The organism is Pseudomonas sp. p50(2008) (assembly GCF_015351605.1).
Taxonomy (GTDB): Bacteria; Pseudomonadota; Gammaproteobacteria; order Pseudomonadales; family Pseudomonadaceae; genus Aquipseudomonas.
The window spans coordinates 1-57,671 of record NZ_JACMYF010000009.1; the positions used below are offsets into that span (position 1 = coordinate 1).

48 protein-coding genes (1 of these 48 running past the window's edge) are annotated in these 57,671 nt (G+C 60.1%); 32 read left to right on the top strand and 16 right to left on the bottom strand.

Annotated features, from left to right (window positions below; translation table 11 throughout):
• From H7698_RS31185 to H7698_RS23510, 3 genes are all read left to right on the top strand, one after another.
• Positions 1-232, top strand: a 232-nt coding sequence (locus tag H7698_RS31185) for a hypothetical protein (RefSeq protein ID WP_208525829.1), incomplete at its 5' end; no start/stop codon positions are given.
• A complete protein-coding gene (rhtA, locus tag H7698_RS23505) occupies positions 232-1,119 on the top strand; it encodes a threonine/homoserine exporter RhtA (RefSeq protein ID WP_162440675.1) in 888 nt (295 codons plus the stop codon). The genes H7698_RS31185 and rhtA, both read left to right, overlap by 1 nt.
• A 168-nt stretch (positions 1,120-1,287) precedes the next feature.
• Positions 1,288-1,569 (top strand): hypothetical protein, encoded by a 282-nt coding sequence (locus tag H7698_RS23510; protein WP_194692926.1) that lies wholly within the window; start codon positions 1,288-1,290, stop codon positions 1,567-1,569.
• Positions 1,570-1,589: 20 nt separating this feature from the next.
• Here the strand turns inward: H7698_RS23510 and H7698_RS23515 are convergent, their stop codons facing one another.
• Positions 1,590-2,138: a TetR/AcrR family transcriptional regulator gene (locus H7698_RS23515; protein WP_194693142.1), complete on the bottom strand. Its 549-nt coding sequence runs from the start codon at positions 2,136-2,138 to the stop codon at positions 1,590-1,592.
• Positions 2,139-2,229: 91 nt separating this feature from the next.
• On the opposite strand from H7698_RS23515, the gene H7698_RS23520 reads away from it, so the two are divergent.
• Positions 2,230-2,958, top strand: a complete 729-nt coding sequence (locus H7698_RS23520) for an SDR family oxidoreductase (RefSeq protein ID WP_162440677.1) — start codon at positions 2,230-2,232, stop codon at positions 2,956-2,958.
• 36 nt (positions 2,959-2,994) lie between these two features.
• On the top strand, positions 2,995-3,585 hold the full coding sequence (locus tag H7698_RS23525; RefSeq protein ID WP_194692927.1) for a 2-hydroxychromene-2-carboxylate isomerase: 591 nt from the start codon (positions 2,995-2,997) through the stop codon (positions 3,583-3,585).
• Positions 3,586-3,640: 55 nt separating this feature from the next.
• On the opposite strand, the gene H7698_RS23530 is transcribed toward H7698_RS23525, so the two are convergent.
• The 4 genes from H7698_RS23530 to H7698_RS23545 form a co-directional block, all read right to left on the bottom strand.
• On the bottom strand, positions 3,641-5,449 hold the full coding sequence (locus tag H7698_RS23530) for an aminopeptidase P family protein (RefSeq protein ID WP_194692928.1): 1,809 nt from the start codon (positions 5,447-5,449) through the stop codon (positions 3,641-3,643).
• Between the two features lie 66 nt (positions 5,450-5,515).
• Positions 5,516-6,673 carry a cysteine desulfurase family protein gene (locus H7698_RS23535; protein WP_194692929.1) on the bottom strand — a complete coding sequence of 386 codons (1,158 nt, stop codon included), beginning with the start codon at positions 6,671-6,673 and terminating at the stop codon, positions 5,516-5,518.
• A 204-nt stretch (positions 6,674-6,877) separates the two neighbouring features.
• Complete coding sequence (locus H7698_RS23540) at positions 6,878-7,492, bottom strand: LysE family translocator (RefSeq protein WP_194692930.1); 615 nt, start codon at positions 7,490-7,492, stop codon at positions 6,878-6,880.
• 98 nt (positions 7,493-7,590) lie between these two features.
• Entirely contained in the window at positions 7,591-7,860 is a 270-nt protein-coding gene (locus tag H7698_RS23545) for a hypothetical protein (protein ID WP_162440682.1), read from the bottom strand.
• Positions 7,861-8,273: 413 nt separating this feature from the next.
• Here H7698_RS23545 and msuE point away from each other — a divergent pair, with 413 nt between their 5' ends.
• The 4 genes from msuE (at position 8,274) to H7698_RS23565 (ending at position 12,447) form a co-directional block, all read left to right on the top strand.
• Positions 8,274-8,837: an FMN reductase gene (gene msuE, locus H7698_RS23550; protein ID WP_162440683.1), complete on the top strand. Its 564-nt coding sequence runs from the start codon at positions 8,274-8,276 to the stop codon at positions 8,835-8,837.
• Positions 8,838-8,847: 10 nt separating this feature from the next.
• Complete coding sequence (gene ssuD / locus H7698_RS23555) at positions 8,848-9,993, top strand: FMNH2-dependent alkanesulfonate monooxygenase (RefSeq protein WP_194692931.1); 1,146 nt, start codon at positions 8,848-8,850, stop codon at positions 9,991-9,993.
• Between the two features lie 138 nt (positions 9,994-10,131).
• Positions 10,132-11,319, top strand: coding sequence for an acyl-CoA dehydrogenase family protein (locus H7698_RS23560; RefSeq protein WP_194692932.1), 1,188 nt, complete (start codon positions 10,132-10,134; stop codon positions 11,317-11,319).
• A 24-nt stretch (positions 11,320-11,343) separates the two neighbouring features.
• A complete protein-coding gene (locus tag H7698_RS23565) occupies positions 11,344-12,447 on the top strand; it encodes a sigma-54 interaction domain-containing protein (protein ID WP_162440686.1) in 1,104 nt (367 codons plus the stop codon).
• A 13-nt stretch (positions 12,448-12,460) separates the two neighbouring features.
• On the opposite strand, the gene H7698_RS23570 is transcribed toward H7698_RS23565, so the two are convergent.
• A complete protein-coding gene (locus H7698_RS23570; RefSeq protein ID WP_194692933.1) occupies positions 12,461-12,826 on the bottom strand; it encodes an antibiotic biosynthesis monooxygenase in 366 nt (121 codons plus the stop codon).
• Between the two features lie 346 nt (positions 12,827-13,172).
• Between H7698_RS23570 and H7698_RS23575 the strand changes: the two genes are divergently transcribed.
• The 10 genes from H7698_RS23575 to H7698_RS23620 all read left to right on the top strand — a co-directional run bounded on the left by H7698_RS23575 (position 13,173) and on the right by H7698_RS23620 (position 21,050).
• Positions 13,173-13,631 (top strand): VOC family protein, encoded by a 459-nt coding sequence (locus H7698_RS23575; RefSeq protein WP_162440688.1) that lies wholly within the window; start codon positions 13,173-13,175, stop codon positions 13,629-13,631.
• Between the two features lie 222 nt (positions 13,632-13,853).
• Entirely contained in the window at positions 13,854-14,729 is an 876-nt protein-coding gene (locus H7698_RS23580; protein WP_194692934.1) for an alpha/beta fold hydrolase, read from the top strand.
• A gap of 180 nt (positions 14,730-14,909) precedes the next feature.
• Positions 14,910-16,115 (top strand): PepSY-associated TM helix domain-containing protein, encoded by a 1,206-nt coding sequence (locus H7698_RS23585; protein WP_194692935.1) that lies wholly within the window; start codon positions 14,910-14,912, stop codon positions 16,113-16,115.
• The gene (locus tag H7698_RS23590) at positions 16,112-16,654 is read left to right on the top strand and encodes a thiamine pyrophosphate-binding protein (RefSeq protein WP_194692936.1); all 543 of its coding nucleotides are present in this window, start codon (positions 16,112-16,114) and stop codon (positions 16,652-16,654) included. The genes H7698_RS23585 and H7698_RS23590 overlap by 4 nt, the downstream gene beginning before the upstream one ends.
• Positions 16,651-16,974, top strand: coding sequence for a hypothetical protein (locus H7698_RS23595; protein WP_194692937.1), 324 nt, complete (start codon positions 16,651-16,653; stop codon positions 16,972-16,974). Before H7698_RS23590 ends, H7698_RS23595 begins: the two co-directional genes overlap by 4 nt.
• Positions 16,971-17,543, top strand: coding sequence for a DUF6162 family protein (locus H7698_RS23600; RefSeq protein WP_194692938.1), 573 nt, complete (start codon positions 16,971-16,973; stop codon positions 17,541-17,543). The genes H7698_RS23595 and H7698_RS23600 overlap by 4 nt, the downstream gene beginning before the upstream one ends.
• 35 nt (positions 17,544-17,578) lie before the next feature.
• Positions 17,579-18,505: a metal ABC transporter substrate-binding protein gene (locus tag H7698_RS23605; protein ID WP_194692939.1), complete on the top strand. Its 927-nt coding sequence runs from the start codon at positions 17,579-17,581 to the stop codon at positions 18,503-18,505.
• The gene (locus H7698_RS23610; protein ID WP_194692940.1) at positions 18,502-19,248 is read left to right on the top strand and encodes a metal ABC transporter ATP-binding protein; all 747 of its coding nucleotides are present in this window, start codon (positions 18,502-18,504) and stop codon (positions 19,246-19,248) included. Before H7698_RS23605 ends, H7698_RS23610 begins: the two co-directional genes overlap by 4 nt.
• A complete protein-coding gene (locus tag H7698_RS23615; protein ID WP_162440696.1) occupies positions 19,245-20,144 on the top strand; it encodes a metal ABC transporter permease in 900 nt (299 codons plus the stop codon). Before H7698_RS23610 ends, H7698_RS23615 begins: the two co-directional genes overlap by 4 nt.
• Positions 20,145-21,050 (top strand): metal ABC transporter substrate-binding protein, encoded by a 906-nt coding sequence (locus tag H7698_RS23620; RefSeq protein ID WP_194692941.1) that lies wholly within the window; start codon positions 20,145-20,147, stop codon positions 21,048-21,050. It begins immediately after the preceding gene.
• Between the two features lie 119 nt (positions 21,051-21,169).
• Here the strand turns inward: H7698_RS23620 and H7698_RS23625 are convergent, their stop codons facing one another.
• The 5 genes from H7698_RS23625 to H7698_RS23645 all read right to left on the bottom strand — a co-directional run bounded on the left by H7698_RS23625 (position 21,170) and on the right by H7698_RS23645 (position 25,562).
• Positions 21,170-21,397, bottom strand: coding sequence for an MbtH family protein (locus H7698_RS23625; RefSeq protein ID WP_162436300.1), 228 nt, complete (start codon positions 21,395-21,397; stop codon positions 21,170-21,172).
• An 82-nt stretch (positions 21,398-21,479) separates the two neighbouring features.
• Complete coding sequence (locus tag H7698_RS23630; protein ID WP_162436301.1) at positions 21,480-22,892, bottom strand: aspartate aminotransferase family protein; 1,413 nt, start codon at positions 22,890-22,892, stop codon at positions 21,480-21,482.
• Positions 22,893-22,949: 57 nt separating this feature from the next.
• On the bottom strand, positions 22,950-23,456 hold the full coding sequence (locus H7698_RS23635) for a GNAT family N-acetyltransferase (RefSeq protein ID WP_194692942.1): 507 nt from the start codon (positions 23,454-23,456) through the stop codon (positions 22,950-22,952).
• A gap of 103 nt (positions 23,457-23,559) precedes the next feature.
• Positions 23,560-24,885 (bottom strand): ATP-binding protein, encoded by a 1,326-nt coding sequence (locus H7698_RS23640; RefSeq protein WP_162436303.1) that lies wholly within the window; start codon positions 24,883-24,885, stop codon positions 23,560-23,562.
• Positions 24,882-25,562 (bottom strand): response regulator, encoded by a 681-nt coding sequence (locus tag H7698_RS23645; protein ID WP_162436304.1) that lies wholly within the window; start codon positions 25,560-25,562, stop codon positions 24,882-24,884. The genes H7698_RS23640 and H7698_RS23645 overlap by 4 nt, the downstream gene beginning before the upstream one ends.
• A 339-nt stretch (positions 25,563-25,901) precedes the next feature.
• On the opposite strand from H7698_RS23645, the gene H7698_RS23650 reads away from it, so the two are divergent.
• The 4 genes from H7698_RS23650 (at position 25,902) to dsbG (ending at position 30,153) form a co-directional block, all read left to right on the top strand.
• A complete protein-coding gene (locus H7698_RS23650; RefSeq protein WP_194692943.1) occupies positions 25,902-26,594 on the top strand; it encodes a hypothetical protein in 693 nt (230 codons plus the stop codon).
• Positions 26,595-26,792: 198 nt separating this feature from the next.
• Positions 26,793-28,541, top strand: coding sequence for a protein-disulfide reductase DsbD (dsbD, locus tag H7698_RS23655; protein WP_194692944.1), 1,749 nt, complete (start codon positions 26,793-26,795; stop codon positions 28,539-28,541).
• Positions 28,541-29,407 (top strand): TlpA disulfide reductase family protein, encoded by an 867-nt coding sequence (locus tag H7698_RS23660; RefSeq protein ID WP_194692945.1) that lies wholly within the window; start codon positions 28,541-28,543, stop codon positions 29,405-29,407. Before dsbD ends, H7698_RS23660 begins: the two co-directional genes overlap by 1 nt.
• Entirely contained in the window at positions 29,383-30,153 is a 771-nt protein-coding gene (gene dsbG, locus H7698_RS23665; RefSeq protein ID WP_162436308.1) for a thiol:disulfide interchange protein DsbG, read from the top strand. Before H7698_RS23660 ends, dsbG begins: the two co-directional genes overlap by 25 nt.
• 79 nt (positions 30,154-30,232) lie before the next feature.
• Here the strand turns inward: dsbG and H7698_RS23670 are convergent, their stop codons facing one another.
• Positions 30,233-31,045, bottom strand: coding sequence for an alpha/beta fold hydrolase (locus H7698_RS23670; RefSeq protein WP_194692946.1), 813 nt, complete (start codon positions 31,043-31,045; stop codon positions 30,233-30,235).
• 617 nt (positions 31,046-31,662) lie between these two features.
• The gene (locus H7698_RS23675; protein ID WP_194692947.1) at positions 31,663-44,646 is read right to left on the bottom strand and encodes a non-ribosomal peptide synthetase; all 12,984 of its coding nucleotides are present in this window, start codon (positions 44,644-44,646) and stop codon (positions 31,663-31,665) included.
• Positions 44,647-45,018: 372 nt separating this feature from the next.
• On the opposite strand from H7698_RS23675, the gene H7698_RS23680 reads away from it, so the two are divergent.
• Complete coding sequence (locus H7698_RS23680; protein WP_162436311.1) at positions 45,019-45,567, top strand: RNA polymerase factor sigma-70; 549 nt, start codon at positions 45,019-45,021, stop codon at positions 45,565-45,567.
• A 156-nt stretch (positions 45,568-45,723) separates the two neighbouring features.
• On the opposite strand, the gene H7698_RS23685 is transcribed toward H7698_RS23680, so the two are convergent.
• From H7698_RS23685 to H7698_RS23695, 3 genes are all read right to left on the bottom strand, one after another.
• Positions 45,724-46,737 (bottom strand): GNAT family N-acetyltransferase, encoded by a 1,014-nt coding sequence (locus H7698_RS23685; RefSeq protein WP_194692948.1) that lies wholly within the window; start codon positions 46,735-46,737, stop codon positions 45,724-45,726.
• Positions 46,738-46,834: 97 nt separating this feature from the next.
• The gene (locus H7698_RS23690) at positions 46,835-47,644 is read right to left on the bottom strand and encodes a substrate-binding periplasmic protein (protein WP_194692949.1); all 810 of its coding nucleotides are present in this window, start codon (positions 47,642-47,644) and stop codon (positions 46,835-46,837) included.
• 89 nt (positions 47,645-47,733) lie between these two features.
• A complete protein-coding gene (locus tag H7698_RS23695) occupies positions 47,734-48,360 on the bottom strand; it encodes a TetR/AcrR family transcriptional regulator (RefSeq protein WP_194692950.1) in 627 nt (208 codons plus the stop codon).
• A gap of 190 nt (positions 48,361-48,550) precedes the next feature.
• Here H7698_RS23695 and H7698_RS23700 point away from each other — a divergent pair, with 190 nt between their 5' ends.
• The 8 genes from H7698_RS23700 to ppnP form a co-directional block, all read left to right on the top strand.
• Positions 48,551-50,341 carry an acyclic terpene utilization AtuA family protein gene (locus H7698_RS23700; RefSeq protein ID WP_194692951.1) on the top strand — a complete coding sequence of 597 codons (1,791 nt, stop codon included), beginning with the start codon at positions 48,551-48,553 and terminating at the stop codon, positions 50,339-50,341.
• A 12-nt stretch (positions 50,342-50,353) separates the two neighbouring features.
• The gene (locus H7698_RS23705; protein ID WP_194692952.1) at positions 50,354-51,238 is read left to right on the top strand and encodes an SDR family oxidoreductase; all 885 of its coding nucleotides are present in this window, start codon (positions 50,354-50,356) and stop codon (positions 51,236-51,238) included.
• A gap of 3 nt (positions 51,239-51,241) precedes the next feature.
• The gene (atuC, locus tag H7698_RS23710; RefSeq protein WP_194692953.1) at positions 51,242-52,858 is read left to right on the top strand and encodes a geranyl-CoA carboxylase subunit beta; all 1,617 of its coding nucleotides are present in this window, start codon (positions 51,242-51,244) and stop codon (positions 52,856-52,858) included.
• A 25-nt stretch (positions 52,859-52,883) separates the two neighbouring features.
• Complete coding sequence (gene atuD, locus H7698_RS23715) at positions 52,884-54,041, top strand: citronellyl-CoA dehydrogenase (protein ID WP_162436316.1); 1,158 nt, start codon at positions 52,884-52,886, stop codon at positions 54,039-54,041.
• A complete protein-coding gene (locus H7698_RS23720; RefSeq protein ID WP_162436317.1) occupies positions 54,038-54,835 on the top strand; it encodes an enoyl-CoA hydratase/isomerase family protein in 798 nt (265 codons plus the stop codon). The genes atuD and H7698_RS23720 overlap by 4 nt, the downstream gene beginning before the upstream one ends.
• Before the next feature lie 174 nt (positions 54,836-55,009).
• Complete coding sequence (locus tag H7698_RS23725; protein WP_194692954.1) at positions 55,010-56,971, top strand: acetyl/propionyl/methylcrotonyl-CoA carboxylase subunit alpha; 1,962 nt, start codon at positions 55,010-55,012, stop codon at positions 56,969-56,971.
• Between the two features lie 71 nt (positions 56,972-57,042).
• Complete coding sequence (locus tag H7698_RS23730; protein WP_162436319.1) at positions 57,043-57,585, top strand: exonuclease domain-containing protein; 543 nt, start codon at positions 57,043-57,045, stop codon at positions 57,583-57,585.
• 69 nt (positions 57,586-57,654) lie between these two features.
• On the top strand, positions 57,655-57,671 hold the beginning of the coding sequence (ppnP, locus tag H7698_RS23735; RefSeq protein ID WP_010461229.1) for a pyrimidine/purine nucleoside phosphorylase. 268 nt of this gene lie beyond the right edge of the window; 17 of the gene's 285 nt are visible here — the first part of the coding sequence; the start codon lies at positions 57,655-57,657; its stop codon lies off the right edge, out of view.

Consider the following 57,671-nt stretch of genomic DNA (forward strand, 5'->3'; position numbering starts at 1 on the left):
TCACTGCCGAAAACCGCGTAACTCTTTGTTTACCAAGGAGTTTTCCGTTTCGACTGCGCCGGAAGTGGGGCGAATTATAGACATCCTGAATCTGCCGTCAAGCACTGATTTTGATTTTCTATCAGAAGCTTTGAATTTCCTCTTATATATAGACGCAGCCGTGTCGAATGCGCAGTATATTGCCCAACGCCAGACCAACTTCCTCGTTTCAACCTTGGACGATGCCATTTAATGAATGACCAACCCCGTAACCTCGCCTCCACCCTGTTCTCGGTTGGCCTGCTACTTATAGCCATGGCGTCGATCCAGTCTGGTGCTTCCCTGGCCAAAAGCATGTTCCCGATTGTGGGCGCTCAAGGGACCACCACCCTGCGGCTGATTTTTGCCAGCGTGATCATGCTGCTGATATTGCGCCCGTGGCGCGCGAAGCTCACCTCGAAATCACTGCGCACTGTCATTGTCTATGGAATGGCGCTGGGAGGGATGAACTTCCTCTTCTATATGTCCTTGCGAACCGTGCCGCTGGGGATTGCCGTCGCTCTGGAGTTCACCGGTCCACTGGCTGTTGCGATCTACGCTTCGCGTCGGGCAATCGACTTCCTGTGGATCGCCCTTGCCGCTGCCGGATTGCTGCTATTGATACCTACCGGTGCAACAAGCGCCGGTATTGATCTGACAGGTGCCGGGTATGCATTGGGTGCTGGTGTCTGCTGGGCCATCTACATTCTTTACGGACAAAAAGCTGGTGCCGACAACGGTGTGCAAACCGCCGCCTTGGGCGTGATGATTGCCGCACTGTTCGTAGCCCCTATCGGAATCGTACATGCGGGCGCAGCATTGTTGACGCCGTCATTGATTCCCGTCGCCATCGGCGTCGCCATTCTGTCCACTGCCCTGCCCTATACCCTGGAGATGGTTGCCCTCACACGGATGCCCGCTCGGACCTTCGGAACACTTATGAGCATTGAACCCGCGTTCGGAGCGCTGTCAGGCCTTTTGTTCCTCCATGAGTTCCTCTCGCTGTCACAGTGGATGGCTATCATGTGCATCATTCTGGCTTCCGTAGGTGCAACGTTGACCATGGGTAGCAACGCCAAGCCCGCAGTAGCCGCTGATTGACACAGGTTTTGACAAGGGTCTGGTATTTGTCGCGCAATTAGGCCATGTTTAGCCCCGAAACCCAGTGCCAGGCATGGAAATTCAAGGATTGGGATATCAAAACGCTTCAAGCAAAAGCGAACGCAGTCAGACCCGGGCGATAGACTCGGGGACGCTATAAGGACAGCAATGAAACGAATTTTGGTAATGATCGCCGTACTCGCAATTGCGGGCTGCGCGGCGACATCGAAAACCCAGGTCAAGCACGGCAAAAAAGGGCTGCACATCAACTGTTCGGGACTGTCATCCTCTTGGGACAAGTGCTACACCAGCGCCGCTAACTCGTGCGCACCCAAAGGCTACAAGGTCATCGCCAAGTCCGGGGATACCGTTGAGGAGCCCGGTGACTATCCCTTCGGCCTGAACCCGGCCGGCTATACCAGTCGCAGCATGATCGTCATCTGCAAATAGGCAGACTCGACATAAGCGAGTCACGCGATCTGACGGCAAATTTCGTCGTAACTGGATTTCAGTACGGTGCGCTGCACCTCGGGAGTGGCCAACATCCGCGCCACAACCAGCGCGCCGATGCATTGCGAAAGAATGGCCCACGCAAGGCTGTCGCTTTCCAGGGTCAGCGCCCAGTTTTTCTGAAGCCGGCAAATCCAGCTCTCCGCCTGCTGACGAACCATCAAATCCGAGCGGGCAATCTCCGCCCCCAGCGCGGGCAGCGCGCAGCCAGACTCCGGAGTTTCGACATGGGCCATGCTCAGGTAATGTTTGAGGCATCGCTCGAGTCGCTCTCGCCCCTGATCCACTTCCAATCGCGCCAGACTCTGGGACAGTTCACGTTCCACGATCGAAGCAAACAGTTCATCTTTTGAAGAGAAGTGACTGTAGAACGCCCCGCCGCTCAAACCGATTGCCTTCATCAGGCCATCAACGCCCACCGTAGAAAAACCTGACTTCTTGGCCGATACAGCACTGCTTTGCAGCAACTTCTCTTTGGTTTCCAGCTTATGGTTGGCCGAGTAACGCATTGCCCTGTCCTCAAAATTGATCATCTTGACGCATGCCGGATCGTAGCATAACGTTCGTTTAGTTAACGATCGTTTACCAAAGAGAATCGCCATGAATAATAAGAAGGTCGTACTGGTTGTGGGTGCAGGTGACGCCACCGGCGGCGCCATTGCCAAGCGCTTTGCTCAAGAAGGGTTCATCGCCTGTGTGACGCGTCGAAGCGCGGACAAGCTTCAGCCTCTGGTCGATGCCATTCAGGCAACAGGTGCCGAGGCTCATGGTTTCGCCTGTGATGCCCGCAAGGAAGAAGATGTCGTGGCGCTGGTTGAGCAGATTGAAAGCCAGATCGGCCCAATCGAAGCGTTCGTATTCAACATCGGCGCGAACGTGCCGTGCAGCATTCTTGAGGAAACCGCTCGCAAGTATTTCAAGATCTGGGAGATGGCCTGTTTTTCAGGATTTCTCAATGGGCGCGAAGTCGCCAAGCGCATGGCCCAGCGTCAGCGCGGCACAATTCTGTTCACCGGTGCAACAGCAGGGCTGCGTGGGGCCGCAGGATTTGCGGCGTTCGCCGGTGCCAAGCACGGCATACGCGCACTGGCCCAGAGCATGGCCCGCGAACTGGGGCCGATGAATATTCATGTCGCTCACGTGGTCGTCGACGGCGCCATCGACACCGATTTCATCCGCACCAGCTTCCCTGAAAAATACGCCACCAAGGACCAGGACGGCATTCTCAACCCCGAACACATCGCCGAAAATTACTGGTACCTGCACAGCCAACCCCGAGACGCCTGGACCTTCGAACTGGACCTGCGCCCCTGGAACGAACGCTGGTAAGCCCTCCCCCACAATAAAAAGCAGAGAGCATCGACCATGAGCAAAACCGTGGAGTTTTTTTTCGACCTTGGAAGCCCCGCCACTTACCTGGCTTATACCCAGCTACCGAAGATCTGCAAGCAAACCGACAGCCAGCTGAAGTACATCCCCATGCTCTTGGGAGGTGTCTTCAAAGCAACGGGCAATGCCTCACCAGCGACCATTCCGGCCAAGGGCAGCTATATGTTTCAAGACATGGACCGGTACGCAAAACGCTACGGCGTACCGTTAAAGTTCAATCCGCACTTCCCCATCAACACACTGATGCTGATGCGCGCCGTCACCGGCATGCAGTTGCACTATCCCGAGCGTTTCCAGGCGTTCATCGACTGCCTGTTTCAGGCTCTCTGGGTTGAAGGCCGAAGCCTTGATGATCCGGCGACCGTCGCATCAGTGCTGACTGAACACGGTTTCGACCCAAATGAAGTATTGGCGCTGACAGCGGATGAAAACGTGAAAAACGCACTCAAAAACAACACCGAGACCGCCGTGCGTCGAGGGGTATTCGGCGCCCCGAGCATGTTTGTCGATGACCAGCTCTTCTTCGGACAGGATCGACTCGACTTCGTGCTTGAAGCATTGAGTTAAACAGCTCCACAGCACGAAGGCAGGTGCTACAAACAGCGCCTGCCCCCCTTATCCATCAGATAGCAGCAGTACGCGTGTTCAACCACTCGAGAGCGGCTCCATCGAGCAACGGGCTCAAACGCTCGCGCACTTCAGCATGATAAGCGTTGAACCACTGCTTTTCGTCTTCCGTCAGCAACGACGGCTCCAGGCAGCGAGTGTCGATCGGGCACAGGGTCAACGTTTCGAATTTCAGGAACTCACCAAACTCGCTCTTGCCCGCCTCACGATTCAACACCAGGTTCTCAATGCGCACACCCCAGCGACCAGGGCGGTAAGTGCCCGGCTCGATGGACGTGATCATGCCCGGCTGCATGGCGGTTTGCGGCGCAGCAGCGGCCTGATAGGCAATGACCTGCGGACCTTCATGCACGTTGAGGAAGTAGCCGACGCCATGGCCGGTACCGTGACCGTAATCGACGCTCTCGGCCCAGATTGGCGCGCGGGCAATCGAGTCGAGCAGCGGCGAAAGAATGCCACGCGGGAATTGCGCACGGGACAACGCAATCACCCCCTTCAGCACGCGTGTGCAATCACGCTTCTGCTCCACGGTCGGGTTACCGACCGGTACCATTCGCGTGATGTCCGTCGTGCCGCCCAGGTACTGGCCACCCGAGTCGATCAACAACAGACCATCGCCCTCGATCACCGCGTGCTCTTCTTCGGTGGCGTGATAGTGCGGCATCGCGCCATTCGCGTTAAACGCCGCAATGGTGTTGAAACTCAGCGAGACATAATCCGGACGTCGGGTACGCGCCGCCGTCAGGTGCTCGTCGATGGTCAGTTCGGTAATGCGCTCACGCCCCCACGCCGATTCCAGCCAGGTGAAGAACTCGCACAGCGCCGCACCATCCTGCTCCATTGCCCGACGGATGTGCTCGGCATCGGCCAGGCTTTTCTGCGATTTGGCCAACGTCGTCGGGTTCAGACCTTCGACCAGCTTCACGCCACTGTCCAGGTGACCCAGCAAGCCGGCGGTCACTCGCGCCGGATCGACTTGCAGGCTCGAACCACTCGGCACCGCTTTCAACGCTTCGGCCACTTCGCTGTAGTCACGCAGGGTGACGCCGTCCTGCTCGAGGACCGCACGCAACTGCGCGCTGACTTTACTCAGCGCCACAAACAGCGTGGCCTGCTGCTGGCTGATCAATGCGAAGGACACAAACACCGGGTTGAACGACACATCCCCCCCGCGCAAGTTGAACAGCCACGCAATGTCATCGAGGGTCGCAATGAAATGCCAGTCAGCGCCACGCTCCTTCAATACTTCACGCAGCTTGGCGAGTTTCTCTCCACGACTGACCGTTGCCTGAGGCGGCAAATGTTGATAGATCGGCTCATCAGGCAGGCTTGGGCGGTCACCCCACACCGCACTCAACAAATCGATATCAGTGCGCAGACGTGCGCCGCGCTCTTCGAGTTTCCCACCCAATGTGCGGGCCGAGGCCACCGCCATCACGGCGCCGTCCACGGCAACCACACCACCCTTCGGTGTTTGCTCCGCGAGCCATTCCAGTGGGCCGGGCTGACCCGGTTGCAGCTTGACCAGTTCAATGCCGCTGCCGTTCAGTTCCTTGGTCGCCTGCTCCCAGTAGCGGCTGTCAGCCCAGACACCGGCGAAGTCTGGCGTGACAATCAGGGTACCCACAGAGCCATGAAAGCCCGACAACCACTGCCGCCCTTGCCAATAACCCGGCAGGTATTCCGACAGATGCGGGTCAGCCGACGGCACCAGCAAGGCGTGAATGCCCTCCCGGCTCATCAGCTCACGGGTTTGCGCCAGGCGCTGGGGCACTGACCCATTGATCGAAGGCTGCGTACTCATCATGTCTCCTGCTAATCACGTATTCATTATTGTGTGAGTGCTGATCCGGGCCAGCACCTTATGGGACTACTGCCAGAATGCCGGTGCACTGGCGCAGGCCGCTTTTATCAGATCAACCGCCTGGTCGATGTCCTGCTCGGTGGTAAATCGGCCGAGGCTCAAGCGAATGGTGCGACTCGCCGAGCGCGCGTCGTGCCCCAGCGCCAGCAACACATGAGAAGGTGAATTACTCGCGGAATTACAGGCCGACGTCGCGGAGAACGCGATGGAATGGCTTAAAGCCGTGGAATTGAATTCACCGTCACTGAACGTCAGGCTCAACGTGTGAGGAATACGCTGAGTGGCGCTGCCGTTAAGGCGAACGCCTGGAATACTCAACAACTGCTCAAGCAAGCGTTCACGTAATCGAGCAATGGTGGCTTTCTCTGCGTCGAACAGCTGCGCTGCCAACTCGAATGCCACACCCATCGCAGCAATCTGATGCGTGGCCAATGTGCCAGAACGCAAACCACCTTCATGCCCGCCGCCGTGGATCTGGGCCTGCAAACGCTCCCGGGCACGAGGACCGACATACAACGCACCGATGCCCTTGGGCCCGTAAATCTTGTGGGCCGAAAACGACATCAAATCCACCGGCAACTGCGCCAGGTCGATCACTACCTTGCCCGCACCTTGCGCCGCATCCACATGGAACAACGCGTCACGGGCGCGAACGACCTCGCCGATGCTCGACATGTCGTTGACCGTGCCCAGTTCATTGTTGACCAGCATCAGCGACACCAGAAAGGTGTCGTCGCGCATGGCTTCGCTGACGGCTTGTGGAGTGATGATGCCTTCGGCGTTCGGCACCAGATAAGTCACCGCAACACCGGCGTCCTGCAACTGTTTGGCCGTATCAAGAATTGCCTTGTGTTCAATCTGGCTGGTGATGACATGGCCACCGGCAATTCCGCGAGCCTGGGCCACGCCCTTGAGCGCGAGATTGTTGGATTCGGTGGCACCGGACGTCCAGATGATCTGATCAGGCTGGGCGCCGACCAGTGTGGCGACTTGTCCCCGTGCGTGCTCGACCGATTGCCGGGCTTGTTGCCCGAATGCGTGGGAGCTGGACGCCGGATTGCCGAAGTTGCCGGTAAAACCCAGGCACTCGACCATGACCTTGATAACTCGCTCATCCACCGGCGTGGTGGCGGCGTAATCGAAATATAACGGACGTGTATTCATAAAAAGACTCGCAGAGCGTGTTCCGGGATCAGGAGGCTCGTCACAGAAACGTCAAAGCGCAGCCTCGTGAGCTGCGCCGATATTCCGGAGCGTCAGAAATACCTGATCGGAGGCCGTTAAAGAAGAACAACTTCATTAAAAGTGCGTAGGAACGCTCCTGAAGTCGAGCTTAACAGGCATCGGGTAACCGGTTGAAGCAATGCGTCAGCTAAAGCTTTCGAGCAGCAACGGATACAGCGACACCACCAGCAGCGCGGCCATGCCCCAGTTGAATACCCGCAACCAGCGGCGATCTTTCAGCACGTTGCGCAACAGCGTCCCGCAGGCTGCCCAAACCCCGACGCTCGGCAGGTTGATCAGCGCGAACACCGCCGCAATCACAATCACATTGGTGAAGTAACCCTGCATCGGCGTGTAGGTGCTGATGGCTCCGATGGCCATGATCCAGGCTTTGGGATTCACCCACTGGAACGCCGCCGCGCCAAGATAACTGATGGGTTTGCTTTCGCCTTTTTCGCTATCGGAGACCGGTCCGGAATGGGCGATTTTCCACGCCAGGTACAGCAAATACGCAGCACCGACGTACCGCAACACGGTGTAGAGGAGTGGATAGGTCTGGAACACCGCGCCCAGGCCGAAACCCACGGCCAGCACCAGTACAAAGAATCCGCAGGTAATGCCGAGCATATGGGGGATAGTGCGGTTAAAGCCGAAGTTCACACCCGATGCCAGCAACATGGTGTTGTTCGGACCGGGCGTAATTGAAGTCACCAGGGCAAACAGCGCAAAGCCCAGCAGCAGATCGAGGGAGAGGGTCATCGGTGGCAGTCCATCAAGGGCAATCAGGTATTGACCCTATCGCACCCCCTGAAGGAAACCCACGCACAGTTGCACAAAACTTCGAGCGGTACAGTCGCTCAGCTTGGACGGCCATGGAGTTGCACGGCGCGCTCAGCGTTCATTTCGCCCTGCTTGTCGAAACTGAAGGATTTCTGCGGCTGGCCCAGCAATGCGGCTTTCTTCGCGTGATATTCGTCGAAAGACAAACCGCGACGATTCAACTCTTCCATCGCCAATTGCCGACTTTCTTCGGCAGTGTACGGTCGCAATTCCGGTGAAACATGACTGGCACATCCCGCGAGAACGGAGATTGCGAGCAAGAGGAAAGTGGCAATTAGAGGTTTCATGATCTGGCGTCCTGGCAACTGGGTTCGGGGCAATGAACACAGGCTACTCGCGCCCCTCGATGGGCAGAAATCAACGCTCTCGATAGTGGGTATCGGGATAAACGTCCAGGCTCGCGGATTAACTTTTTAACGCCCCTCATTTATTCCATAACGATCTATAAATATCTTTTATCGATATTTTGAGGAATAACCAGGAGCCTTTATAACAGTCACATCGCTTCACTCACTGCTGCCCAGGCAACTGTTTGCCACGCAACAGTGATTCGACAAACAGCCCTTCAAATCGAACAGCATCCACCGAGTCGTGCGCTGAAAGCCCCGGATAACCGGGCTCCCATGGATTGGTACAGCTCTTGCTCAAGGTCAGTGACAACTCACTGCTCCCTGAGCAACTGTTTAAAAAGGAACCGATCATGTCGCGCCCATTGAAAGTCGTAGCCCTCTCCGGCGGTACCTGGCGTCCGTCGCGCACCCTGGTGCTCACGCAGGCCTTGCTGGCACAACTGTCAGAGCATCTGCCGATCGAAAGCAAACTGATCGAACTGGGCGACATCGCCCGGTCACTGGGTGCGGCGTTGTCTCGCCAGGAACTGACTGCCGACGTCGAAAGCCAACTGCAAGCCATCGAAAACGCTGATCTGCTGATCGTTGCCGCGCCGGTCTTTCGCGGTTCCTATCCAGGGTTGCTCAAGCATCTGTTCGACCTGATCGACCTCAATGCGTTGATCGACACCCCTGTCCTGCTGGCGGCCACTGGCGGCAGCGAACGTCATGCACTGGTGCTCGATCACCAGCTGCGACCGCTGTTCAGCTTCTTCCAGGCCCTGACGTTGCCGATCGGCGTTTACGCTACCGAGGCCGACTTTACCCACTACCAAATAACCAGTGAGCCCTTGAAGGCCCGCATTCGTCTTGCTGCAGAACGCGCTGCGCCTTTGTTCGGCGTGCACCCTAAAAATCTGCTGAAAATCGCTTAAGGATCTCTTCATGGATGTTTTCTGGTTCCTGCCGACCCACGGCGATGGCCACTACCTGGGTACCACTCAAGGCGCTCGCCCGGTAACGCTCAACTACCTCAAACAAGTGGCCCAGGCCGCTGACAGCCTCGGTTACCACGGAGTGCTGATTCCCACCGGACGTTCCTGCGAAGACTCGTGGGTCATCGCATCGGCGCTGGTTCCGCTGACCGAACGTCTGCGGTACCTCGTAGCGATCCGCCCCGGCATCATCTCGCCGACGGTGTCTGCACGGATGGCAGCCACCCTGGATCGACTGTCTGGAGGGCGGTTGCTGATCAACGTCGTGACCGGCGGCGATCCGGATGAGAACCGGGGCGACGGCAGCTTCCTCGATCACAGTGAACGTTATGAAGTGACCGACGAGTTTCTGAAAATCTGGCGCCGCGTATTGCAAGGCGAATCGGTGGATTTCGAAGGCAAACACCTGCGCGTGCAAAACGCCAAGGCGCTGTATCCTCCGGTGCAGAAACCCTACCCGCCGTTGTACTTCGGTGGCTCTTCCGATGCTGCCCACGATCTCGCGGCCGAGCAGGTAGACGTCTACCTGACGTGGGGCGAACCGCCGGCCGCCGTGGCGGAAAAAATCGCCGATGTGCGTGAGCGTGCAGCGCGTCACGGTCGCACGGTGAAATTCGGGATTCGCCTGCATGTCATTGTTCGCGAAACGGCGGAAGAGGCATGGAAAGCCGCCGACAAACTCATCGAGCACATCAGCGACGAAACCATCCAGACGGCACAGAAGTCGTTTTCACGCTTCGATTCCGAAGGTCAACGGCGCATGGCCGCGTTGCACGACGGACGCCGCGACAACCTGGAAATCGCGCCCAACCTGTGGGCCGGTGTCGGTCTGGTACGCGGTGGCGCCGGGACCGCGCTGGTGGGCGACCCACAGCAAGTCGCGGCACGGATCAAGGAATACGCGGACCTTGGCATCGATAGTTTCATTTTCTCTGGTTATCCACACCTCGAAGAGGCTTATCGCTTTGCCGAGTTGGTGTTCCCGCTTCTGCCTGAGCCCTATGCGAGCCTGGCCGGTCGCGGCGTCACCAACCTCACCGGGCCGTTTGGCGAAATGATCGCCAATGACGTACTGCCCGGCAAAGCCACGGCCTGAGCCAATTCGCCCCTTGTAGGAGCAAAGCTTGCTCGTGATGCAGTCACCACGATCTAACCAATAGACCGAGTATTCGTTCATCGCGGGCAAGTCGGGTAGCCGCATCGCTTGCTCCTACAGACATAAGGAATCTCCCGAGTGACTGCCAAGCCGCAAAGTGCCCTGATATCACCCTTGCAGACCGCCCGCCAACTCGCGGCGCAGTTCGCATTGACCGCCGTCGAACGGGACGAACGCGGTGGTACGCCTAAAGCCGAGCGTGACGCCCTGCGCGAAAGCGGTCTGCTCGCATTAAGCATTCCCACCCAGTACGGCGGCCTCGGCGCCAGCTGGAGTGAAACCCTGACGGTGGTGCGCGAGTTCGCCAAGGTCGACAGTTCGATCGCCCATGTTTTCGGCTTCCATCACCTGATGCTTGCCACCGTGCGCCTGTTCTCCAAGCCCGAACAATGGCAACCGTGGTTCGAACAGACCGCCCGCAAGAACTGGTTCTGGGGTAACGCGCTCAACCCGCTGGACACTCGCACCGTGGTGAAAAAACTCGATGGCTGGCGCGAGTTTTCCGGCAAAAAAAGCTTCTGCTCCGGCGCCAGTGATTCACAAATGCTGATCGCCTCCGCCGTCGACGAAAGTGCCGGCGGCAAATTGCTGATCGCCGCCATCCCCAGCGGTCGCAGTGGAATTACTCTGCATAACGACTGGAACAACATAGGCCAGCGCCAGACCGACAGCGGCAGCGCCACCTTCGAACGGGTGCGGGTCGAAGAGTCGGAGCTGCTGCTGGACCCGGGCCCTTTAAGCACGACGTTCGCTTGCCTGCGGCCGTTGATCGCCCAGCTGACCTTCACCCACATGTTCCTGGGCATTGCCGAAGGTGCTTTCGAGGAGGCGCGGGAATACACCCTGACCGAGACACGCCCCTGGCACAAATCCAGTACCCAGGATGTGCGTCAGGACCCCTATGTGCTCGGTCACTACGGCGAGTTCTGGGTGGCGCTCGAAGGCGTTCGGTTACTGGTCGAACGTGCCGCCGAACTGCTCGACAAGGCGTGGGCCAAAGGCCCGCAGCTCAGCGCCGAAGAACGTGGACATCTGGCCATTGCGATCGCCACTGCCAAGGTCGCGGCCACGCGCAATGGCCTGGAACTGTGTAGCCGAATGTTCGAGGTGACCGGTGCACGCTCGACCCACGCCTCCCTGCGGCTCGACCGCCACTGGCGCAACCTGCGTACGCAAACCCTGCACGACCCGGTGGATTACAAACTCCATGAACTGGGTGACTGGGCGCTGAACCAGTCCCTGCCCGTTCCGACTTTCTATTCATAAACCGCCATTCATGGAGCGAACCCCATGCAACTGCTGACCTTACCGCCCTCGCCCGCGCTGGCCACCTCGATCCGTGCCACCGCGCAGGTGTTCGAAGACCCTAAATCCCAAGCCTTGCTCGCGCACTTGCAGCAGGTCGCGCCAAGTGAAGCCAGCGTGCTGATCATTGGTGAAACCGGCACCGGCAAAGAGCTGGTGGCGCGGCACATTCACAACCTCAGCGCCCGGCGAAACCGGCCCTTCGTGGCGGTGAACTGCGGTGCATTCTCCGAATCCCTGGTCGAGGCTGAACTGTTCGGCCACGAAAAAGGCGCGTTTACCGGCGCGCTGAGCGCCAAGGCCGGATGGTTCGAAGAAGCCGATGGCGGCACTTTGTTCCTCGACGAAATCGGCGATCTGCCGATGGCGATCCAGGTCAAGTTGCTGCGGGTATTGCAGGAACGCGAAGTGGTACGCCTCGGTTCGCGCAAGAGCATTCCCATCAACGTACGCGTACTGGCGGCGACCAACGTCCAACTGGAAAAAGCCATCAATGCCGGGCACTTTCGCGAAGACCTGTATTACCGACTCGACGTGGTCAGCCTGGAACTGAGCCCGCTGCGCGATCGGCCGGGGGACATCCTGCCGCTGACCCGGCACTTCGTTGAAGCCTACAGTCAGCGCCTCGGCTACGGCACCATCACCGTCAGCAAAGAGGCCGAGTTGAAACTGCGCAGCTACAGTTGGCCGGGCAACATCCGCGAGCTGGAAAACGTCATTCACCATACCCTGCTGATCTGCCGCAACGGCGTGATCGAGCGCGATGATTTGCGTCTGTCGAACATGCGTATCGAACGTCAGGACGATTACAACAGCGGCATCGACGATTCACCGGAAGCCTTGCTCGAGCGGGCTTTTCAAAAGCTTTTCGAGGAACAGGCCGGGGCATTGCATGAAAAAGTCGAAGACGCCTTGTTGCGCGCAGCCTATCGCTTCAGCCACTACAACCAGGTGCACACGGCGGCGCTGCTTGGGCTGAGTCGCAACGTCACGCGCACACGACTGATCAAGATCGGCGAGCTGGCCGTTAACAAGCGCCGCCCCACGGAAAACCTTCAGGGTGAACGCTTGATGCAGTTGTCGATCTAGGCGCTCTTCCGCCTTAGTGCACCAGATTGCAGTGCAGCGCGTTGTCATGACTGCGTTCCAGACTGTGCACCACCTGGAACGAGCCGAAGGTCACGGTTCTCGCCTGATGAGCGAGGATCAACTGCCAGAAATCCTGTTCGCCGCTTTCAAAACTCTGGAAGGCGGCCTCACCCGCCTCGCGGGACTGCCATTGCAGGAAATTGAGCACGCGCCGGCCGTCATCACTGGCCTGGATACTGGCACTCAGAAACCCGTTGTAGCCCTGGGCCAGGCGCTCGGTTTGTGCCGACAGCGCGGACACCAGTGCGGGCTGTTGATGGGGCTCGATCTCAAATTCGATCAACTGGGTAAAACTGCGATTTTTCTCTGATACGTGCATGAAAAGCCCCCACTTTGCGTAAGCCCGATCTAACGATCCGAAGGCCTGCAGGGTAAAACCTCTAGTTAAGTCAAGGTCAAGAGGCATTTTTCAAAAATAGCGGCAAAGGAATAGAGAGTTCTTGTGGCGAGGGCGCTTGCTCCCTCGCCACAGGTTTCAATTCAGGCCGAAATTTCTTGGAACAGCATTACCCCTTCAAGGAGCTGCCGAAGGTTGCGATCTTTTGATCCTGATTTCTTGAAACCCAAAATTCAAAAACCAGCTCAAAAGATCGCAGCCCTCAGCAACGCCTACTATATTTAATCCCTCGTGAATCGTTGTCTCACAACCAACAGGGAGAACCGCCATGAGCGTCAAACCCATCCCGGAGGGCTATCACAGCATTACCCCCTACCTGGGCATTAAAAAAGCAGCCGAAGCCATCGAATTCTACAAAAAAGCCTTCGGCGCCACCGAAGTCATGCGCCTGTCCATGCCCGACGGCGGCATCGGCCACGCCGAACTGCGCATCGGCGATTGTCCGATCATGCTGGGCACACCCTGTGATCAGGGACCGTTGAGCAATCCGGACCAATCCCCATCCGTCGGCCTGCACCTGTATGTCACGGATGTCGACACGTCCTATAAACAGGCGATTGCCGCCGGCGGCACTGTGGTGTCCGAGGTCAAGGATCAGTTTTACGGTGATCGGTCCGGGACCTTGAAGGACCCGTATGGGCATCTGTGGTTTCTGGCCACACGCAAGGAGGATTTGACTCAGGAACAGATTGAACAGCGGGCGAAGGAGATGTTTCAGCAGGGTTGATATCGGCGGCGCGGCTAATGGCCTCATCGCGAGCAGGCTCACTCCTACAATGGATCGGCTTGATCCGGATTATGTCGGAGCGAGCCTGCTCGCGATGAGCGTCTGCCAGACACCGCAAAACCTGTTGAACACACTTCATGAACAACCCCACCACGCTTTGCACCTTGCCCTGACCGCCCGACGCTTTCAGGATGCTGGCAATCAAAACAAGGAGGCGCCCTCATGTTTGCCGGTTTCCTGAAAGACCAACGCCACGTCAACGGCGTGGACATCGCCTACCGGATCGGCGGGAGCGGGCCAGGCTTGTTGTTACTGCACGGCCACCCGCAAACCCATGTCATCTGGCACAAGGTCGCCGAGCAACTGGCCCGGCATTTCACCGTGGTCGCCGCCGATCTGCGCGGTTACGGAGACAGCAGCAAGCCGCCCGCCAACGAACACCACACCCACTACAGCAAACGCGAGATGGCCAGGGACGGTGTGGCGCTGATGCAATCCTTGGGCTTCGAACAATTTTCCGTGCTGGCCCACGACCGTGGCGCCCGCGTCGCCCATCGCCTGGCGCTGGATAACCCCGATGCGGTGCAACGCATGGTGCTGCTCGACATCGCGCCCACCCTGGCGATGTACGCACAAACCAACGAAGCGTTTGCCCGCGCCTATTGGCACTGGTTCTTCCTGATCCGCCCGGCCCCCTTGCCGGAAACCCTGATCGAAGCCGATCCCGAAGCCTATTTGCGTAGCGTGATGGGCAGCCGCAGCGCCGGCCTCGAACCCTTCACGCCAGACGCTTTTGCCGAGTACCTGCGCTGCCTGAAACTGCCGGGCACCGCGCGCGGTATCTGCGAGGATTACCGCGCCAGTGCCAGCATCGACCTGGAGCATGACCGCGCCGACATCGACGCCGGTCATCACCTGGATCTGCCACTACTGGTGTTGTGGGGCGCCGACGGCACAGTCGGGCGCTGCTTCGAGCCCCTCAAGGAATGGCAACACGTAGCCACCAACGTTCGAGGCAAAGCCTTGCCTGCCGGCCACTACATCGCTGAGGAAGCCCCCGAACTGCTGCTCGCCGAAGCCCTGAAATTCTTGCTCTGACACGCCTTTTCGGAATACGAAACATTTACTTTCATTTTCAGGTTCGGGATTTCTGATTCTCATTCGTCTTATATAGATGCAGTCGGCCCGCGTAGGCAAAAGCCACGGACGGACTTTTCAAGGACCCAACGCTGGGAAGCCCGCAGCAGAGGGCCCTCTCATCGATACAAGACTTAAATCATGTCGAAGAAATCCCGCTCCAAACTCTGGTTTCTGGTCCATAGCTGGCTGGCACTGCCGATCTGGTTTTTCGTATTGATCGTGTGCGTGACCGGCACACTGGCGGTGGTGAGCCAGGAAATCGTCTGGCTGGCCAACCCGCAAATGCGCGCCAGCCAACCGTCCGACGATGCGCCCCTGCTCAACTACGACCAGATCATCGCCGCGATCAAGAAGGCCGAGCCTGACACACTGGTCGAAGACATCAGTCGTCCCGATGAATCGCACTTCGCCCTCGACGTAAACGTCAGCTACCCCGACGGGCGGTCGGTGACGGTCTACGTCAACCCGTACACCGGGGTCATTCAGGGCACGGCACCACAATTCAATTTCAAGGCGTTTACCCGGGCACTGCATGGCTGGTGGCTGGTGCCGTTCACCAACGGTTATAGCTGGGGCTGGTACCTGGTGTCATTCCTGAGCCTGCCGTTGCTGGCCTCATTGGTGACCGGGCTGGTGGTGTACAAAAAATTCTGGAAAGGCTTCCTCAAACCCACCCTGCGCATCCGGCACGGCGCGCGAATTTTCTGGGGTGATTTCCACCGTCTCAGCGGCATCTGGTCGATCTGGTTCATCGCGGTGATTTCCGTCACCAGTACCTGGTTTCTGATCGAGGCCTTCATGTTCGACAACCAGGTGTCGATCTCCACCGCGCCAGTTGCGCTGGTGGTGCCCCGCGAGAGCGTACCGGTCAGCGCCGACGGATCGCCTGCGCCGATGATCAGCCTGCAGACCGCAATTGCTGAAGCCAAGGAGCGCATTCCCGGCCTCGACGACAGCTTCGTCAGCCTGCCCGCCAACGCCTACAGCTACCTGACCGTGGGCGGACGCAGTTGGTACCCGCTGATGTTCCAGACCGCCGACATCAACCCCTACAACGGTGAAGTCGCCTCCACCCGCTTGCTGTCGGATCGCTCCGGTCTGGAGCTGGTGACCGAGTCCATGCGCCCCCTGCACACCGGCGACTTCGGCGGCTTGTGGATCAAGCTGATCTGGTTCTTCTTCGGTTTGCTCCTGAGCATGATGGTCCTCAGCGGCCTGCTGATCTGGACCAAACGCACCGCCCTGGCCACGGCCAACGCCTTGAAACGTGAAAACAAGCGTTCACGGGTGCAACCAACTGAACAGCCAGTCACCCACCGCGAAACCACGGAGGTGAGCCAATGAGCCTGCACGTTGCGGATAAACCCTCCTCGAAGCTGAGCCGTTTCTGGCACAAATGGCGCTTCCACATCAACGTTCTGTTACTGCTGGTTCCACTCGGTTTCATGCCCAAGTACTTCGCCGACGCCGCGCTGTTTCGAGGCGATGTCGGGCTGGGTGAGCGCGAAGCCGGCGAAGTGCAGGTCGGGCCATGGAGCCTGCGCCTGGCGGAACTGCGCAATGAAGCACCGCGACTCGATGGTCCGGCCGGCTACATGAAAAGCTTCAATGCGGCGCTGTGCGACAGCTGCCGCGATCAGGTCAAGGCGACTTACCTGCGTATCGGCAAACCCCGCAGCCTGCGCGCCGCCGGGGTGATTTTCTTCGGCACCCCGTACCGCATGGGTGCGATGGTCCCGATCCCGGAAAAGACCAAACCCGATGCTGAGCTGTGGATCACCATGGAAGGCTGGGACGGCGCGATGCACCAGGCATCCATACCCTTGAGTCAGGCATCCCCCGCCACCGTCGAGTGGCTGAACAAACAAGGAGGCAAACCATGAATTTTCGTCATATCACCCCCCTGTTGCTGGTGCTGAGCGCCGGTTTCAGCGCCAGCGCGCTGGCCCACAACCCGATGTGCGAGTGCAAGGCGATCGACGCCGAACAGATCGAGTGCACCGGCGGCTTTTCCGATGGTAGCGGCGCACCGGGCGTCACCCTGGACGTGATCGGCTACGACGAAAGCATTCTGGTACCCGGCAAGCTCGGTGCCGATTCGAAGATGACCTTCAAAAAACCCGGCGCCGAGTTCTACGTGCTGTTCGATGCGGGCCCGGGCCATGTGGTCGAAATCGACCAAGCGGATATCCAGGCCCCATGAGTACGCCGACCACTCACGTTGTCCGCCCGGCAGGCGCCGGCCATGAAACCCTCTACGTGCTGCTCTTGTGCCTGATGATCCTGGCGGTGGCCGGTACGGTTGTCGCCTGGCGCCACGAGTCGCAGGAAGTGAGCGCTGTCAGCAGCCATCAACTGGATGCGCGCCGTGACCTGAGCGCCTCCGAGCAAGGCATCTATGCCGACCTGCGGGTGACCCTGGACGAGATCCATCTGCTGCGTCAGGAAGCGCAATCCCTGCCAACCCCCGCCGTCCTCGCGGATGAAGGTTTCGCGCCGTTCGCCCAGGACGCCAGCTCCGTCAGCCGTGGCGGCCATGCCTGGCAATTGCTCGAGGCCAAGGCTTATTTCGGTCAGAGCCAGTCACCGGAAGTCGCCGGTTCGTTCCTGATGCGCCTGACCGCCGACGACGATGCACCGGACATCTGGCTCAACCGCGACAAAGCCATCGCTGCGCCGACCGACCTCGCTGACAGCGCGCTGGAAAGCGCCGGCTGGCAGCAGATCGTCGCGCAATTCGATGCCGGCGTGACCCGCCAGCATCGGCACTGAACCCTCGCCTTCACCCGAGAGAAGACCGCTTCCCCATGCCAATTTCATCTCAACGTTCAATCTTTCGCGTGTTGCTGGTGGGCCTGCTGGCTTGCCTGCTGACACCCATGGCGAGTGCCGAAGAGGCCAAGCGCCTGCGCATCGGCATCACCTTGCACCCTTATTACAGCTACGTGGCGAACATCGTCGGCGACAAGGCCGAAGTGGTGCCGCTGATCCCGGCCGGCTTCAACCCGCATGCCTACGAGCCTCGCGCCGAAGACATCAAGCGCATCAGTGGGCTGGACGTGGTTGTGCTTAACGGCGTCGGTCATGACGACTTCGCCGATCGCATGATCGCCGCCAGCGAGACGCCGAACGTTCCGGTGATCGAAGCCAACGAAAACGTCCCGCTGCTGGCGGCCACCGGTGTGGCGGCCCGGGGTGCCGGCAAGGTGGTCAACCCGCACACGTTCCTGTCAATCAGCGCGTCGATCGCTCAGGTCAACAACATTGCCCGCGAGCTGGGCAAGCTCGATCCGGCCAACGCCAAGACCTACACCCAGAACGCCCGCGCCTACGGCAAACGCCTGCGGCAGATGCGCGCCGACGCCCTGGCGAAACTGACCGAGGCGCCGAACGCCGAACTGCGCGTTGCCACGGTGCACGCTGCCTACGATTACCTGCTGCGTGAATTCGGCCTGGAAGTCACTGCTGTGGTCGAACCCGCTCACGGGATCGAGCCAAGCCCGAGCCAATTGAAAAAGACCATCGATCAACTACGGGAACTGGACGTGAAGGTGATCTTCTCGGAGATGGATTTCCCGTCCAGCTACGTCGACACCATTCAGCGCGAATCCGGTGTGAAGCTGTACCCGCTGTCGCATATTTCCTACGGCGAATACACCGCTGACAAGTACGAAAAAGAAATGACCGGCAACCTCAATACGGTGGTCCGGGCCATTCAGGAGTCCGGCGCATGACGGCCCAGGAAACCCTCATTGCCCAAAGCGCCGGCCCGACCCTGGATTTCGCCGACGTCAGCCTGACGCTGGGTCGCACCACGATTCTCGATAACGTGACCTTCCAGGTCCAGCCCGGCAGCGTCCATGCGCTGGTAGGCCCCAACGGTGGTGGCAAGAGTTCGCTGATCAAGACGTTGCTAGGACAAATGCCCCATCAAGGCCGCTTGAGCCTGCTATGGCCAGATGCACCAGGGATCATCGGCTATGTCCCGCAAGCGCTGGAGTTCGACCGCGGTTTGCCCATGACCGTGGACGATTTCATGGCGGCCATGTGTCAGCGGCGCCCGGCGTTTCTCGGTGTCAGCAAGCGCTACGCGGCGGCCATCGGTGAAGCGCTGGAACGCGTCGGCATGCAGGACAAGCGCAAACGGCGCATGGGCGCGCTGTCCGGTGGCGAACGCCAGCGGGTGTTGCTGGCACAAGGGCTGATTCCAGCGCCGCAGTTGCTCGTGCTCGATGAACCCATGTCGGCACTCGACGAAGCAGGCATCCGGGTGTTCGAGCGATTGCTTGGGGACTGGCGACGAAGCGGGATCACCGTGCTATGGATCGAACATGACCTGGAAGCCGTCGGACGCTTGGCGGATCGCGTCACCGGGCTCAATCGTCGGGTGCTGTTCGATGCCACGCCGAAGGAAGCGCTGACCCCGGAACGATTGCTGACCCTGTTTTCGACCCATCCACGGAGCGCTGCCTCATGAGTTATGAAGCCTTTCGTTTGATGATTCAGGGCTGGGCGTCTTCGGGTTACCTGCCCGAGGCGCTGGCTTACGGATTCGTGGTCAATGCACTGCTGGCCGGTCTGTTGATCGGCCCGGTGCTGGGTGGCCTGGGCACGCTGGTGGTGGTCAAGCGCTTCGCGTTTTTCTCCGAAGCGGTGGGTCACGCGGCCCTGACCGGCGTGGCCGTTGGCATCCTCTTGGGCGAACCTTACACCGGGCCTTATGGCAGCCTCTTCGGTTACTGCCTGCTGTTCGGCATTCTGCTTAACTACCTGCGCAACCGCACCGGATTGTCCCCGGATACGCTGATTGGGGTGTTCCTTTCCGTGTCGCTGGCACTGGGCGCCAGCCTGTTGTTGATCCTGGCCGGCAAGATCAACGTGCACATCCTCGAAAACGTATTGTTCGGCTCGGTACTGACGGTCAACGGCAACGATCTGCTGGTGTTGGCCATCGTCGGCTCACTGGTCATGGCCCTGGCCTTGCCGCTGTACAACCGCATCATGCTCGCCAGTTTCAACCCGCAACTGGCCGCCGTTCGCGGTGTGGCGGTGAAGACCCTGGATTACCTGTTCGTGATCCTGGTGACCTTGATCACCGTGGCCGCCGTGAAAGTCATCGGCGCGATTCTCGTCGGTGCCCTGCTGGTGATTCCGGCGGCAGCCGCCCGTTTGCTCAGCCAGTCGCTCAAGGGGTTTTTCTGGTGCTCGGTGCTGATCGCCACGGTCAGCACGCTGTGCGGCATCCTGGCACCGATTGTCTTCGACCTGCCCATCCCGTCCGGCGCCGCAATTATTCTGGTGGCCGGTATCGCCTTCGCCCTGGCGGCTATCGCCCGTGGCGTCGTCCCAAGCCTGAAAGGGAACCTCGGATAAATGTCTTTTTCTCTGCGTCAATTGACCCTGGCCATTGCCTTGTGTGGGCTGGTCAACACCACCTTCGCCGCTGACAAACCGCTACGCGTTCTGGCGTCTTTGCCGATCACCTACGGCCTGGGCGAAGTTTTGCTCAAAGGCACCGATGTGCAACTTGAACGCGCCGCGCCAGCCAATCTGCCCGGCAGCCGTCAGACAGCCTACTTCACGGGCCGTGGCGCACCGGCGCTGGCCAAACTGGCGACCGACGCCGATGCCGTGATCGGTCTGCGCTCGCTGTGGGCGGACGACCCGCTGTACCCGGTTTCCCGCCGCAGCAATATTCGCATCGTCGAAGTCGACGCGGCCCGCCCGGTGGACGGCGCCTTGCCCGGCATCGCCGTGCAACCGGACAACAAGGTCGATGGCCTGAACAGCCAGCCGTGGTTCTCCAGCAACAACATGGGCCGCATGGCCGATGTGATGGCGGCCGATCTGGTGCGCCTGGCGCCCTCTGCCAAGCCGACGATCGAGGCGAACCTGGCGTCCCTGAAACAGCGCCTGCTGAAGTTCAGCGCCGACAGCGAAGCGCGGCTCGCGAGCGCACACAACTTGAGTGTGATGAGCCTGAGCGATCACTTCGGCTATCTGATCGGCAGCCTCAATCTGGAACTGATCGGCCTCGATACGCGGCAAGATAACGAATGGACGCCTGAAGCATTGAAGGCGCTTGGCGCGACGTTGAAGGACAATGACGTGGCGGTAGTGTTGCACCATCGCCAGCCGTCGGAAGCGTTGAAAGCAGTGATCACCGAGGCCGGGAGCCGGCTGGTGGTGTTAAGCACCGATGCCGCGGATCCCGTGGCGGAGCTGGAGGGGAATGTGGATTTGGTGATCAAGGGGTTGAGCGGCGAGCCGTCCGCCTAAGATCGAGAGATCGCAGCCTCGTTGCTCCTACCGAGTGACGAGGCTGCGATCTTTCAACGTTCAAACACCAAAAAGCCCGCTGACCTTACCGGTTCAGCGGGCTTTTTTTGCGCGACTACTCAGTGCGCCACAGCGGCCTGCCCGTCCATTTTCTGGCGCAAGCTCAATGGACGCATGTCAGTCCAGACTTCCTCGATGTAAGCCAGGCACTCCTTTTTCAGACCACTCTTGCCCACGGTCCGCCAGCCTTCCGGCACGGCCTTGTAATCGGGCCAGATCGAGTACTGCTCTTCGTGGTTGACCACGACTTGAAAAAGGATGTCCTCGCGGTCGAATACTGAAGTCATGGTGTTTCTCCATCGCTGTAAGGGTGGGCTGCACTGCGTGCGCAGCCGGTATGTAGAAGGAACGTCCGGGCCGTCGAAAAATTTAAAGATTGGCGGTGGCCGCCGCCATGGCCCGACCAAAAATCTCCGCCACTCGATCGATTTCTGCAGCGGTGATCACCAGCGGCGGCAGGAACCGCACGACACCTCCATGGCGCCCGCCCAGTTCAAGGATCAAGCCGCGTTTGAGGCATTCGCGCTGCACCAGCGGCGCCAGGCGACCGAAGATCGGCGGATGACCCAACGCGTCCGGTGCGCCGGTCGGGTCGACCAATTCGACGCCGAGCATCAAGCCGCGCCCCCGGATGTCACCCAGCTGCGGGAAATTGCGCTGCAGGATGCGCAGGTGTTCGCTCAAGCGTTCACCCATGGCGGTTGCGTGATCGCAGACGTTGTTCTCGGTCAGGTAACGCATGACCGCCGAGCCTGCAGCCATCGCCATTTGGTTGCCGCGGAAAGTGCCCGCATGGGCACCCGGCAACCAGGTGTCGAGCCAGTCGCGATAGACCACCACCGCCAGCGGCAGACTGCCGCCGATGGCTTTGGACATCACCACCACATCCGGAATGATCCCGGCGTGTTCGAACGCGAACATTTTGCCGGTACGGGCAAAACCGCTCTGGATTTCGTCGACGATCAACGCCACACCTGCTTTCTCGGTGATCCGTCGCAAGCCGCGCAGCCAGTCGAGATCAGCCGGGATCACGCCGCCCTCGCCCTGCACCGCTTCCACAATCACCGCCGCCGGCAATTGCACGCCGGCTTCGGGATCATTCAGCAGGTTTTCCAGGTAACTCAGATTGACCTTCACCCCTTGTTCACCGCCAAGACCGAATGGGCAACGGTAATCGTAGGGATAGGGCATGAACTGCACGCCGTTGCTGAGTAAGGCACCCAACGGCTTTTTCGGCCCCAGGCTGCCCATCAGGCTCAACGCGCCCTGGCTCATGCCGTGGTATCCGCCCTGAAATGACAGCACAGTGCTGCGTCCAGTGGCGGTGCGGACCAGTTTCAATGCCGCTTCCACGGCGTCGGTGCCCGTGGGTCCACAGAACTGGATCTTTGCTTCAGCGGCCAGCGCCGGGGGCAGCAGGCTGAACAGGTCCTGGACGAACTGGTCTTTGACCGGAGTGGTCAGGTCCAGGGTGTGCAATGGCAGTTCATCTGTCAGCACTTGCTGGATCGCGTCGATCACCACCGCATGGTTGTGCCCCAACGCCAGCGTCCCGGCACCGGCCAGGCAGTCGATAAAGCTGCGACCTTCAACGTCTTCGACATAAATGCCTTTGGCGCGCTTGAGCGCCAGGGGAATGCGTCGCGGGTAACTGCGGGCGTTCGACTCCTGCCGGTTTTGTCGCGCCAGCAACGGCGATTCGTTGAATTGATAAAGCGTTTCGGCCGGCGCCGAAGTGATCCGGGCCGACTGATCTTCTACAAGGTTGGTAGCGACTGACATCTCTCGACCCCTCAATAAGGTTTTCCTGTTCTGGAAACGCATCAGGTGCCCGAGGATTTAGACCCTTGGTCCGCTTTCGATCAGCCGTGAGGACAGGCCTTTGTGCATGGGGATGGCGCGCAGGCCGGCGACCATGAACGCCGGCGCGCAGGGCTGATAGCCCAAATGACGGTAAAACGCTTCGCTGGTGCGGGTGCTATTGAGTTGCGCCTGATGCAGGCCCTGGCCAATCAACCAGCCCTCCAGATCACGCACCAGCGCCTGTCCGGCACCGCGACGAAACCATTCCGGTTGCACGTAGCAAAACGCAATTTTGCCGCTGCATGCAGCCATGGCGACGCCGATCGGTTTGTCTTGCAACAGGGCGATGTTGAGGTACAAGCGCTGGTCGTTCAGCCAGGGCAAGAGGTGGTCGATGGTTTTGCTGTGGGTCCAGGCGGCGACGGTTTGCGGATCGTTGCGATGGTCAATCGCGCAGCCTACGCGGATGGAGCGATCAACGATCCGGCAAATGATGCCGGCGTCGGCAGTGGTTGCCTTACTGACACGCAGGGGTGCATCCATGTCGCTACTACCTCAATCCATTGAGAAAAAGTTGCGGGGGGACGATAGCGCCGCGCGCGCCAGGTGACTAATGGAGAGGCGTTACATTTGATGTTCCGGATGCTCAGACCGGTTGCAACGGCATCGTCAGCTCGACCCGCAACCCGTCCGGCTTGCTGTCGAAATGCAGCGTGCAGCCACACCGCTGAACGATGGCCTGAACGATCGCCAGTCCCAAACCGCAGCCGGTGCTTTGGCCATTTCGCCAGAAGCGCTGGGTCAGGTGTTGCAGGTCGTCCTCGGCAATCCCCGGTCCATGGTCGCGCACAACGAACTGGACGCGGTTTTCAACGGTTTCCACGCTCAACTCCACCTCACCCTCACCGGGTGTATGACGGAGCGCGTTGTCGAGCAGATTGCGCAATGCAGCAATCGACAGCACAGCAGGCATTTGCACTGGCGCCTCGGAGAGCTTCGTTGTGGTTTTGAACCTGATTCGTTGACGATCACCACTGGCGGCATCCTGAATCGCCAGTTTTGCAACCTGCTCGGCGTTGCACTGCACGCCGTCATCGAAGGACAGGCTCCCTTCGACCCGGGCCAACAGCAGCAGTTGCTCGAGGGTTCGGTGCAGGCGGTCGGCCCCCTCCTCGGCCCGAGCCAGGGATTGATCCCGGGCGGCGCCGTCGGTCATGCGCGCCACTTGCAGGTGCGTTTTGATCGCCGTCAGCGGGCTGCGCAATTCGTGGGCTGCGTCACCAGTCAGTCGACGCTCGCGCTCGATGGTCTTGCCGATCCGCTGGAGCAACTGATTCTGGGTGTCCAGCAAGGGCTGCAGTTCGCTGGGCAGCGGCTGTATCTGCAAGGGCTCCAGAGAATCGGCGCTACGGCGCATCAGCGCATCGCGCATGCGATTGAGCGGCGCCAGTCCCTGGCCGATCCCCAGCCACAGCAGACACAGGCAGCCCAGCAACGCGACGCCCACCGGCACCGATGCGGCCAGCAGGATCGACATGTTCAGGGCTTCGCGTTCGATTTGTCGATCCGCCGTCGTGATGCGCAGATCGCCGCGGGCCAAGGTGAAACTGCGCCAGGGTGCGCCATCGATCATCTGATCGTGGAAGCCCATTTTCTCGGCTTCGAGGGTCTGTTGCGGATCGGTATGGCTGCGAGCCAGGATCTCGCCGCGCAACGAACTGACCTGACACGCCATCCCGCCAGGAATGTTCAGTTGTTCCGCGCTGAAGTGAGTGCCCTCACCTTTATTCGGCAGCGCCGGCAACTGCTCCATCAGCCCGGCTACCATGCGTGCCGAGGCGACCAGGCGCTGATCGAGGGAAAACATCATTTGATTGCGCAGATCGCTGAGCATCCAGGCAGCGGCCAGCGCCCAGATCAGCGCAAATGCAGCACCTAGCGTGAGGCTCAGACGTAAACGCAGGCTCATCACTTCGATTGATCTCCGCCGTCCGCCGGCCCCAGGCGATAACCCAGGCCGCGCACGGTTTCCACGATTCCGTTACCCAGTTTGCGCCGCAGATGATGGATGTGCACGTTAAGGGCGTTACTTTCCAGTTCGTCGTTGAAACCGTAGACGCTGTCCTTGAGTTGCTCGGTCGACAGCACTCGCCCACGGTTATGCAGCAAGGCCTGCAACAGTGACTGTTCGCGCCGGGACAAGTCCACCGGCTGGCCGGCGAGCATGGTTTCACGGCTGCTTGGGTTGTAGGTCAGCGCGCCGTGCTCGATCAGGTTGACGCTGCGCCCCGCCACTCTGCGCAATAAAGTGTGCAGCCGCGCCGCAAGTTCACGAAGGTCGAAAGGCTTGAGCAGATAATCGTCTGCACCGGCTTGCAAGCCATCGACGCGATCGGTGACCGAATCCCGGGCGGTGAGGATCAGCACCGGTATTTCGAGACCACCATGGCGCAACTGCTGCAACAGCTTGAGGCCGTCTTCGTCAGGGAGACCAAGGTCTAGCACCATGACGTCGAATTCGGCGACCTTGAGCATCGCCCGAGCCGCCGAGGCGGTGGCTACGTGCTCCACCGTCAGGCCTTGAGCTGTCAGGCCGGCGACGATGCCGCTGGCGATCAGCTCATCGTCTTCGCAAACCAGTACGTGCATGGGAGCTCCCTGAGCAAAAACATGAGTCAAACAGGTGAGGATTAAGGCTGAATTATGACGAGTGCTTCGACGGACGAGAAGCGATTCGTCAATGCGTGCCTCAGATGAAGCACGAAGTCTACAGCTGCGAATGTTCGATAGTTCGCACGCGCCCTAAAAAGACAACTTCTTCCGGTTTCAATCAGACACATACAAAGCACTAAAACCTGTTCTAAATACAGACCCCACACATTAATCTGACACTTCGAAAGCGCTTAAACAAACACCCCCCCTTGTAAAACCTATCACCGCGCTTCGACAGACATGTAACCTTGTTAATTAACTGAAAGGAATCAGACAATGCCAACATTGCAAAACTTCGTCGCCGTCGACTGGCGCAACGGGCCCGACCGCATTTACTTTTTCTTCAAGGACACCGGCACCTACTCCCGCTTTAATCTAGGCGACAATGAAGTTCCGAAAAACTACCCTCTAGCCGTTGGCAGTAACTGGGCAGACTTTGGCAAACACGTAAAAGAGCTGCGCTTCGGTTTTAACACCTCGGGGGTAGCCTGGGACGCTTCCGCCGACTCTGACATGCTCTGGCTTTTCTACAACGAAGGCTCGACTCCGATGGTGTGTAAATACCGACAAATGGACGACAATGTTTATTTCAAAAAACCTGTTGAGCAAACTGTATGGGCGCCCATTAAACCTCATTTCGAAAAAATCGTGGGCGTTATGTGGTATGAAAAAGCGGAAACGAAGCACACTTACTGGATGCTTATGAACGACGGCAACTATCTCATTTACAACCCTTGGTCAGGCAAGATAAAGATAAAACCTCTCAAAGACTCTATTTGGCGTGGACTCGAAAAATATAAAGACCGCATGATTACCGCCGCCCTGAACGACCACCCAACATTCAACACGTTCTTTTACATCTTCTTGACCAATAACGAATACCTGAGATATGACATTAATGGTGGAACAATCTCAGACCCGATACCTGTCAATGAAGCCTCATGGCCGGGTTTGGTACAAGACAAATGACAGATTCCCACTTGAGCAACTTGCCCTTCACAGACCTGACAACAACTCCCCCAAAAAAAGGTCAATGACGGCAATTGTCCAGGGCTGCTACGCGACTAAGCCTCACCCAGGACCAGAGCAACCTGGCGCGGCGGTTAATTATCGGTTAATCGTCGCCCTTCATTGTGCACACCACTTGCATAGGGATAAGGCCTAGCCATGCGTCGTCTGTTTTTATTTTTTGTTCTCCTGATCTCGGGTCTGGCCCAGGCGGGGACCAATCCGTTCGATACCAAACCCGACTTCCTCCCTGTCGGCAAAGCGTTCGTCTTCACCTCTGAGCGCCTGGAATCCGGTGAAACCCAGCTCTATTGGCAGATCGCCGATGGCTACTATCTGTACCAGCAACGCCTCAAATTCGACGGATTGCCCGCAGAGCACAAACCCGAGTTGCCACAGGGTGAATCACACAGCGACGAGTTCTTCGGCGAACAGCAGGTCTACCGCCAAGGCCTGGAGCTGAAAATTCCGGCCGGTGCCACGGGCCAGATCAAGGTCGGCTTCCAGGGGTGTGCCGATGCCGGGCTGTGTTATCCACCGCAAACCCAGCTTGTCGAGCTGGGTGGCAAATCGGTTACATCAACAACCGCAGCAGTGGCTGGCGAAGCGCCGGACCAAGCGCTGGCCAGCGGCCTGCAACAGCGTGCGCTGGGCTGGAGCCTGCTGGTGTTCTTCGGTCTGGGGCTGCTCCTGGCGTTCACCCCTTGCACCTTGCCCATGCTGCCAATCCTCGCCGGTTTGATCGTCGGCAGTGGCGCCTCACCTAAACGTGGTTTCGCCTTGGCCACCAGCTACGTCGTCTGCATGGCGCTGGTGTATGCAGCCATGGGCGTACTCGCTGCAATGCTTGGGGCGAACCTCCAGGCGCTGCTGCAGAATCCCTGGTTGCTGGGCACGTTTGCCGCGGTATTTGTGCTGCTGGCGTTGCCGATGTTTGGCTTCTTCGAGCTGCAACTGCCGGTCGCCGTGCGTGATCGCCTGGAAAATGTCTCGCGCAATCAGCGCGGTGGCAGCCTGATTGGCGCGGGCGTCCTGGGGGCTGTGTCCGGTTTGCTGGTCGGCCCGTGCATGACCGCTCCATTGGCCGGCGCCCTGCTCTATATCGCACAAAGCGGTAACGCACTGCATGGCGGGCTGATCCTGTTCGCGATGGGCATCGGTATCGGCGTGCCGCTGTTGTTGCTGGTCACTGTCGGCAATCGCTTCCTGCCCAAACCCGGCGCCTGGATGAATCTGCTTAAGGGCGTGTTCGGTTTCCTGTTCCTCGCCACTGCCCTGCTGATGCTGCGTCCCGTATTGGACGAATCACTGTGGGTCGGATTGTGGGGGGCCCTGCTGTTGATCGCCGCCTACAGCGCCTGGCGTCAATCAGCCGGCTTCGGTCGCACCGCTCATGTCTTCGGCGCCGGTTCCTTACTGCTCGGCTTGTGGGGCAGCCTGCTGGTGATCGGGGCGGCGGGTGGGAGCGATGACCTGTTCAAGCCATTGCAGGTTTACAGCGCTTCCAACTCGGGCAGTGCCATACGCCCGACGGGTCATGATGCCTTCACCACGATCAAGGACCCTGCGGACCTTCAGCGGGAACTGGACGCGGCCAAGGCTCAAGGCCAATGGGTGCTCCTGGACTACTACGCCGATTGGTGCGTGTCGTGCAAAGTCATGGAGAAACAGGTCTTCGGTAAACCTCAAGTGCTTGAAGCTCTGGGCGATGTACGTTTGCTCCGGCTCGACGTCACTGCCGACAATGCCGCCAGCCGTGAATTGCTCAGCCGTTACCAGGTTCCGGGGCCGCCGAGCTTCCTGTGGATCGGTGCCGATGGCGAGGAGCGCCGCAGCCAGCGCATCACCGGTGAAGTCGATGCCAACACTTTCCTGCAACGTTGGACTACCACCCGAGAAGCCCGCTAATGCTGACTTTTACGCTCGGTACATTTGCCATCGCGCTTAATCACCTGCTGCTGATCAGTGCCCTGGCACTGGCGACTTTCATCGGTTGGCGGGTGGCCAAACGCGGTGGCGAGAACCCCGAGTCGGCGTTGTTCAGTCTGTTTCTGATCGGCATGCTGGCGGCCCGGATCAGTTTTGTGGCGGTTTACTGGACGCACTACCGCAACGATCCATGGCAAGTCATCGACCTGCGCGACGGCGGCTTCCTCGCCTGGCCCGGAGTTATCACGCTACTGCTTGCCGCCCTGTATCGCGGCTGGCGGCGGCCGGGGTTGCGCCGTCCACTGGGCTTTGGCGTCGCCAGCGGCTTGGCATTCTGGCTCCTGGCGACGTTCTCCCTGAGCATTTACGAACAAGGGACTCGCCTCCCGGACATCACCATGCGCAACGCCGCCGGTGAAACCATGCAATTGTCCGACTACAAGGGCGGTCCGCTGGTCATCAATCTCTGGGCCACCTGGTGCCCACCCTGCCGTCGGGAAATGCCGGTGCTGGAAAATGCCCAGCAGCAACGCCAGGACCTGACGTTCCTGTTCGTCAATCAGGGTGAAAGCATGCAAAGCGTCAGTACCTACCTGGAAACCCAGGGCTTGAGCCTGTCGAATGTGCTGTTCGACAGCGGCGGCCGTCTGGGCCAGGCCGTCGGTTCGATGGCATTGCCGACTACCCTGTTCTATAGCAACGAAGGCCGCCTGCTGGCCAGCCATCTGGGTGAGCTGTCGGAAGCCAGCCTGGCCCGCGCCCTCGAAAACTTTGACACACCGAACCCTGCCGAATCGGCCACCTCTTCAAGGAAACTGCCATGCCCCGCCTCCGCCACCTGCTGACGTTGACCCTGGGCACAGCCCTGTTGCACCTGCCGACCGTGCAGGCTGCCGAAGACTTGCCCGAAGCGATCAAGAAAATCGAAGCCAAGGGCGCAAAAATCGTAGGCCAGTTCGACGCGCCGGACGGTCTGCGTGGTTACGCCGCACAGTACCAGAACCGCGGCATGGCGCTGTACCTCACCCCTGACGGTAAACACGTGTTGCTGGGTAATCTGTATGACGCCGAGGGCAACGACCTGAGTACCGCGCCGCTGCAAAAGCTGGTGTACGCGCCGATGTCCAAGGAAGTGTGGGCGAAGATGGAAGCAAGCAACTGGATCGCTGATGGCAACAAGGACGCACCTCGTGTGGTGTACCTGTTCAGCGATCCGAACTGTCCTTACTGCAACATGTTCTGGGAACAGGCGCGTCCGTGGGTAAAGGCCGGTAAAGTGCAGTTGCGACATATCATGGTCGGTATTATTCGCGAAGACAGTCCGGGGAAATCCGCTGCGTTGCTCGCCGCCAAGGACCCGGTCAAAGCCCTCCAGGAACATGAAAAATCCGGCAAGGCAAGCACGCTGAAAGCGCTCAAAGATGTACCGCCGGCGATTCAGGCTAAGCTCGAGGCGAACATGCAGTTGATGGAAGACCTGGAGTTGTCCGCGACTCCGGCGATTTTCTACATGGATGACAAGGGCGAATTGCAGCAGCAGCAAGGTGCGCCGTCGCCGGACAAACTGGCGAAGATCCTCGGTCCCAAGTGATTTCACGGCTTCTGTTGCAAGCGCCGCCCAAATGAAAAGCTCGCAGGCTGCGAGCTTTTCGATGAATGCGAGAGGACGATCAGTTTCTCTCGCCAAGAAACTTCAGCAGTACTTCAGTGACAAACCGCGGATTCTCTAGATTGGAAATATGCCCCGCCTCCGGCACCAGCAGGAATGGGCAGCCAATCAGCTCCGCCATTTCCTGGGCTTCGAGGGGAGGCCTTGGGGTGTCCTGATCGCCACACATCACCAGCGTCGTTTCTGGGTTCAGTTCACTCAGGCGCGGCAACAGATCACTTCGACCAAAAGTAATCCGCCCCATCGGTACGATGCTTTCGCGTAGTCGATCCGCCGGCAACGCCGCCAGCGACGCACGGAAATTCTGATACAGCGCCGACTGTGGATCGATACCAGGACGGAAGAAGATAGGCACCACAATATCCAGCAACGACGGTGTGATGACTCCAGCCTCTTCGATCTGCTTCAACAACGAAAAATAATACTGGCGAGTCGGCTCGGGCTCGATGCCGACGTAGGTATCCATCATCACCAGCCCACTGACACGTTGCGGAGCCGCCAAGGCCAGTCGCGCGCCCCACATACCGCCAACTGAAAGCCCGACCAGTGCGATGCGATCGATGTTCAAATAATCCAGAAGCCCCAGCGCCTGACGGGAAATATCATCGAGGGAGATGGTGCCGTCCGGTAGTCGCCCGGATTGACCGTGGCCCCAAAGGTCCAGGGCAATCACTCGGTAGTGTTGCGACAACGCGTCGATCTGTGGCGCCCACATGGTCTGATCCCACAGGTAACTTCCGGCAAGCAGTACCGCAGGTCCCCTGCCTTTCTCAATGTAGTGAAGTGGTTGACCGTCTATTGTCACGAAGGGCATTGATTTTTTACTCGACAAAAATTGAACAGGCAGGCTCCGCTGGGTGGATTTGTCAGTCAACACGCAATCTGTGTCAAAAGTATTGGCAGTCTTCAGCCCCATTTCGCCGGAGGCACACCAGATCAACTGTAGGAGCTGAGCCTGCTCGCGATCGCGGCCTCACAGCCGACTCCTATCTCCGTGATGTACCCGGATCAAACTGTAGGAGCGAGCCTGCTCGCGATCGCGGCCTCACAGCCGACTCATATCTCCCTGATGCACCCGGATCAAACTGTGGGAGCTGGCTTGCCGGCGATGGCGTCCTGGCAGGCGGTGTTGTTTTGATGGTGTACATATCCATTCCTGCGGTTACGGCTTCTATTGGTTTCGCCCTTACGGCGAGTCACTTGGAAAAGCCCCAAGTAACCAAGGGCTCTTGCCCCTTTCGTACGGTGCCTCGCCTGGGCTCGGCATTCCCTCACTCCGGTCCTGCTCCGTGGGCCCGCCGCCATCGGCCATCCATGGCCGGGGGCGGCTAACCCGGCATCCTTGCCGGGTTGCCCACTGCGCAGAACCTGCGCTCGGCCTTCCGAGGCGGCAAGAAGATCAAAAGCAGAGCAAAACAGAGCAAAAGCAAATTAAAACCCCTCCAGCTCTGCCATCAGATCATTCAACCGCTCCGCCTTCTCTTCAGTCATATCGTTCACAGCCAGCCCATCGATGTACCCGGCCAGTTCCTCTACTGTGCTGCACTCGAACATTGCTCGCAGCGGTACATCGCGTTGCAGCGCTTTCTGCACCCGTGACGCGATTTGCGTCGCCAATAGCGAATGCCCGCCCAGTTCGAAGAAGTTGTCGCGCACTCCAACTTTGTCGACCTTCAGCACTTCTGCCCAAATATCGGCCAGCGTCTGCTCCAGCCCGTTGCGCGGCGCCTGGTAGTCCTGGTTCTGCAATTGGCCGATTTCAAGCACCGGCAGGGCTTTTCGATCGAGCTTGCCGTTGGCGTTGAGCGGCATCCGGTCCAGCCATAGCCAGTGCAGCGGCACCATGTATTCCGGCAGTTCGGCGCGCAGGCGTTGTTTGATGCGCTCCAGGTGTTCGTTCGGGTTGAGCGTCGAATCAGCCGCTACCAGATAGCCGACCAGGTGCTTGCCATTGAAGCCGTCCTGGACGCCGACCGCCGCTTCGCGAATGTGCGGCTGTTCGTGAAGGCGCGCTTCGATTTCACCGAGCTCGATGCGGTAACCGCGAATTTTCACTTGATGGTCGATTCGCCCGACGTACTCCAGCACGCCGTCGCTGCGACGCCGGGCCAGGTCGCCCGTGCGATACAGACGATCCCCCGGCGCGCCAAACGGGTTCGGCACGAAGACTTGCGCGGTGCGCAGCGGATCGCTCACATAGCCACGTCCGACGCCCGTACCGGCAACGCACAACTCGCCCACCGCGCCCAGCGGCACCAGTTCCAGCGCGCCATCGAGCAGGTACAAACGGTTGTTGTCGGTCGGTGTACCGATCGGCAAATAGCTGCCGCGGGTCGAGGCCGGATCGACACGGAAAAACGCCACGTCATCCGAGCACTCCGCCGGACCATACGCATTCACCAGCCCGATATCCGGATAACGCAGCAGCCATTGATGGGCAAGCTCCGGCGGCATGGCCTCCCCCGTCGGCAGCATCCAGCGCAGGCCGTCGAGGCTCATTCGATCCTGGGCAAGCATGCCCTGGATCAGCGACGGCACGCTTTCCAGCACGGTGACACCGTGTGCCGAGACGTGCGCCAGCAACCCCTGCGGATCGTGGGCGATGGTGTTCGGCACGATGTCGACCCGTGCGCCGAACAACGGCGCGGCGAGGAACTGCCAGACCGAAATATCGAAGCTTTGCGAAGCCGTCTGCGCGATCACGTCGGCATCGCTCAGGTCCAGGTACGGCACCTTGCTCAACTGGTTATTGAGCATGCCGCGCTGCTCGACCATCACGCCCTTGGGCAAGCCGGTGGAACCGGAGGTGTAAATCACATACGCCAGATTGTCCGGACCGCTGTAGAGGCCGGGATTGGTCACCGACGCGCCACTCGCCTGCACCTCTTCCCAGACCAGCAACCGAGGTCGATTGGCACAGCCGCAGGCGTCCAGCAGCGCGACAGCCTGTTCACGGCACGCCTCTGTACACACCAGCAACGGCGTGCGACTCAGGTCGATGATCCGGCTCAGTCGCTGGCTTGGCAGCCCCGGATCCAGCGGCAGGTAACCCGCTCCGGCCTTGAAGCTGCCGATGATCATCCCGAGCAAATCAAGGTTACGTTCACCCAGCAACGCCACCGCTTGATCCAGCCCGACACCGGCCGCGATCAGGGCATGACCCAGCCGGTTACTGCGCTGGTTCAGCTCGGCATAGCTGTGCTGTTTATCCAGGCAACTGGCGGCCACGCGCTGCGGATGCTGGGCAACCTGTGCTTCGAACAGCGCTACGTAGCTCTGCTCCAGCGGATATTCGTGCTCGCTCTGATTGCAACCGTGGATCAGGAAATCCTCTTCCTCGGCCCCCAGCAGCGGCAAGTCCGCCATGTCGCCATGGAACCCCTCCACCAGCGCCAGCAGCAAGCGCTTGAACTCGCCGAGCATGCGTTCGACCGTGGCCTCATCGAAGAAACGCTGGTCGTAAGACAGGTGCAAGCCCAGGTCATCGCCTGGATAACACACGGCTGTGAGCGGGAAGTTGGTGTGGGTGCGTCCCGAATCCGAAGTCGCGTTAAGACTCTGGGCACGGTCCAGCACCGAGACTTCCACCGGGGCGTTTTCGAACACAAAAAGACTGTCGAACAGCGGCTGGCCCTTGGGCAGTTCGCTGGTTTCCTGAATGCTCACCAGCGGCAGGTACTCGTACTCGCGCAGCTGCATGTTGCTGTCGAGCAAGTCACTGAGCCACTGGCGAATGCTGCAACGCTGATCGTCTTCAGGCATTTTCACCCGCAGCGCAATGCTGTTGATGAACAGCCCGACCGTGCGCTGCATCGCCGGCATTTCCACCGGACGTCCGGCCACCGTGACGCCGAACAGCACATCACGATCACCGCTCAAACGCCGCAACACCAAGGCCCATGCCGCCTGGGCAAAGGTGTTGATGGTCAACTGATGGGCCTGGGCCAATTCGCGCAGTTGCGCACCGTCCCGGGCATCCAGTCGGGTGTAGCGATCGCCTACGATCATGCCGCCACTTTCACCGGCGTGTTCACGCAGGAAAGGCCGGTCACTCGGGATCGGCGTGGTCCGTTCGAAGCCGTGCAGATTGTCCTTCCACCACTGCCGAGCCTCCTCCAGGCTCTGGCGTTGCAGCCAGCCAATGTAGTCGCGATAGCGCGGCGGCACGGCCAGTTGTGCCTGGCGATTTTCGCCCAGGGCGGTGTAGATCTCGAAGAAATCGTTCATCAGCAGCGAACGGCACCACGCATCGATGAGGATGTGGTGGTTGCTCATCATGAACCAGTAGCGCGCGGCGCCAACCCGGATCAGTCGCAGGTGGAACGGCGCCTGAACAAGCAGATCGAAACCGGCCTCGCGCTCGCTTTTAAGAAGTGCCTGCAGCTTCGGTTCTTGCTCGGTGTCGGCGACATCGGTCCAGTCCAGAAACTCGATCGGCGTGCTGCCCGGCTTGTGGATAACCTGCAGCATGTCTTCGCCGACGTTCCAGCAAAACGAGGCACGCAGGGCTTCGTGACGCGCAATCACCGCTTGCCAGGCTTCGGCAAAACGCTGCGGATCAAGTTGGCTGTTGATGCGATAACGGTCCTGCATGTAATACAGCCCGGTGCCCGGTTCCAGCAGGGTGTGCAGCAACATGCCTTCCTGCATCGGTGTCAGGGGATACACATCCTCGATGACCGCAGCGGGCACGGGCAGCGCGTCGAGTTGTGCCTGGGTCAGTCCGGCCAACGGGAAATCCGACGGCGTCAAGCCGCCCGCATCGTCGCGCAGGCAATGCTCGACCAGGTCTTGCAGCTCCCCCAGATAGGCGTTCGCCAGCTCGGTGATGGTCTGCGGATCGTGGCGTTCGGCACTGAACGTCCAGCGCAATACCAGCTCGCCGCCGTAGACCTGACTGTCGACGCTCAGTTCGTTCGGCAGCGGTGCTTTCGGGTCATGGGCCGCGCCAACCGGCTCGCCCAGCGGACGGAACAACGCATCATCGGCAAAACTCTGGTCGAACTGGCCGAGGTAATTGAAGGTGATCTGCGCCGGCGGCAAAGCTGCCATGGCAGTACGGCACAAATCATCGGCGAGGTAGCGCAGCACGCCATACCCCAGACCTTTGTGCGGCACGGCACGCAGTTGCTCCTTGATCGCCTTGATCGAGTCGCCCTGGCTGTTCGCCGGTGTCAGCCGCAACGGATACGCACTGGTGAACCAACCCACGGTGCGGGTCAGATCGATGTCATCAAACAGGCTTTCACGGCCATGACCTTCCAATTGAATCAAGGCGGATGCGTGACCGCTCCAGCGGCACAATACGCGAGCCAATGCAGTCAGCAGCAGGTCATTGACCTGAGTGCGATAGGCACTCGGCGCCTGCTGCAGCAACTGGCGTGTCTGTTCGCTGTCGAGGCGCACACTGACCGTTTGCGCGTGACGGTGTTGACGTCCACCTTCAGGGCGGGGGCACGGCAACCCGGCGTGAGGACCTGCCAGGTTCGCCTGCCACCAGCTCAATTCCTCGCGCAGGGATTCGCTGCCAGCGTAAGCCTGCAAGCGAGCGGCCCAGTCCCGGAAGGCGCTGGTTTTCGCTGGCAGTTGCACCGTCTCCTGCAAGGGCAATTGGCGATAGGCCGTTTGCACATCGTCCAGCAAGACGCGCCACGAAACCCCGTCCACCACCAGGTGGTGAATGGCGATGAACAATCGCTGCTGGTCCTGTGGACCATCAACCAACAGCGCACGAACCAGGGGTCCCTGTTCGAGGTCGAGGCTTCGCTGGGCGTCGGCGAACAGCGCCGTGCACTGGTCCATGGATTTCACCCGTACTTGCCAGAGCACCGGGACGTCAGATTCAGCCTGGTGTTCGGCGCGCCATTGCCCCGCGGCGTTGGTGAAACGCAGGCGCAAGGCGTCGTGCTGTGCGATCACTGCCAGCAGCGCTTGCTCAAGACGATGAGGTTCCAGCGTCTCGGCCGGTTCCAGCAGCAAGGCCTGGTTCCAGTGGTGGCGCTCAGGGATCTCGCTGTCGAAGAACCAATGCTGGATCGGTGTCAGGCGCGATTCGCCCGTCAGCAAACCTTGCTCGGCAGTCACCTGCTCAGTGCGGGTCGCGACGGCAGCGAGGGTGTGCACCGTCTGGTGCTGGAACAGGTCCCGCGGACTGAAGTGAATGCCCTGTTGCCGTGCGCGGCTGACCACCTGGATCGACAGGATCGAATCACCGCCCAGTTCGAAAAAGTTGTCATTGAGACCGACCTGCTGGACGTTCAACACGTCGCACCAAATGCCGGCCAAAGTCAGTTCCAGCGCGTTGCTCGGCGCCACGTACTGCTGACGGTTCAGCTCGGGGTCCGGCGCCGGCAACGCGCGGCGATCCAGTTTGCCGTTGGCGGTCAGCGGCCAGTGAGCCAGCAGGATCAGGTGCGTTGGCACCATGTAGTCCGGCAGCTGGGATTTGAGCTGAGCCTTGAGCGCGTCACGCAGCGAGGCCTGTTGCAAGTCATCCTGCGCGGCGGTATCGGTCAGCACGTAGCCGACCAATTGCTTCCCGCTGGGTGCGTCCAGGGCAAGCACCACCGCCTCGCGCACGGATTCATGCTCGAGCAAACGGGTTTCGATTTCGCCCAGTTCGATGCGGAAGCCACGGATCTTCACTTGATGGTCGATACGTCCCAGATACTCCACCAGTCCGTCGTCACGCTGGCGAACCAGGTCACCGGTGCGATACAGGCGCCCGCCGTCGGCCGCAAACGGGTCCGCCACAAACCGCTCGGCCGTCATGCCTGGACGCTGGTGATACCCCTGCGCCAGACCGGCACCGCCAACGTACAACTCGCCGCTGGCACCTTGTGGCACCAGGGCCAGGTCGGCATCAAGGATGTAGGCCACGCGAGCGCCGATCACGCTGCCGATCGGCACACTGCCCAGGCCTTCTTCCAATTCCTCCGGAGCCAGGCTGGCCAGCGGCATGACCACGGTTTCAGTCGGGCCATAGGCATTGAAGAACAGGCTCGGCTTGAACGCCGCACGAATGCGCTGCAGGTGTTCGCCAGTCAGCGCCTCGCCACCGGTGATGCACATACGCACCGGCAGGATTTCATTTCGAGTGGCCAGCCATTGCGCCAACTGGCTACCGTAGCTCGGCGTGAAACCGAGAACGTTGATGTGGTGCTGGCGAATCAAGCCGCAGATTTCTTCCGCATCCCACTGTCCCTGAGCGCGCAATACGACCTGCGCGCCACTCAACAACGGCACGAGCAAGCGCTCGGTGGCGGCGTCGAAATTGATGGAATAGAAGTGCAGTTCGCAATCGTCCGGGCGCATCCCGAAGCGTTCGATCACGGCACGACAATGCATCGCGATTTCACCGTGGGACACCACCACGCCTTTCGGTCTGCCGGTGGAGCCAGATGTGTAGATCAGGTACGCCTGATGCTGCGGCAGGCTGATGAATGGCAGCTCACTGGCCGGGTAATTCGCCAGTTCAGCGGCATCCTCTTCGAGGCACCAGCGCTCCAAACTCGCCGGCAGTTGGCCAAGCGCCTTGAACATCGCAGCATCGCTGAGCAGCAAACCGATGCCACTGTCTTCGATCATGTAATGCAAACGGTCCAGCGGATACTCGGGGTCCAGCGGCACATAGGCGCCGCCCGCCTTGAGGATCGCCAGCAGGCCGACAACCATGTCCAGCGACCGTTCAAGCGCCAGGCCGACGCGCACTTGCGGGCCGACACCGCGTTCGCGGAGCATCCAGGCCAGGCGATTGGCGCGGCTGTCGAGTTCGGCATAGCTCAGGGTGTGCCCGGCGAACGTCAGTGCCGGCGCATCTTTTCGAATCAGTGCCTGCTCGCTGAACAGGTGATGAATGCACTGGTCAAGACGATGCTCCCCCGGTTCGACACCAAGGCTGTCGAGCAACTGTTGCTGCTCAGTGGCTTCCAGCAATGGCAAGTCGCTGAGGCGCTGTTGCGGATCGCTGAGTAAGGCTTCGAGCAGGTTGCGCCAATGCCCGGCCATGCGCGCAATGCGTGGTTCATCGAACAAATCGGTGCTGTAGGTCAGGCAGCAACCGAGCCGATGATCGAGGTCGGTGACTTCCAGATTAAGGTCGAACTTGGTCGCACGCGCATCATTGGCCAGGTACTCGACGGTCATGCCCGCCAGGGTACGACTCTGCTGGAATTCCCAGCGCTGGACGTTGCACATCACTTGGAACAGCGGGTTGTAAGCCGTGCTACGCGGTGGCTGCAAGGCTTCCACCAAGTGATCGAACGGCAGGTCTTGATGGGACTGGCCTTCGATGACGGTATGGCGGACCTGATCGAACAATTCGCCAACGGACATCTGGCCGTCGAGCTGGCAACGCAGCACCTGTGTATTGAGGAAAGCCCCAATCAGCCCTTCGCTTTCCGGACGAATCCGGTTGGCCACCGGCGCGCCAATGCGCAAGTCGGTCTGGCCACTGTAGCGGTAAAGCAGCACCGCCAATGCGGCCGTCATGGTCATGAACAGGGTTAGACCGTTCTGCGCATTGAAGGCTCGAACCCGTGCGGCGAGGTCATCACTCAAGTCGAAACGGAACAACTCGCCCTGATGGCTTTGCACCGGCGGACGCGGGCGGTCGGAGGGCAATTCCAGCAGCGGATGTTCAGGGCCCAGTTGCGCGGTCCAGTAGTCCAGTTGACGCTGGCGTTCACCAGACTCCAGCCACTGACGCTGCCACACGCTGTAGTCGAGGTATTGCACCGGCAGCGGCGCCAGCGGCGATTCGCGGTCCTCCACCAGGGCTTCGTAGAGCGCGCTCAATTCCCGGGCAAAGATATCCATCGCCCAGCCTTCGGTGACGATGTGGTGCAGGGTCAGCACCAGATAATGTTCCAGCTCGTCAGTCTTGACCATGCACGCGCGAAGCAGCGGCCCGGTTTCCAGATTGAAAGGTTTGTGCGCCTCGTCGTCAGCCAGTTGCTGGACCTGCCATTCACGACCGTCGGCATCCAGCGCAGTGAAATCCTTGAACTCCATGCGCATGCCGGTGTGCGCATGCACCTGTTGCCTGGCCACACCGTCGATGCTCGGGAACGTGGTGCGCAGGGTTTCGTGGCGCATGATCAACGCCTGCAACGCCGCCTCGAAGCGCCCGACATCCAGCACCCCGCGCAATCGCGCCATGCCACCGACGTTGTAAGCCGGGCTGTCCGGTTCCATCTGCCAGAGGAACCACATGCGCTGCTGGGAATAGGACAAGGGCACCGGTTGGCTGCGGTCGACTTTCTCAATCGGTGGTTGCTGGTTGGTTTTGCCGCTGGCCTGGATCAATCGGACCTGTTCGGCAAATGCGCCCAGCTCGCTGTTCTCGAACAACGCTCGCAACGGTAACTCGACATCGCAGGCCTGACGGGTGCGAGAAATGATTTGCGTGGCCAGCAACGAATGACCGCCCAGGGCAAAGAAATCGTCACGCAGACCGATTTGCGCAAGGCCCAGCACTTCGCGCCAGATGCCGGCGATCTTTTGTTCCAGGTCGCTGACCGGTTCGACGTGCTCGCGTACCTGCCAGTGCGGTTCAGGCAAGGCCCGGCGATCGAGTTTGCCGCTCGGGCTCAGGGGCATTTCGTCCAGCCGCATCAATTGCGCCGGGACCATGTATTCAGGCAACTCGGCCGCCAATGCGGCGTGCAGGCGCTGGTTTTGTGCATCGATTTCTTCGCAGAAACCCGTGCTCGTGTAATAGCCAATCAACTGTCCACCGGCCGACGTTTCACGCACCAGCACGACGGCTTGAACGACGCCATCCTGAGCCAGCAACCGCGCCTCGATTTCTTCCGGCTCGACACGAAAACCACGCAACTTGACCTGCTGATCGAGACGACCGAGGTATTCGATAACCCCCTCTGCGGTCCAGCGTGCCCGGTCGCCGGTGCGGTACAGGCGGGCGCCCTGCTCGCCCAGCGGATCCACGACAAAACGCTCGGCGGTCAACGAAGGACGTCCCAAATAGCCACGGGCCAGACCGATACCACTGATGCACAACTCACCCGGCACGCCGGCCGGCACGGGGTTGAGATCGTGGTCGAGCACCCGGCAGACAACATTGCCCAACGGTCGGCCAATCGGCGAACGCTCACCGTCCTCGAGGGAGCACTGCCAATGGGTGACGTTGATCGCGGTTTCGGTCGGGCCATAACGGTTGTGCAATTGCACCGCTGGCAGCTGTTCCAGCACGCGGTTACGCAGCTCCGCGGGCAAAGCTTCACCCCCGGAAAATACCCGGCGCAGGCTGGTGCATTCGGCGGTGAGCGGTTCGTCGATAAACAATGAAAGCAGCGCAGGCACGAAGTGCAGTGTGGTGACGCCGTAGGTTTGAACCAACTGGGCGATGCGGTGCGGGTCGCGGTGTTCGCCAGGGCCGGCGATCAGCAAACGTGCCCCCGTTATCAGCGGCCAGAAGCACTCCCACACCGACACGTCAAAACTGATCGGCGCCTTTTGCATCAGCACGTCGGTATCGTTCAGGCGATAGGTGGACTGCATCCATTGCAGCCGCTCGGCGAGGGCGGCGTGGGTATTGCCGACGCCCTTGGGCTGGCCGGTGGAACCGGAGGTGTAAATCACGTAGGCCAGGTTGTCGCCGTGCAAGTGCAGGCCCGGTGCGTGACTCGGCCAGCTTTCCAGGTGCAGGGTGTCCATGGCGATCACGCTGACGCCTGCGGTGGCCGGCAAGCGATCGAGCAATTCGGTCTGGGTCAGCAGCAATTCAACGCCGCTGTCGCTGAGCATGTAGGCCAGGCGTTCGGCGGGGTAATCAGGATCCAGTGGAACGTAGGCGCCACCGGCCTTGATGATCGCCAGCAGGCCGATCAACAGCTGCGGCGAACGCTCGGCGGCAATCGCCACGCACACATCCGGGCCGACGCCTTTGTCACGCAGGTAATGCGCCAGCCGGTTGGCCTGGGTGTGCAATTGCGTGAAGTCCAGGCTGCCGCCGTCCCAGATCAGCGCGATGCGTTCCGGGGTCAGCCGCGCCTGCTCGCTGAGTTGTTCCGGGAGCCACTGGCTGGCCGGTGTACACGGTGCAACGCTCCACGTTGCCTGGTGTTGTTGCTCGCTTGGTGACAGCAGCTGCAAGTCACCGATGGCGCTTTGCGGTCGCTCGCAAACGTCCCGCAGCAGGGTGCTGAAATGCTCCGCCAGGCGCTCGATGGTGGCGCTGTCGAACAGCTCACTGGCGTAATCGAAGGACAGGCTCAGACGCCCTTTGGCATCTTCTTCGCTGTGCAATTGCAGGTCGAACTTGGCTTCACGACTGTGCCACGGCAGTTCTTCTGCCAGCAATCCAGGCAGCCGGCGCAGCGCGCTCAGGTCACGCTGCTGATGGTTGAACATGACCTGGAACAGACCTTGTTCCCGAGCATGGGGGAAGGTTTCGAGCAGCTGTTCGAACGGCAAGTCCTGATGCGCCTGGGCGCCCAAGGCCGCGTGACGGGTTTGCGCCAGCAACTCAACGAACGGCAGCCGCGCATCCACCTCGGCGCGCATCACTTGGGTGTTGATGAAGAACCCGATCAGTCCCTGTGTTTCCAGTCGAGGACGGTTGGCATTGGGCACGCCGATGCGGATGTCGCGCTGACCGCTGTAGCGATGCAACAGACTCTGGAAGGCGGCAAGCAACAACATGAACGGCGTCGATTCATGGGCATGGGCCGTCCGGCGAATGGCGTCGCTGAGGGTCGTCGCCAGCTTGATCGAATGACGGGCTGCAGGTTGGCTTGGCTTTTTTGAACGGGGATGATCAGTGGCCAGATTCAGGGTCGGATGTTCAGTCCCCAACTGCGCTTTCCAGTAGGCCAATTGTCGCTCACCCTCCCCTTGTGCCAGCCATTGGCGCTGCCAGCTGCCGTAATCGGCGTACTGGGTCGGCAAGGGGGCAAGCGCTGCGGTTTGCCCCTGGGAGGCGGCGGCGTAGACCCGCGAGAACTCGTCGATCAATACGTTCAGCGACCAACCGTCGGCGATGATGTGGTGCATCGTCACCAGCAGCTGATGGTCCTCATCATCCAGGCGCACCAGGGTCACCCACAGCAGCGGACCTTTCTCCAGATCGAATTGGGTATGGGCTTCGTCTTCACGAATCTGCTGCGCGCGCGCCTCTCGCTCGCTGGCTGGCAAGTCGCTGATGTCGATCAGTTGCAGGTTGAACACGCCGGGCGCGTCGATCTGTTGCAGCGCCACGCCATCACGTTCGAAGAAGCGCGTGCGCAGGGATTCGTGGCGTTCGATCAGTTGCTGGAAACTGGCACGCAACGCGTCTTCGTCCAGTTCGCCACGTAAACGCAAAGCTCCCGGAATGTTGTAAGCGCTGCTCTGCGGGTCGAGCTGCCAGGTGATCCACAATCGGTTTTGCGCAAGGGACTGCGGCATCGGTTCACTGCGCGTCAGCGTGGAGATTGCGCCTTGAGCCAGTCCGCCGTCCTGTTGTTGGCGGGCGACGGCGTCGGCGAATGCGCCCAGGGTCGGGGCCTCGAACAACAAGCGCAGGTTCAGCTCAAGACCGAGTTCTTCACGCAGCCGCGCGACCACCTGAGTCGCCGAAATGGAGTTGCCACCGAGCAGGAAGAAGTGATCATCGGCCTCGACCTGTTTGACCTGCAATTGCTCGCACCAGATCTGCCCGATCAGGGTGTGCAGCTCGCCAGCGAACTCGCTTTGCCCGACCCTGGCGCTGACCGCTGAAGGAAACAGCGCGTAATGGTCGAGACTGTCGTCCGCCAATCGAATACGGCACGCCGCTCGTTGCAACTTGCCGCTGGAAGTTTTCGGCAGCGCACCGGGATTGAGCAACGCCACGACACTTGGCGCCTCTTGATACGCCTCCGCCACCGCTTGGCGAATGGACTTGATCAACGCTTCGGGCGGCAGGATTTTCTGCACGCTGCGGCTGATCTCCGCAGCGATCCCGATGCCCTCCTGACCGTCGACCGTGACGGCAAACGCGGCCACCCGACCTTTGCGCACGACCTCGACTTCGCGTTCGATGGTCTGTTCGATGTCTTGCGGGTACAGGTTGTGACCGCGAACGATGAGCATGTCTTTCAGGCGACCGGTGATGAACAGTTCGCCGTCGCGCATGAACCCCAGATCGCCAGTGCGCAGCCAGGTGCGCCCGGCGTGCTGGACGAAGGTCTTGGCGCTGGCTTCGGGATTGCGCCAGTAGCCCTGGGCGATGCTCGGACCGGCGGCCCAGACTTCGCCAACGCTGTTGTCAGCCAGTTCGTTGAGCGCCTGCGGGTCGACAATCAGCACCGCGTGATCCGGCTGGCTGATGCCGCAACTCATGATCGAACTGCCCTCGCCCGACTCGGCCCGGTTCTGTGCCAGCGCTTGTTCATCGACGCGCAGAGTGCCGATGCCATGGCCGCGCGGGCTGCCGGCGACGAACAGCGTCGCTTCGGCCAAACCGTAGGACGCCATGAAACTGTCCGGGGTAAAACCGCAGGCAGCAAACTTTGCCGCGAAGCGTTCCAGGGTGTCGAGACGAATCGGTTCGGAACCGGAATACGCCACGCGCCAGCCGCTGAGATCAAGCCGTTGCAGTGCCGACTCGCTGACCCGCTCGCTGCACAGGCGATAAGCGAAATCCGGCCCGCCGCTGATGGTGCCGCCGTACTCGCTGATCGCTTCGAGCCAGCGCAACGGCCGACCGAGGAAGTACGCCGGCGACATCAACACGCAAGGCACGCCACTGAAAATCGGCTGCAACAGACCGCCGATCAAACCCATGTCGTGATACAGCGGCAACCAGCTGACAATCACATCGTCGGGGTTCAGATCAATGCCGAAACCGTGGCGAATCAACAACTCGTTCGCCACCAGATTACCGTGGCTGACTTGCACGCCTTTGGGCAGCGCGGTGGAACCGGAGGTGTACTGCAGAAAGGCAATGTGTTCGGCCGGCAGATCCGGCGCGCGCCAGCTATCCGCCAACGCCGGGGCGAGGCTATCGACGCAGAGCAACGCTGGCGCACCTTCGATCTGCAACAAGGCGTCGCGCAGACTCGTACTGGTCAGCAGCAGACGCGGTTCGGCATCGCTGATGATCGACAGCAAGCGTTGCTGATGATGACGGCGGGTCGACTCTGGCGGATACGCCGGGACTGCGATCACGCCGGCATACAGGCACCCGAAGAAGGCGGCGACATAGTCCGGGCCGCTTGGAAACAACAACACTGCGCGATCGCCAAACTCAGCCTCGGCCTGCAGCGCCCCCGCAATGACCCGGGCCCGCCGATCCAGCTCGCGATAACTCAGTACCACCGCTTGATCCGGGGTTTCGGCGAGAAACCGCAAGGCCACCCGATCCGGCGTCAGGGCCGCGCGGCGCTGAAGGGCTTGGACCAGATTGCTTGGGAGTTCGAACGCGTCGGTCATGGGGTTTCCTGCCAGATGTGGGCTTGCAAATGGAATCGGTTTTCTTACGTCACGCCCCATTCGAGGCATGCAGGACGCGGTCTTCGCCGACCGCGCAAGGCATTGGGAATGCTGGTTTGGCCAGGGCTGTACGTTCGGGCCATTCACCAAGGAGAACGGATGGGATCTTGAAATAATTAGTCATACGGCTGATCGCCAACGGGGCTGGCGTGCGTCAGCGTGTCGCAGTTCTCAAAACGCACCTTTGCGGAGCATTAATTCTCTTTCTCAATTGACAATCATTATCATTCAACATAATTTGTCGCTCGATGTGTAGGGCAGCCCAGGTCTTTCGCGCCGCCCCACTAACCTCTTTGCAGCAGGGTGTTTTCCATGACGGAACAAGTATCCACAAGCAGGTGCGACTCACCGTTACTTCAGGCATTCGTCGACAATCGACTGATTCTGGTCAAGATTGCAGCGCGCATTACCGGTTGCCGGTCCCGTGCTGAAGACGTGGTGCAGGATGCGTTCTTCAGGCTGCAATCCGCACCGCAGATCACATCGTCCTTCAAGGCGCAGCTCAGTTACTTGTTCCAGATCGTGCGCAACCTGGCGATCGATCACTACCGCAAGCAGGCGTTGGAGCAGAAGTATTCCGGCCCTGAAGAGGAAGGGTTGAACGTGGTGATTCAAGGTGCTTCGCCGGAAACCTCGCACATCAATTTCTCGACCCTGGAAAACATCGCCGATGCGCTGACGGAGCTGCCGACCCGCACCCGTTACGCGTTCGAGATGTACCGCTTGCACGGTGTGCCGCAAAAAGACATCGCCAAGGAACTGGGCGTCTCGCCGACGCTGGTGAACTTCATGATTCGCGATGCGCTCGTGCACTGCCGCAAGGTGTCGGGGAATCGTGCGGACACGTTTGCTCGTCGCTGAAACCTGCAAATTTGCGTCGCCCCTATCGCGAGCAGGCTCACTCCTGCATTAAATCTGCGGTGTTCACGGATTTCGTGTTCACAACAGATCCAAGGTGGGAGTGAGCCTGCTCGCGATGGCGGCCTCAAGTTCAATAAAGATCCCGAGCCTCACACCTCAAACCAGCTCACACCGCTCAAAAAACCGCTCCCGCCCCAACACCATCAACGCGGCGCGCTTATGCGGAAAGTCGAACTCTTTCTCGCAGTAAAAACGCTGCCCCTGCAGGTACTCGATCATCTTTGCGTTATCCGCACGCGGCTCGGCGACTACTCGCTGGGTGCGTGGATCATCGAGAAACAGGTAGTGCGTCAGCGCCGATAACCAGCTCGCCACCTTGTGTGGGCCACGGTGTGTTTCTTCACCGACCAGCATGTGGATACCCCGGTCGTAATCGGCGGCGTCATAGAACGGCGCGATGCGATCTTCCTTGGCCCAGTAGGCTTCAAAATAGGCAAATGGCTGATCATCGAAACAACCGATCAACGTCAGCGTGTGCGGGTCGGATTCGAGTTTGGTCAGGTATTCGCGATGCTGTTCGAGGCTGCCCTCCTCCTGCCAGAAGCTCGCCACCCGCGCACTGTTCTGCCAGCGATTGAAGCGCTCCAGATCGTGGTCAATGTCGACAGTGCGTAACGAGATCCAGGCGCCCAGTCGCGCATCGAAACGGCGATACACCTCACCTTGAGGATTCACCGCGCGCAACGGGTGGCGCTTGCCGGCGCTGATGATCATCTGCCGGGGAAAACTGTGGACCCGCGCTTGCGTCAGCCACGGCTGGGGCAGTTGCCAAAACAGCGCGCGCTCGCAGCGGTAATCACCGGGTACGTCGGTGGTGATCAGCAAGCCGCTGAGCAACGCCTCATTGGGCACGTCATCGAGCAACCAGGTCAGGCGCTGGCAAGCAGGGTCGCGGGCAAACAACCAATAACAGGCGGCCCAGATCGCGTCGGTGTCTGGGCGTTTGAAGCCTGCCTCGACCTGTACCTGTACCGCGGGCTTTGGATTCAGGCGCAGATGGATCAACGGCTGTCCCGCCAGGCTGAGGACCAATCGGTTTTCGGTTTCATCCGCTACAAGATGGCTGCCTGACGGTAAGGCCAGGGCGATCAGGTCATTCAGAATTGGCATGGGAGCGCTCACGATAATCGTCGACAGTTCAACGAGGTGACGTGAGCCGGCCAGGGAAATTTAAGAGAAGTCGCGAATTCACGACTCATGGCGCAATTCAGTTGCCAGGCACCGGCACCACGGCGATTTTGTAGGGCGAAAAAATCCTCAGCATCGCGCCGTTATCGCGCAAACCTTGCAGCAACTTGCCAAAGGCTTCGCCACTGATGGGCGCAGAGGGCCGCAGGATCGCGTAGTGGTGATAGACCTGATCGACGCGGTCGGACACCAATAATTGATTGACGACTTTGTCGTTGCGTAACAGGTAATCACTCAGGTACGAACGTGTCACCAGTGCGATGTCTGCGCGGCCCCGCAGGACCATCAGCAAGTTGCTGTCATGGGAATAGGTCAGCGTCGCGTTGTAGTTCTGCGCCAGCAATTTCGGGTCGGCATTGAAGTTGGCGAACTCGTAGTGATAGCCGCTGAACACCGCCAGACGTTTATCGGTGAGGTCGGAGAAATAGTCCTGTGGTCGGTCGGGCTGGCGTTGCGCGACAAAAATCTCGGCATCTTCCAGCCCCATATCGACGGTGACGTGGGGAATGTCCTTCCAGCCCCAATCGGGGTTTTCGAAAATAGCCATGTCGACCCGACCTTGCTTGAAGTCACCGAAGCGTCGGGGAATCGAGGTTGGCACCAACGCAAACTGGTAATCGGTTTGCGAAGCGTTGAGTGCCTCGATCAATTGCGGTAACAGGCCGGTGTCGGCGCCCATTTCGGGACGCACGGTATAAGGAGGAAAATGCGCAGCGCCGACGCGCACCAGCTGTCCAGCCTGGGACGGCACTGTCCATGACACAGCGAGCAATAACGCCGCGAGCGCCGCCAGTGAAAATCGCGAGGCCGTCTGAATTGGCGAGCACATCAAACAACCTACTCCCGAAAATGACACATCAATGCATTCAAACTAGGCGGTTTCACCCACTTAGCCAGTTTCCTACTGGCCAAATAGCACTATTGTTTCTCTTCCAGCACCAGAATCAACGCCTCATCGGCTAATTGATCAAGGCTCATGCTGCCACCGGCACGGAACCAAGTGGTGGTCCATGACAGCGCACCCGTCAGGAACCGGCGGGTAATGAACACATCGCCGCGAATGAATCCGGCGTCTTTGGCCTCGCCCAATACTTGCAGCCAGAGGTCTTCATAAATATCGCGCAACGCCAGAACTTGCGCCTGGCCTTCTTCGGACAACGAGCGCCATTCATACACCAGCACCGCCATGGCCTCGCCGCTGCCGCCCATGATCGACTGCAATTCGCATCGGATCAGCGCCAGCACCCGCTCGCGCACACTGTCGGACTCGGCCAGTGCCGCGCGCATCAGCGCAGTGTTGTAGCGAATGGTCTCTTCCATCACCGCACGCAGGATTTCGTCCTTGCTTTTGAAGTGATGAAAAATGCTGCCGGACTGAATGCCCACGGCGCCCGCCAGATCACGCACCGTGGTGCGCTCATAACCTTTGTTGCGAAACAGGTGAGCCGCCACTTGCAGCAGTTTGCCGCGGGCGCTGTCCGGGTCGGTCAACTGGCCGTTGTCGACCAATTCGCGCATGACCTTGAGGGCTTTTTGCTCGTCCACCCGTTCTCTCCTACAGTCGTTCAATCAAATACGCCCATCGCCACTAAAACAGCGGGGTTGCGCGGGCAATTTAAGCTGGCGATGACAACCAAGCAAGCGCTTGGGAAGAAGTAAATCGAGGCATTTACAAACCAAGCGCTTGCTTGGTAGTCTCGAACCACTGCTGTCGGAGGTGACTATGGAGAAGACTGTGCCTGAAACCATTCGCATCGGATGCGCCAGCGCGTTCTGGGGTGACACGTCGACTGCCGCTGCTCAGTTGGTGGAGGGAGGACGCCTGGACTACCTGGTGTTCGATTATCTGGCCGAAATAACTTTGTCGATCATGGCCGGCGCGCGGATGAAAGACCCGCAGGCCGGGTACGCCAGCGACTTTATTGAAGTGCTCAGCCCGCTCCTCCCACAGCTCGCCGAGCAAAAAATCCGCGTCATCAGCAATGCTGGCGGAATCAACCCGCAAGCCTGCGCCGCCGCCCTGCAAGCGGCCTGCGACAAGGCGGGCGTGGCATTGAAGATCGCCGTGCTGCTGGGCGATGACTTGCAGCCACAGTTCAAACAGCTGAGCACTCAGGGTTTGCGTGAAATGTTCACCGACGCTCCGCTGCCAGCGATGTGCGTCTCGACCAATGCCTACCTCGGCGCACCGGGCATCGTCGAGGCCTTGCGGTTGGGCGCGGACATCGTGATCACCGGACGCGTGGTCGATAGCGCCGTGGTCAGCGCTGCGCTGGTGCATGAATTCGGCTGGTCCTGGCACGATTACGACAAACTCGCCCAAGCCGCACTGGCGGGTCACCTCATTGAATGCGGCGCGCAGTGCACCGGCGGCAACTTCACCGATTGGCGTGAAGTACCCGACTACGAACACATCGGTTTTCCCATCGTCGAAGTCAGCGCTGACAGCCAGTTCACCGTGAGCAAACCCGAAGGCTCCGGCGGCCTCGTCACCCCGCTGAGCGTGGGTGAACAAATGCTTTATGAAATCGGCGACCCGCAGGCCTATCTGTTGCCCGACGTGGTCTGCGATTTTACTCAGGTCAAACTGGTGCAGCAGGGCAAAAACACGGTGCAGGTCCACGGCGCCAAAGGCTTGCCCCCAACCGATCACTACAAGGTCAGCGCGACCTACCCGGACGGTTTCCGTTGCACCGCCAGTTGCCTGATCGCCGGCATTGATGCGGTCGACAAAGCCCGCCGTGTCAGCGACGCGATCATCAACAAGACGGCGGAGATTTTCCTCCAGCGCGGTTGGGCGCCGTATAGCGAAGTGAACATCGAGCTGCTCGGCAGCGAAGCCACTTACGGTCCTCATGGCCAGCGTCAGGACAGTCGCGAGGTGGTGATCAAACTCGCGGTGCGCCACCCGAACAAACAGGCGCTGATCGTGTTCTCCCGGGAAATCGCCCAGGCCGCTACCGGCATGGCGCCCGGGTTGACCGGGATCGTCGGCGGTCGGCCAACGGTGTATCCGGTGATCCGGCTGTTTTCGTTTCTGATCGATAAAACCGCCTGCACCCTGGCCATCGACCTGGCCGGAAAACGCCACCCCTGCACCCTGCCCGACAGCGATGTCCTCGACACCGATGATTTGCCTGTACCCCTCGACCCGCCCAAACCTGCCGGCCTCGCTGACGCCAGTGTGGCGCTGGTGAAGCTGGCGGTTGCGCGCTCCGGTGACAAGGGCAATCACAGCAATATCGGGGTCATGGCCCGCGCGCCGGAGTACCTGCCGTGGATCGCCGAAGCACTGACGCCGGAAGTAATCGTGGACTGGATGAGCCATGTCCTCGACCCGGTCCACGGACGTGTCGAGCGCTGGTATCTGCCGGCCACTCACAGCCTTAATTTTCTCCTGGAAAATGCCTTGGGCGGCGGTGGCGTGGCCAGCTTGCGCATCGATCCACAAGGCAAAGCATTCGCTCAGCAACTGTTGGACATCCAGATTCCGGTGCCGCAAAGCATCGCTGACCAGGTCAACTAGAGGACCGCCACCGTGGCCTACGATTCGATATTCAAAACCGATCTGTTTGCGGGTCAAACCATTATCGTCACCGGCGGCGGTAGCGGTATCGGACGCTGCACCGCTCACGAACTCGCGGCCCTTGGCGCCCATGTGCTGCTGGTCGGGCGCAAAGTCGACAAGCTCAAACAGGTTGCCGCCGAAATCGTCGAAGACGGCGGCAAGGCTGACTGGGCCGTGTGCGACATACGCGAGGAAGAAACGGTCAAGCACCTGGTCAGCGAGTTGATCCGAGAGCACGGGCCTATCCATGGCCTGGTCAACAATGCGGGGGGACAATTTCCCTCCGCACTCGCTTCGATCAATCAGAAGGGTTTCGAAACCGTGATGCGCACCAACCTGGTGGGTGGTTTCCTGATGGCCCGGGAAGTGTTCAATCAATCCATGAGCAAGCATGGCGGCGCGATCGTCAACATGCTCGCGGACATGTGGGGCGGCATGCCCGGCATGGGCCACTCGGGCGCCGCACGTTCGGGCATGGACAACCTGACCAAGACCGCCGCTTTCGAATGGGGCTATGCCGGCGTGCGGGTGAATGCGGTGGCGCCGGGCTGGATCGCGTCGAGCGGCATGGACACCTACGAAGGCGCGTTCAAGGCCGTCATCCCGACCTTGCGCGAACACGTACCGCTCAAACGCATCGGCACCGAATCGGAAGTCAGCGCGGCCATCGTCTTTTTGCTCAGCCCCGCGGCGGCGTTTATCAGCGGCAGCACGCTGCGCATCGACGGTGCGGCGAGTCTGGGCGGTCGGGCCTGGCCGATTCACAAGGCGCAGAACAGCGAGTCCTATAACGGCTTTCATCGGGCGTACTTACCCGATGTACTGCAGCCAGACGCCCCCAAGGACAAGGAATAAACCATGCCGGTCATCCAGTCGCAGGTGGACCCGTTCAGCGAACCGTTCGCCCGGAACCGCGCAGCCATGCTGGTGGGCATCGAGCATGTGCGCCAGCTCGAACAGAACCTGCTGAACAAGGCTGCCGAGGCCAAACCCAAGTTCGACAAGCGCGGGCAATTATTGCCTCGGGAACGACTCAACCTATTGCTCGATCCCGGCGCACCGTTCCTTGAACTGGCGTGCCTGGCCGGCTACAAGCTGCATGATGACAAGGATGGCAGTTCAGCCGGTGGCGGCTTGATAGCAGGGATCGGCTACGTCTCGGGCGTGCGGGTGCTGGTGGTGGCGAACAACAGCGCGATCAAGGGCGGGACCATTTCCCCCAGCGGGTTGAAAAAATCCCTGCGCCTGCAACAGATCGCGATGGAAAACAAACTGCCGGTGATCACCCTTGCCGAGAGCGGTGGCGCCAACCTGAATTACGCAGCGGAGATTTTTGTCGAGGGCGCGCGCAGCTTCGCCAATCAGGCGCGCATGTCGGCCATGGGGCTGCCGCAAATTACCGTCGTGCACGGTTCCGCCACCGCCGGCGGTGCCTATCAGCCTGGGCTGTCGGATTACGTGGTGGTGGTGCGCGGCAAGGCCAAACTGTTTCTCGCCGGACCGCCGCTGTTGAAGGCCGCAACCGGCGAAATCGCCACCGACGAAGCACTGGGAGGCGCCGAGATGCACGCGCAAATCGCCGGCACCGCGGAGTACCTGGCCGAAAACGATGCGGATGGCGTGCGTCAGGTCCGTGAGATTGTCGGTCTGTTGCCGTGGAATGCGCGACTGCCGCTCGCCCAGTCCCGGCAGTACGACGAACCGCTCTACCCCATCGATGAGTTGCTAGGGCTGATCCCGGACGATCCGAAGAAACCCTACGATGTGCGCGAAATCATCGCGCGGATTGCCGACGCGTCGAACTTCCTCGAGTTCAAGGGCGAGTTCGATCAGCAAACCATTTGCGGTCACCTGCACATCCAGGGGCGCGCCTGCGGATTCATCGGCAACAACGGCCCGATCACGCCTAAAGGTGCGAGCAAGGCCGCGCAGTTCATCCAGCTGTGCGACCAGAGCCAGACACCGCTGCTGTTTTTCCACAACACCACCGGGTTCATGGTCGGGACGGAATCGGAACAGCAAGGGGTCATCAAACACGGAGCCAAAATGATCCAGGCAGTGGCCAACGCGCGTGTGCCTAAACTGACCATCGTCGTCGGCGGCTCGTACGGTGCCGGTAACTATGCGATGTGCGGCCGTGGTCTCGATCCCCGTTTCATCTTCGCCTGGCCCAACAGCCGCACGGCGGTGATGGGCGGCGCCCAGGCTGGCAAGGTATTGCGCATCGTGACTGAAGCCAAGCAGGCCAAAGACGGATTGGTGCCCGACCCGAAAATGCTCGACATGCTGGAAACGGTCACCGCGCAAAAGCTCGACAGCCAGTCCACTGCACTCTATGGCAGCGCCAGCCTGTGGGACGACGGTCTGATTGACCCGCGTGACACCCGGACCTTGCTCGGTTACTTGCTGGACATCTGTCACGAGGCCGAAGTGCGGCCGCTGCAAGCCAACAGTTTTGGTGTAGCCCGCTTCTAAGAGCGATCAACGGAGAACAATAAAAATGATCTTCACCCAGGAACACGAAGCACTGCGCCGCACGGTCCGCCAGTTTGTCGATCACGAGATCAATCCTCACGTCGAAGAATGGGAAAAAGCCGGGCGCTTTCCGATTCACGAGATCTTTCGCAAGGCCGGGGATCTCGGTCTGCTGGGGATTTCCAAACCGGAAAAATTCGGTGGCATGGGCCTCGATTACAGCTACTCCATTGTTGCGGCAGAAGAGTTCGGCACCATTCATTGCGGCGGCATTCCGATGTCCATCGGCGTGCAGACCGACATGTGCACGCCCGCACTCGCGCGGTTCGGCTCCGATGATTTGCGCGAGGAGTTTTTGCGCCCGGCGATCACCGGCGAACAGGTCGGCTGTATCGGGGTGTCCGAAGTCGGCGCCGGTTCCGATGTCGCCGGCCTGAAAACCACTGCGCGCAAGGACGGTGACGACTACGTGATCAACGGCAGCAAAATGTGGATCACCAACTCGCCGAGTGCCGATTTCATCTGCCTGCTGGCCAACACCTCGGACGACAAGCCGCACATCAACAAGTCGCTGATCATGGTGCCGATGAACACGCCGGGGATCAGCCTCAGTTCGCACCTGGACAAGCTCGGCATGCGCAGTTCGGAAACCGCCCAGGTGTTTTTCGACAACGTGCGCGTGCCGCAACGCAACCGCATCGGCCACGAAGGCGCGGGCTTCATGATGCAGATGCTGCAGTTCCAGGAGGAGCGGTTGTTCGGCGCGGCCAACATGATCAAGGGCCTGGAATACTGCATCGACAGCACCATCGAGTACTGCAAGGAGCGCAAGACCTTCGGCAATGCGCTCATCGACAATCAGGTGATTCACTTCCGCCTGGCCGAGCTGCAAACCGAAATCGAATGCCTGCGGGCACTGGTCTATCAGGCGACCGAGCAATACATCAAAGGGCAGGACGTCACTCGCCTGGCGTCCATGGCCAAACTCAAGGCCGGGCGCCTGGGACGCGAAGTCAGTGACAGTTGCCTGCAATACTGGGGCGGCATGGGCTTCATGTGGGACAACCCGGTGGCCCGGGCGTATCGCGATGTGCGTCTGGTGTCGATCGGCGGCGGCGCCGACGAAATCATGCTGGGGATCATCTGCAAACTCATGGGCATTCTGCCGGGGAAAAAGAAATGAGTACCTTGCCGGATTGCCAGACGTTGCTGCTTGAACCGCATAACGGCGTGCTGCACATCACCCTCAATCGCCCGGAAAGCCGCAATGCCATGAGCTTGCAGATGGTTGCAGATTTGCGCGCGGTGCTGGCGGCCGTGCGCGATGACCGACACATCCGTGCATTGGTGATCGGCGGCGCCGACGGGCATTTTTGCGCCGGTGGCGACATCAAGGACATGGCCGGCGCCCGGGCTCAGGGCGCGGCAGGTTTTCGCGATCTGAACCGGGCATTCGGCGCACTGCTGCAAGAGGTGCAACACGCCCCGCAAGTGGTGATTACCGTGCTGCAAGGTGCAGTGCTGGGCGGTGGCCTGGGCCTGGCCTGCGTCAGCGATGTCGCATTGGCCGATCATCAGGCGCAGTTCGGCTTGCCGGAAACCAGCCTCGGTGTGCTGCCGGCGCAGATTGCCCCCTTCGTGGTCCAGCGCATCGGCCTGACCCAGGCACGACACCTCGCGCTGACAGCAGCGCGTTTCGACGGCACCCATGCGCGGCGTATCGGTCTGGTGCATTTCGTCGAACATGACGCCCAAGCCTTGGCCGAGCGCCTCGACGAGGTGCTGGCGCATGTGCTGTGTTGCGCGCCGGAGGCGAATGCACGCACCAAACAACTCCTGCTGGCGAGTGCCGGGCAACCTTCAGATACCTTGCTCGATGACGCGGCGCAGTGGTTCAGCGAAGCGGTGACCGGGCGTGAGGGCATCGAGGGGACGATGGCTTTTGTGCAAAAGCGTAAACCAGGGTGGGCACCCTAAGAGCATCGCGGGCAAGCCCGGCTCCCACAGGTCCTGTATTGCCCCCACAGGCTCTGCATTACCCCCACAGGTTTGAGTGGCAATGAAGTTTTGTGAACAGCACTGAACCTGTGGGAGCCGGGCTTGCCCGCGATGAGGCCCTCGAATTCACCGAAAAACAAAAGGGAAACCCACATGCCCGCGCTCAAAAAAATCCTGATCGCCAACCGCGGTGAAATCGCCTGTCGCATCCAGCGCACCGCCCAGGCCCTGGGCTACCGCACCGTCGCCGTCTTCAGCGATGCCGACGCCGACGCCCTGCATGTGCAGATGGCCGATGAGGCCGTCAACATTGGCCCGGCGCCGGTGCAGCAATCCTATCTGAACATTCCAGCCATCATCGAAGCTGCGCGGCGCACAGGTGCCGACGCGGTGCATCCCGGCTACGGTTTTCTCTCGGAAAACGCCGGGTTCGCCCTCGCCTGCCAGGACGCCGGTCTCACCTTCATCGGCCCCAGCCCCGAAGCCATCGAACTGATGGGCAGCAAGCGCCTGTCGAAAATCGCCATGATCGACGCGGGTGTGCCGTGCATCAAAGGCTATCAGGGCGCTGCACAGGACGACGCCACCCTGAGCCGCGAGGCGCAATCGATCGGCTATCCGCTGATGATCAAGGCCAGTGCCGGCGGTGGCGGGCGCGGCATGCGTCTGGTACACGACGAAAACGACTTGCTGGAACAGATCCGCACTGCACGCTCCGAGGCGTTGAACGGTTTCGGCAGCGACGAGTTGATCCTCGAACAAGCTTTGATAGACCCACGCCATGTCGAGGTGCAGCTGTTCGGCGACCAGCACGGCAACCTGATTTACCTCGGCGAGCGCGACTGTTCGATTCAGCGCCGGCATCAGAAGGTTATTGAGGAAGCGCCCTGCCCGGTGATGACGGCCGAACTGCGCCAGGCCATGGGCGAGGCGGCGCTCAAGGCCGGTCGTGCGGTGAATTACGTCGGTGCCGGCACCGTGGAGTTCCTGCTGGATGCGCGGGGGCAGTTCTACTTTCTGGAGATGAACACACGGCTGCAAGTCGAACATCCCGTGACCGAACTGATCACTGGCCTTGACCTGGTGGCCTGGCAGTTGAGGGTCGCCGAGGGGTTGCCGCTGCCGCTTCGCCAGGAGCACGTGCAACTCAACGGCCATGCCATGGAAGTGCGTTTGTACGCTGAAGATCCGGCGCAGGGCTTTCTGCCGCAAACCGGCCGTGTCACCGCGTGGGAGCCGGCGTTGCAGGCGGGTGTGCGGATCGACCATGGTCTGGTCGAAGGCCAAATCATCAGCCCGTTTTATGACCCGATGCTCGGCAAGATCATCGCCCACGGCGCCACACGGGAAGAGGCGCGGCGCAAGTTGCTCAGGGCGGTGCAAGACAGCGTTTTGCTGGGCCTGCACAGCAATCAGCGTTTGCTCGAAGGCTTGCTCGAGCACCCCGCGTTTGTCAGTGGCGATTTCAGTACCGGATTTATCCAGACCTGGTTCACCGACCATGCCTGCCTGCAGGCGCAGATACCGACCAATGAACAATTGGCTATCGCGGCCGCGCTGTTTTATCACGGCTCTGCGAAGGTACATTCGTCTTCCCTGCCGGGTTGGCGCAACAACGCCAGCGTCCCCCTGCACTATCGCATCGGCCTGGGTGAGCAGGAGTGGGTCGTTGAATTGAACGCCGTGCCGGGTGAGCCGTACCGGATTCAAATCGCTGCTCAAACGCTGAATCTGAAGGTCATTGAGTGCGACGGGCGCACTGCCATCCTGGAAATCGATGGCATCCGGCGCCGGCATGTCTACCGTCTCGACGCTGGAGAACTGTGGCTGTTCACGGGGCCTGGCAGCCTGCGACTGGTCGATCGTACGCAAGCGCTGGTCAGTGCTCAGGTCAGCGTCAGCAGCGGCACCCTCAAGGCGCCGATGGATGGCGCCATTGTCGATGTGCTGGTCAGTGAGGGCAGCACCGTCGTCAAAGGCCAGCTGCTGGTGGTGCTCGAGGCCATGAAGATGGAGCATCCACTCAAGTCCGGGATCGATGGCGTGCTCAAACGCTTGCAAGTCAGCGTGGGCGATCAAGTGAAAAATCGACAGATTTTGCTCGAGGTCGAATAAGCCGCTAGGCGGATCCGCCGGGTTTGGCTACGCTCAAGCCCTATCAAGACGCGGATACCAGGAACCCTGCGATGCCCCATTGGCTGGTCATTGATCTTGAAGCCACCACCGACGAGGGTGGTTGGCCAGTAACAGAAATGGAAATCATCGAAATAGGCGCCACGCTGGTGGACCGTAAAGGCCGAGAGCTGGATCACTTCCAGCGCTTCGTGCGGCCTTTGCGTCGACCCTTGCTGACGCCGTTTTGTCGTGAGCTGACGCACATCACTCAAGCCAATATCGATGTTGCGCAACCGCTAAGCGAAGTCTGGGCGGCGTTCGAACGCTGGCTGGGCCAGCATCATGAACGCCTGGAAGGCTGGGCCAGTTGGGGGGATTACGATCGCAAACAGCTGCTGCAGGAATGGCAACGCTTGCAACTCGACAGCCTGCTGAGCCGCGTACCGCACATGAACCTCAAGCAGCGCTTTGCCAAGGTGCGTCGACTGGAAAGGCCGTTGGGCCTCAATGGTGCCCTGCAACTGGCCGGCATGCAGTTCACCGGGCAACAACACCGGGCGCTGGAAGATGCGCGCAATACGGCGCGCTTGCTGCCGCTGATTCTCCCCGCCTAGAGAGGTGACGGCGCCGAGGGCCTTGTGCATACTGGCCGGCCCTTTTAAGCCCTTTTCGAGGAATCGCCCATGTTTAAAGTCAACGA

What these genes read in the sequence shown, in the direction of transcription:
- H7698_RS23535 (WP_194692929.1), bottom strand. Translation starts at nt 6,673, where the DNA reads ATGAATACACGTCCGTTATATTTCGATTACGCCGCCACCACGCCGGTG.
- H7698_RS23725 (WP_194692954.1), top strand. Translation starts at nt 55,010, where the DNA reads ATGCCCGCGCTCAAAAAAATCCTGATCGCCAACCGCGGTGAAATCGCC.
- H7698_RS23630 (WP_162436301.1), bottom strand. Translation starts at nt 22,892, where the DNA reads ATGTCAGTCGCTACCAACCTTGTAGAAGATCAGTCGGCCCGGATCACT.
- H7698_RS23520 (WP_162440677.1), top strand. Translation starts at nt 2,230, where the DNA reads ATGAATAATAAGAAGGTCGTACTGGTTGTGGGTGCAGGTGACGCCACC.
- H7698_RS23720 (WP_162436317.1), top strand. Translation starts at nt 54,038, where the DNA reads ATGAGTACCTTGCCGGATTGCCAGACGTTGCTGCTTGAACCGCATAAC.
- dsbG (WP_162436308.1), top strand. Translation starts at nt 29,383, where the DNA reads ATGCCCCGCCTCCGCCACCTGCTGACGTTGACCCTGGGCACAGCCCTG.
- H7698_RS23605 (WP_194692939.1), top strand. Translation starts at nt 17,579, where the DNA reads ATGCCAATTTCATCTCAACGTTCAATCTTTCGCGTGTTGCTGGTGGGC.
- msuE (WP_162440683.1), top strand. Translation starts at nt 8,274, where the DNA reads ATGTCGCGCCCATTGAAAGTCGTAGCCCTCTCCGGCGGTACCTGGCGT.
- atuC (WP_194692953.1), top strand. Translation starts at nt 51,242, where the DNA reads ATGCCGGTCATCCAGTCGCAGGTGGACCCGTTCAGCGAACCGTTCGCC.
- H7698_RS23540 (WP_194692930.1), bottom strand. Translation starts at nt 7,492, where the DNA reads ATGACCCTCTCCCTCGATCTGCTGCTGGGCTTTGCGCTGTTTGCCCTG.
- H7698_RS23510 (WP_194692926.1), top strand. Translation starts at nt 1,288, where the DNA reads ATGAAACGAATTTTGGTAATGATCGCCGTACTCGCAATTGCGGGCTGC.
- dsbD (WP_194692944.1), top strand. Translation starts at nt 26,793, where the DNA reads ATGCGTCGTCTGTTTTTATTTTTTGTTCTCCTGATCTCGGGTCTGGCC.
- H7698_RS23680 (WP_162436311.1), top strand. Translation starts at nt 45,019, where the DNA reads ATGACGGAACAAGTATCCACAAGCAGGTGCGACTCACCGTTACTTCAG.
- H7698_RS23595 (WP_194692937.1), top strand. Translation starts at nt 16,651, where the DNA reads ATGAATTTTCGTCATATCACCCCCCTGTTGCTGGTGCTGAGCGCCGGT.
- H7698_RS23565 (WP_162440686.1), top strand. Translation starts at nt 11,344, where the DNA reads ATGCAACTGCTGACCTTACCGCCCTCGCCCGCGCTGGCCACCTCGATC.
- H7698_RS23615 (WP_162440696.1), top strand. Translation starts at nt 19,245, where the DNA reads ATGAGTTATGAAGCCTTTCGTTTGATGATTCAGGGCTGGGCGTCTTCG.
- H7698_RS23570 (WP_194692933.1), bottom strand. Translation starts at nt 12,826, where the DNA reads ATGCACGTATCAGAGAAAAATCGCAGTTTTACCCAGTTGATCGAATTT.
- H7698_RS23610 (WP_194692940.1), top strand. Translation starts at nt 18,502, where the DNA reads ATGACGGCCCAGGAAACCCTCATTGCCCAAAGCGCCGGCCCGACCCTG.
- H7698_RS23635 (WP_194692942.1), bottom strand. Translation starts at nt 23,456, where the DNA reads ATGGATGCACCCCTGCGTGTCAGTAAGGCAACCACTGCCGACGCCGGC.
- H7698_RS23545 (WP_162440682.1), bottom strand. Translation starts at nt 7,860, where the DNA reads ATGAAACCTCTAATTGCCACTTTCCTCTTGCTCGCAATCTCCGTTCTC.
- H7698_RS23525 (WP_194692927.1), top strand. Translation starts at nt 2,995, where the DNA reads ATGAGCAAAACCGTGGAGTTTTTTTTCGACCTTGGAAGCCCCGCCACT.
- H7698_RS23670 (WP_194692946.1), bottom strand. Translation starts at nt 31,045, where the DNA reads ATGCCCTTCGTGACAATAGACGGTCAACCACTTCACTACATTGAGAAA.
- H7698_RS23650 (WP_194692943.1), top strand. Translation starts at nt 25,902, where the DNA reads ATGCCAACATTGCAAAACTTCGTCGCCGTCGACTGGCGCAACGGGCCC.
- atuD (WP_162436316.1), top strand. Translation starts at nt 52,884, where the DNA reads ATGATCTTCACCCAGGAACACGAAGCACTGCGCCGCACGGTCCGCCAG.
- H7698_RS23645 (WP_162436304.1), bottom strand. Translation starts at nt 25,562, where the DNA reads ATGCACGTACTGGTTTGCGAAGACGATGAGCTGATCGCCAGCGGCATC.
- H7698_RS23515 (WP_194693142.1), bottom strand. Translation starts at nt 2,138, where the DNA reads ATGCGTTACTCGGCCAACCATAAGCTGGAAACCAAAGAGAAGTTGCTG.
- ssuD (WP_194692931.1), top strand. Translation starts at nt 8,848, where the DNA reads ATGGATGTTTTCTGGTTCCTGCCGACCCACGGCGATGGCCACTACCTG.
- H7698_RS23690 (WP_194692949.1), bottom strand. Translation starts at nt 47,644, where the DNA reads ATGTGCTCGCCAATTCAGACGGCCTCGCGATTTTCACTGGCGGCGCTC.
- H7698_RS23585 (WP_194692935.1), top strand. Translation starts at nt 14,910, where the DNA reads ATGTCGAAGAAATCCCGCTCCAAACTCTGGTTTCTGGTCCATAGCTGG.
- H7698_RS23575 (WP_162440688.1), top strand. Translation starts at nt 13,173, where the DNA reads ATGAGCGTCAAACCCATCCCGGAGGGCTATCACAGCATTACCCCCTAC.
- H7698_RS23590 (WP_194692936.1), top strand. Translation starts at nt 16,112, where the DNA reads ATGAGCCTGCACGTTGCGGATAAACCCTCCTCGAAGCTGAGCCGTTTC.
- H7698_RS23685 (WP_194692948.1), bottom strand. Translation starts at nt 46,737, where the DNA reads ATGCCAATTCTGAATGACCTGATCGCCCTGGCCTTACCGTCAGGCAGC.
- H7698_RS23530 (WP_194692928.1), bottom strand. Translation starts at nt 5,449, where the DNA reads ATGAGTACGCAGCCTTCGATCAATGGGTCAGTGCCCCAGCGCCTGGCG.
- H7698_RS23600 (WP_194692938.1), top strand. Translation starts at nt 16,971, where the DNA reads ATGAGTACGCCGACCACTCACGTTGTCCGCCCGGCAGGCGCCGGCCAT.
- H7698_RS23660 (WP_194692945.1), top strand. Translation starts at nt 28,541, where the DNA reads ATGCTGACTTTTACGCTCGGTACATTTGCCATCGCGCTTAATCACCTG.
- H7698_RS23620 (WP_194692941.1), top strand. Translation starts at nt 20,145, where the DNA reads ATGTCTTTTTCTCTGCGTCAATTGACCCTGGCCATTGCCTTGTGTGGG.
- H7698_RS23675 (WP_194692947.1), bottom strand. Translation starts at nt 44,646, where the DNA reads ATGACCGACGCGTTCGAACTCCCAAGCAATCTGGTCCAAGCCCTTCAG.
- H7698_RS23580 (WP_194692934.1), top strand. Translation starts at nt 13,854, where the DNA reads ATGTTTGCCGGTTTCCTGAAAGACCAACGCCACGTCAACGGCGTGGAC.
- rhtA (WP_162440675.1), top strand. Translation starts at nt 232, where the DNA reads ATGAATGACCAACCCCGTAACCTCGCCTCCACCCTGTTCTCGGTTGGC.
- H7698_RS23730 (WP_162436319.1), top strand. Translation starts at nt 57,043, where the DNA reads ATGCCCCATTGGCTGGTCATTGATCTTGAAGCCACCACCGACGAGGGT.
- H7698_RS23625 (WP_162436300.1), bottom strand. Translation starts at nt 21,397, where the DNA reads ATGACTTCAGTATTCGACCGCGAGGACATCCTTTTTCAAGTCGTGGTC.